We start from the raw sequence: 57,671 nt of genomic DNA, 5'->3' as shown, positions 1-57,671 counted from the left end.
GGTAGCTCTTCCTCGGCCCCTTTGCCGTGTCCGGGCCACTCCTGTGTGGGGCGACCGCGGTGTTCTCCTCCTCCCGGTCGTCCGGGTAGCTGTTGTATGGCCCTGCGAGGTCGGCGTGTGCCATGGCCGGAATAGGACTGAGGCCCCCGAAGGGGCGACCTTCCCCGTGCACGCCCGCCGGGGTGGCCTTCCACTCGGCCTTGCAACACCGGCAGTATCGCAAGGCTTTGCCCACCGGCGGCAAGTTCCTTGCCGGTCTCCGTTGGGGTGCTCGTCGAGCGCAGCGGGCCGGGACCGGCACGCCTCGGAGGGCGGTGCCAGCTGTGACGCGTGACTACGGGAGCGGAGGTAGGAGCGGCTCGCGGCGCGCCGCCGGTTGGGTGAAGGTACGGGCGACGCGGCGCGGTTCCGCTATTCCTGACCCATGACCACTTCTGGAAGCCGGCATTCCGGCACCGGGCGCAGACACCTCGCGGCCGCCCTGATGACCGTCGCGTCGCTGGGGCTCACGTTGATCCCCGGCGCTCCGGCCCTCGCCGCACCGCAGGACGCGCCGCAGGGCGGAGACCGGGTGGAGCAGCTCGGCGCAGCACAGCCCGCCGCAGGAACCAGCCCTGGCACCGCCGCCGCGCCCGCCTGGCCGGACAGCGGAGCCGGGGCCTCCACCGCGCGGCGGATGGCCGGGCTGCGTGGCGATCCCGCCCGGCTGCGCGACTTCCTCCGGCAGATGCCGAAGGGCGGGGATCTGCACACCCACCTGTCCGGGGCCGTGCCGACCGAGTCGCTGATCGAGCTCGCGGCCCGGGACGGGCTGTGCATCGACAAGACGATGACGGCCGTGCCGGCACCATGCGCCGACGGCGCGCGGCCCGCTCAGGACGCCGTGGACGACAGGGACTTCCGGCAGCAGGTGATCCGGGCCTGGTCGATGGAGGACTTCAAGGAGACCGACGAGGAGTCCGGGCACGACCACTTCTTCTCGGCCTTCGGCAAGTTCGGCGCCGTCACACACACGCACCGGGGCAGGCTGCTGGCCGCCGTCTCCCGGACCGCCGTCAAAAACAGCCAGTCCTATGTGGAGCCGCTGTTCACCCCGCGCGGCGGGGACCTGGCCGCGCTCGGCAAGGCCGTGGAGTGGAACCCCGACTTCGCGCAGATGCGGAAGACCCTCCTCGCGGGGGACGGCATGGACACCTACGTGGAGAAGGCGGCAAACGACACCGAGGGCTACCTCGGCGAGTACTACGACGAACTCGGCTGCGCCACCAGCGACCCCGAACCGGCCTGCGCCGTCGACCTCCGCTTCGTCTTCCAGGTGGGGCGTGCGTACGACCCGAAGTACGTCTTCACCCAGCTGCTCGCCGGTTTCCTGATGGCCGAGAACCACCCGTACTACGTCGGCGTCAATCTGGTCCAGCCGGAGGACGACCCCGTCGCCCTGCGCGACTACCGGCTCCACATGCGGATGATCCGCTATCTCCAGACCGTCTACCCGACCGCGCGTGTGACGCTGCACGCGGGTGAGCTCACCGAGAAGCTGGCCTCGGCCGAGGACCGGCGGTTCCATATCCGCGAGGCGGTCCGTACGGCGGGCGCCGAGCGCATCGGCCACGGGGTCTCGGTCATGAGCGAGGACCGCCCCGGGCAGCTGCTGCGCAGCATGGCCCGGCGGAAGGTCGCCGTCGAGGTGCCGCTGACCAGCAACTGCCAGATCCTCGAAGTCTGCGGCGCGGAGCATCCGCTGCGCCGCTATCTCGACGCGGACGTGCCGGTGGCCCTCGCAACCGACGACCAGGGCGTCTCGCGCACCGACATCACGGACGAGTACGAGCGGGCCGCCACCGAGCACCACATGAGCTACCGGGAGCTGCGGGCCAGTGCCCGCGCCTCGCTGGACCACGCCTTCGTGCAGGGCCACAGCCTGTGGCGGGGGCCTGGGGACTACCGGCCGGGGCGGGATTGCGTGGGCAGTGATCCCCGAGCGGGGGAGGCGACCTCACGCTGCCAGGCGATGATCGAGGAGAGCCCCAAGGCGGCCCTGCAGTGGAAGCTGGAGCAGGACCTCGCCGATTTCGAGGCGCGGCACGGCGTACGACGCTGAGCCCTGAGCTGAGCGGCGCCCCGGCCCCGTCCACGCGGGTGGACCGGGCCGGGGCGTGTGGCGTCCGCGCAGAGGCCTCTCAGCTCTCGGCGGGTGCGAGCCGGAGCGAGATGGAGTTGATGCAGTAGCGCTGGTCCGTCGGGGTGGGGTAGCCCTCGCCCTCGAAGACATGGCCCAGATGGGAGCCGCAGGACGCGCAGCGCACCTCGGTACGGGTCACGCCCATCGAGTTGTCCTCGATGAGCTCGACGGCCGAGGTGTCGGCCGGGTCGTAGAAGCTGGGCCAGCCGCAGTGGGATTCGAACTTGGTGTCGGAGCGGAAGAGCTCCACACCGCAGGCGCGGCAGTTGTAGACACCCGTCGTCCTGGTGTCCGTGTACTCGCCGCGGAACGGCGCCTCGGTGCCCGCCTCGCGCAGTACGCGGTACTCCTCCGGGGACAGCTCCGCGCGCCACTGCTCGTCCGGCTTGTCCTTCTCGTACGCCATGGCCATGCTCCTTCTTAGCTGGTCCGTCGCCTGCTGGTCCGTCGCCTGCTGGTCCGTCGCCTGCTGGTCAGCTGGTGCGTCGTCCCGCAACCGGGCCCGCTCGGTACCCGGCCCGCTCAGTCCGACAGGTGCTCCAGGATCCGCGGGCCCAGCTCGGTCACGTCGCCCGCCCCCATGGTCAGAACGAGATCCCCGGGCTTCGCCATTCCCGCGATCAGCTCCGGGGCCGCGTCCTTCGACGGCGCCAGGTGCACGTCCGCCCCCGCCGCGCGTGCCGCGTCGGTGATGACCGTGCTGGTGACCCCCGGGATCGGGTCCTCACGGGCCGGGTAGATGTCCAGTACGACGGACGCGTCCGCCAGCGCGAGCGCGTCGCCCATCTCGGTGCCCAGCTCCTGGGTGCGGCTGTACAGGTGCGGCTGGAAGAGAACCAGCACCCGGCCGTCCGCGGCGCCGCCCCTGATGGCTTCGAGGTCGGCCGTCATCTCCGTCGGGTGGTGGGCGTAGGAGTCGATGACCCGGACGCCGCCGGCCTCGCCCTTGGGCTGGAGCCGTCGGTTCACCCCGGTGTACGCGCCCAGCGCCTCGGCGAGCCCGGCGGACGGGATGCCCAGCGCGGTGCCCGCGGTGAGGGCGGCGACCGCGTTGTGGGCGTAGTGGCTGCCCGGTACGGAGACGGCGAACGTCAGCTCGCGGCCGTCCAGTGAGACCGTGACCTCGCTGGTGAGCCCGATGGGGGTGACCCTCAGCACGCGGACGTCGGCGTCGGCCGCCTCGCCGTACGTACGCACGCGGGGGCCGCCCGCGGCGCGCACCCGCCGGGTCAGCTCGCGGGCACCGGGGTTGTCGGCGGAGACGACGAGCGTGCCGCCCTCCCGCACCCGGCCGACGAAGGTCTCGAAGGAGTCGTAGATCTCCTCCAGCGAGGCGTAGTTGGCGTGGTGGTCCAGCTCGACGTTGAGGATGATGGCGACCTCGGGCGCGTACTTGTGGAAGCTCCGGTCGCTTTCATCCGCCTCCGCCACGAAGATCTCGCCCGTGTCGTGGTCGGCGTTCGAGCCGGGGACGTCCAGGTCGCCGCCGATCGCGTACGACGGGGCGAGGCCCAGTGCGCGGAGGCTGACGGCGAGCATCGAGGTGGTGGTGGTCTTGCCGTGGGTGCCCGCGACGGCCAGCGCCCGGTGGTCCGCCATCACGGCGGCCAGCGCGTCCGAGCGGTGCACCACGGGGATGCCGCGCCCGGTGGCCGCGGCCAGCTCCGGGTTGTCGGCACGGATGGCGCTGGAGACGACGACGCAGCTGGCGTCCTCGGCCAGATGCGAGGCGTCGTGCCCGAGGTGCACGGTGGCGCCCCGCTCGCGCAGGGCCAGCACGCTCTCGGACTCCCGTGAATCGCTTCCCGCGACCCGGGCGCCGCGCTGGGCGAGGATCTTGGCGATCCCCGACATTCCGGCGCCGCCGATGCCGATGAAGTGCGGACGTTCCATGGCGGGCGGCACGGCTGTCATCGCGGAGGACTCCCAGATCGTCACTGTGTGCGGGCGCGGCGGCTCGCGCCGCGTCCAGCCTATCGGCCGGTCGGCGGGCCCCGGGCCAGGGCGTGTTTGAGAAGTAGCGCCGACCGCCTCCGGGCGCTCGGCGCTACTTCTCAAACACGCTCTACTGCCGCGTCAGGCAGGGTTCACCCGGTAGCGAGGCGTCCTGCTGCGGTCAGCGGCAAGGCGCCCGATCGGCCTCGTGGCGGGCCTGCTCGGCCGGTCGGGCAACGCGGCCGAGGGCCGTGCCCGGACGGCGAGCGGGGCGGCGGGCCCTGCCTGGCGCGGCACTGAGAGCTACTCCGAGTGGGCGAAGAGCTTCAGCACCGGGACGCCGACCCGGTGGCGGGCCCGTGAGGCCCAGTCCCGGTGGAAGAACTCCTCCACCAGGTGCGGGGCGGTCAGGACGACGACCTCGTCCGCTTCGGTCTGGGAGACGATCGAGGTCAGCAGGTCGAGGGGGTGTTTCTCGACGATCTGGCCGACCGCCTCCACACCCGCTTCCCGCAGGGACTTCAGCGAGTGCTCCAGCGCCAGCCGTGCGGGCTGCCGGTCCTCGCCGCCCTCCGGTTCCTCGATCTCGTGGACGGCCTCCTCCAGTTCGCCCAGCACCACGTCGTCCAGCGCGCGCAGCAGCCGGTCCTGGTCGCCGCGCGGCTGCATCAGCACGACGAACGAGACCGGTTCGTCCCCGTGCAGGGTGGTGACGAGCTCCACGTCGGCGGACACCAGCGGCTTCTCGATCATCAACACGGTCGTGAACACGACAGGTGCCCTTCTCTATGCGAGGCCCTCGGACCCCGACAGAAACCATTCTGCCCCGCGAACGCACGGGACTGCGCTCTTCTCAGTCTGCCCGATCAAGGCTAAGCGGAATCAGCTATTCCGCCGTACCGGCCTCCGCCGACGCCGCACCGGGCCTTCGGTAACGGGTGAAGAGGAAGCCGTCCTCCTCCAGCACCGACTCCAGGACGAATTCTGCGGGCACCTCGGACTCCGGACCATGCATCACCCGCGCCGCCGTACCGAGCGCCACCCGCGGCGCCACCGCCAGGCACAACTCGTCGAGCGCCCCGGCCGCCGCCAACTGGCTCAGAAGCCGGGGGCCGCCCTCGGTCAGCTGCCGGGTCAGACCGCGCTCGGCCAGCACGGACGGCACCCGGGCGGCGTCCACCCGGGCACTCTCACCCGCCACCAGCACCTCGGCGCCCGCGGCGCGCGCCGCCCGTACCCGCTCGACCGGGGCCGCAGCCCCGGTGAGGATCAGCGTCGGTACCTGCGGGGCGGTGAACAGCCGCGCCGAGAAGTCCAGCTCCAGTCCCGCGCTCACCACCGCGATGGCCGGTGCCGGGCCCTGGCCCGCCGCTGCCCGGAGGGCGGCGAACGCCTCCCGCGCACGGGCCGGACGGTACCCCTCGTGTCGCACCGTTTCCGCGCCCACGATCACCACGTCGGCGAGCCCGCGCAGCACCCCGAAGATCCGCATGTCCGCCGGTGAGGACAGCGGCTGGGAGCGGCCGCCGTGGTGGGCCGCGCCGTCCAGCGAGCTGACCATGTTCGCGCGCAGCCAGGGACGGGCAACGGCGGGGTAGGCATAGGCAGCCGCGAGCCGGTCGAGGCTCCACTCGCCGCCGGACCCGGCAGTCTGCCCCGCAGCGGCGGACACTCCGGTCGCAGCGGGAACGGCGGGCGCGGCAGGCGCCGTGGGCACGGCGGGCTGGCCGGACGGGAACAGGCGTCGCATAGGCCGCAGTGTGGCATGCCGCACGGGCGCACACCCGCGCATTAAGAGCCCCTGACAGAATGGGCGGTCGATCAGCTTGCGGCGTCTGGTGCGTGCGCTCGCAAGGCGGAGGATCGTCCTCGTACTGGGCGTACATGGACGACTCCGACAACGCGGCGAGCGCGCGTGCCAGACGTCGCAAGCCGACCGCCCATTCTGTCAGGGGCTCTGAGGCCTCGCCCCAGCAGGACGCCGCGAGCCCGCGCCCTGTCGCGGGGGAGGTCGTCAAGGCGCCGTAGCATGAGTGGTGTGTCCACCACCGCCCCCCGTGCAGCCGAGTCCATACCCTCATCCCCGCTCTCCCTGTGCGCCCGCGCGCCGCGGGTGCCCGCGGGACGGCTGGTAGCCGAGATGGTGCCGCCGCCGCGCTTCGACTCGGTGCGTTTCGACACATACATACCCGACCCGGGCCAGCCCAGCCAGCAGGCGGCCGTCCAGGCGCTGACCGCCTTCGGTACGGGGCTCGACGGTGCCCCGCAGGCCGGCCGCGGCCGGAAGCGCTGGTTCCGGCGGGAGCGCGGGCGGGGTACCGCGCACCAGGGCGAAAGCCCCCGCGGCATCTACCTCGACGGCGGATACGGCGTCGGCAAGACCCACCTGCTCGCCTCCGTCTGGCACGCGGCGCCCGCCCCTCCGGAGCGGAAGGCGTTCGGCACCTTCGTGGAGCTGACGAACCTGGTCGGTGCCCTCGGCTTCCAGCAGACCGTGGACACTCTGAGCGGCCACGCCCTGCTGTGCATAGACGAGTTCGAGCTGGACGACCCGGGCGACACGGTGCTGGTCTCCTCGCTGCTCAGCAGACTTGTCGAGGAGGGCGTGGCACTGGCGGCCACGTCCAACACGCTGCCCGGCAGACTCGGCGAGGGCCGCTTCGCCGCCACCGACTTCCTGCGCGAGATACAGGGCCTCTCCGCCCATTTCACGCCGCTGCGCATCGACGGCGAGGACTTCCGGCACCGGGGCATGCCGGAGGCGCCGGAGCCGAGCGGCGACGAGGAGACCGTACGGGCCGCCCGCCGGACGCCCGGCGCCACGCTCGACGCCTTCCCCGCACTGCTGACCCATCTCGCCCAGGTCCATCCCAGCCGTTACGGGGCCATGTGCGAGGGGCTGGCGGCCGTCTGCCTCACCGGTGTGCGTCCGGTGCCCGACGAGGCGACGGCGCTGCGCCTCGTGGTGCTCGCCGACCGGCTCTACGACCGTGAGGTGCCGCTCCTCGCGTCCGGGGTGCCGTTCGACCAGCTCTTCAGCGAGGAGATGCTGCGCGGCGGTTACCGGAAGAAGTACTTCCGGGCGATCTCCCGGCTGACCGCTCTCGCCCGTGACGGAGAGCGGCTGACGCGAGCCGCGTAGGCGGAGGCGGGCCGGCTGGAGACCGGAGCCCCAGACGCTCTCCTGGCGGGCAATCGTGTCGTGCCTAGTGCTGCGGGGACGGTTCGCGTGGTAGACACACGTACTCAGTTCGTCCTGTCCGCCAACAGGGAGAGTGAACGATGGCCACGACACGTCGGCAGATCCTCGCAGGAACCGGTGCACTGGGGGCGGGTATCGCCTTCGCCGGGAGCATTCCAGATGTCTTCGCGGGTACGGCCCACGCCCAGGGGACGGGCGGAGGGAGCGGCTACGGCCCTCTCCTCCCGGACCCGGACGGGCTGCTCGACCTGCCCAGGGGCTTCCGGTACAAGGTGCTCTCCCGCGAGGGCGACGCGATGCGCTCGGGCGAGGGCCCGGTGCCCAGCAACCCCGACGGCATGGCCGCCTTCGGGGACAGCCGCCGCCACAACTCGCTCTGGCTGGTGCGCAACCACGAGAACCGGATGGACTCGAGAGCACCCGTCCCCGCCGTCGAGGGACTCACCTACGACCCCCGCGCCGAGGGCGGCTGCACGGTGCTGGAGCTGGACCGGCACCACGGCGTACGCACGGAACGCGTCGGCATCGCCGGCACCTCCACCAACTGCGCGGGCGGGCACACCCCCTGGGGCACTTGGCTGACCTGCGAGGAGACCGAGTACAAGGCCGGTGAGGAGGGTTACGCCAAGGACCACGGCTTCATCTTCGAAGTCGGCTTCCGCAAGGAGCACCGCACCGTCCCCGAGCCGCTCACCGCGATGGGCCGATTCCAGCACGAGGCCGTCGCGATCGATCCGTCCAACGGCATCGTCTACGAGACCGAGGACGCCTTCGAGGCGCCGTTCGGGCTCTTCTACCGCTTTCTTCCGCGGCGCCCGCTCCGCGGCTTCGACTCGCTGCGCGCCGGTGGCGTGCTGGAGGCCATGCGGGTGCCGGAGGTACCGGACCTGTCGGTGGTGACGGAGCCCGGCACCACCTTCGACGGCATCGAGTGGGTCGAGGTGCCGGATCCACTGGCCGCGGAGACGCCCATCCGCCATCAGGACTTCGGCCTCAAGGGCGCCACCCACGCCCAGAAGCTGGAGGGCTGCTACTGGGGCGGGCGCTCCGTCTACTTCGTCTCCAGCTTCGCCAAGAGCGCGGAAGGCTCCGGCGGGGACCACTACGGGCAGATCTGGCGCTACGACCCGGAGGACAACAGCCTCACGCTGGTCGTCATCTTCGGTCCGGAGAGCGACCTGGACATGCCGGGCGAGGAGCCGGACAACATCGCTCTGGCACCGAGCGGCGGTCTGATGGTCTGCGAGGACGGCGCGGGAGTCCAGCATGTCTACGGCCTGACCAGGCGCGGCACGGTCTATCCGATGGCGCGGGGCAGGCAGAACATCGGCACGCCCGAGGAGCCGGAGTGGGGCGAGTTCGCGGGCGTCACCTTCTCGCCGGGCGGCCAGACGATGTTCGTCAACTGCTACACCCCCGGCACGACGTTCGCGGTCACCGGCCCCTGGCGGCACTGAGAGTTTGTCGGGCAGCCCCCTGACCCGCCCGCCCCCTCGGGCGGGCGGGTCAGACTCGCCGGGGCAGTTGCCACACCTCTTCGAGGGCGGCGTCCGTGAGCACGGCGGCGGGCGCCCCCTCGCCGACAAGACGGCCGTCCTGAAGGAGCAGGCAGTGGTCCGCTCGGCGCGCCGCCGCCAGATCGTGGGTCGCCTGGACGACCGTGACGCCCTCTGACTTCACCTCTCCGATCACCTGGGCGATCCGGCGCTGTGCCGCCAGGTCGAGGCCGGTGGTGGGTTCGTCGAGGAGGATCAGGCCCGCTTCCTGCGCCAGGCCCTGGGCGACCAGGACGCGTTGGCGCTGGCCGCCGGAGAGTTCGCCGAGCTGCCGTCCGGCGAGGTCGCGCACGCCGAGCCGTTCCATGCTCGTGTCGACGACCGACCAGTCGCGCGCCGACAGCCGCTTCCACAGGCCGAGACGGTCCCAGCGCCCCATCGCGACGGTGTCCCGCGCCGTCAGCGGCAGGACGTCGGAGACCGCGCTGCGCTGCACGACGAAGGCGGGCCGCGCGGCGCTGCCCATGCCGGTTCCCATGCCGCAGCCGGTGCCCATGCCGGCGCCGTGCTGGACCGTCCCCGCTGTCGTCGGCGTCACACCGGCGATCACGCCGAGCAGTGTGGACTTCCCGGAGCCGTTCGGGCCGACGACCACCGTGTCCGCCAACGCCGGTATGGCGCCGTGGAATTGGTGCAGGACCCGTCGCGAGCCGTAGCCCGCGGATACCCCGCGGAGCGTGATTGCCGAAGCCTCTGGAGTGTCCACCACTCAACCCTTCATTGAATTGATAATCGTTTTCATTATAGGGTCGGCCGCATGGAGTGGTTGGTCGGTCCTCTTGAAGTGACCTTTGTGCAGCGGGCCCTGTGGGGCGGCATCCTCGTGTCGCTGATCTGCGCCCTCGCGGGCACCTGGGTGGTCCTCCGGGGCATGGCGTTCCTCGGCGACGCCATGTCGCACGGCATGCTGCCCGGTGTCGCGACCGCCTCGCTCCTCGGCGGCAATCTGCTGCTCGGCGCGGCGGTCAGCGCGGGGGTGATGGCCCTCGGCGTCACTGTGCTGGGCCGGTCGCCGCGGTTGTCCCAGGACACCAGCATCGGACTGCTGTTCGTCGGCATGCTGTCGCTGGGCGTGATCATCGTCTCGCGCTCCCAGTCCTTCGCCGTGGATCTGACCGGGTTCCTCTTCGGAGACGTCCTCGCGGTCCGGGAGCGCGATCTCATCCTGCTCGCCGTCGCGCTGGGCGTCGCCCTGGCCGTCTCCGTCGTCGGCTACCGGCCCTTCGTCGCCCTGGCCTTCGACGAACGCAAGGCCCACACCCTGGGCCTGCGCCCCCGGGCCGCCCATGCCGCGCTGCTGGGGCTGCTGACCCTCGCCCTGGTGGCCTCGTTCCACATCGTCGGGACGCTGCTGGTCTTCGGCCTGCTCATCGCACCGCCGGCCGCCGCCCTCCACTGGGCGCGGCGCATCCCGGCGGTGATGGCCGGAGCCGCGCTCCTCGGCATGACGGCGACCTTCTTCGGCCTGCTCCTGTCCTGGCATCTGAGCACCGCCGCAGGCGCGACGATCGCCGCCGTCGCGGTCGTGCAGTTCCTGCTCTCCACCCTCGCCGCCCGGCTTCACCACCGGGCACGCGCCCCACGGGCCGCGCCCGCGATCGACACCCGCATGGAATGCGAGCACTCATCATGACTCCCCCATCGACCCGCCCGTCCGCCGCCTTGTCCGCCCTGCTCGCCGTGGCGGCACTGCTGACGGCCTGCCAGTCCGGCTCCGACGCCGGCTCGGACACCCACTCCGGCGCCGATGCCGCCGAGAAGTCCCCCTCTGCCCAGCCCCACGGATATGTCGAAGGGGCGGAGGAGGCCGCGGAGCAGCAGTCGCGCCTGGTGATGGCGGACGCGGGCTCCGGATCGGTCCGGATACTCGACCTCACCACCGGCGACACCACTCCCGCCGGGAAGACTCCGGACGCCCAGGGCATCACCACCGACGGGCGGTTCGCCTTCATCGGCACCGGCTCGGAGGCGAGCGTCGTCGACAGCGGCACGTGGACGGTCCCGCACGGCGACCACGTGCACTACTACCGGGCGAAGATCCGCGACGTCGGCACCGTACCCGGGAAGGCCCCGCTGGCGGTCCACAGCGACAAGGCGGTCACGGCGGTCTCCGCCGCCGACGGCACCGCCCGTCTCTACGACCGGACGAAGCTGGAGGACGGCTCCGTCGGCAAGGCCCGGAAGATACCGGGCAAGGCCGAAGCGGGGGCTGTCATGCCGTACGAGGAGCACCTTCTCGTGCCCGTGCCCGTGCCGGGTGACGGCGGCAAGGCCGTCGTGGAGGTGCGCGACCGGGACGGCGGCCGGGTGGAGCGGCTCCGCACGCCGTGCCCTGAGATCCGGGGAGCGGCGGTAACCCGCAGGGGTGTCGTCTACGCGTGCGCGGACGGCGCCCTGCTGGTCACCGAGGCGAAGGGCGGCTTCGACAGCGAGAAGATCGCCTACGACGCACAGGTGGACGCCGAAGAGCGGGCCCACACCTTCCAGCACCGGCCGGGCAGCACGACCCTGGCCGCCCGGGCGGGCGACGACGGCACCTGGCTGCTCGACGTCACGGAGCGGACCTGGAAGAGGGTGGACACCGGGCCGGCCCTCGCCGTGAACACCGCGGGTGAGGGTGCGCCGCTCCTCGCACTCGACGACAAGGGCGTGCTGCGGGCGTACGACACCGGCACCGGCAAGGTGACCGCGCGTGTCGAGCTGATGTCGCCGCCCGGCGGCAAGGACGCGGGGGCGGGGGTGCCGGGGGCGTCCATCGAGATCGACACCAGTCGCGCCTATCTCAACGACGCGGCGGGCAAGAAGGTCTACGAGATCGACTACAACGATGATCTGCGGCTGGCCCGCACCTTCCCGCTCGACTTCGCCCCCACGCACATGGTGGAGACCGGGCGATGAGGGCCGCACGCACGGCGGGCGCACGCACGGCAGCCGCACGCACGGCAGCCGCACGCACGGCGGGCGCCGCCCTGGTCTGCGCGCTGGTGGCGGGGCTGACCACCAGCTGTACGGGCAGCGCGGGCGACCGGCCCGCCATTGTCGTCACCACGAACATCCTCGGCGACGTCACCCGCAACGTCGTGGGCGACCAGGCCGACGTCACCGTCCTGATGAAGGCGAACGCCGACCCGCACTCCTTCGGCGTCTCGGCCAGGCAGGCGGCGGAGATCGAGCAGGCCGACCTTGTCGTCTACAACGGCCTCGGGCTGGAGGAGAACGTCCTGCGCCATGTCGACGCGGCCGAGAGCTCCGGCGTTCCGACCGTCGCCGTCGGGGAGCGGACCGATCCCCTTCCGTACGCGTCGGGCGGTACGAAGGGCGAGCCCGATCCGCACTTCTGGACCGACCCGCAGCGCGTCGAGGCAGCGGCGGAACTGCTCGGCGAGGAGGTGGCGAAGCACGTCGACGGCGTCGACAAGAAAGCCGTCAAGGCGCACGCGGCGGCCTACGGAAAGAAACTGGACGGACTGCATTCGTGGATGCGGAAACGCTTCGGTGAAATACCGGAGGAAGAACGCAACCTGGTGACGAACCACCATGTGTTCGGTTACCTGGCCGAGCGGTACCACTTCCGTGTGATCGGCGCCGTCATTCCCAGCGGTACGACCCTTGCCTCCCCGAGCGCCGCCGACCTGGAGTCGCTGAGCTCCGCGATCGAGAAGGCCCGCACCCCTGCCATATTCGTCGACTCCTCACAGCCGGACCGGCTGGCCAAGGTACTCAAGGAGGAAAGCGATCTGGAGGTGCGGGTGATCCCGCTCTTCTCCGAATCCCTCACCCCCAAGGGCGAGGGGGCCGCCACCTATCTGCAGATGATGCGGGCCAACACCAAGGCGATCGCGGACGGACTGAAAACACTGAAGAACCCGTAGCAAGCACGGCCGAAGGCGGCAATCCGCGCGCCTCACCTCGCCACTGCCCCTGCCACTGCCACACCGGCAGCGGCCCTCAGAAAGGAACCCCGGAATGAACCGCGCCACCCGCAGGAGAAAGCTGAGCGGCATAGCCGCGATCCTGGCCTCCTCCGTCGTCCTCACCGCCTGCGGCGGCGAAGACGAGGACTCCGCCTCGGACAAGAGCAGCGCCAAGCCGGCCGCCAAGGTCGCGGAGCCCCTCGTCGCCACCTACGACGGCGGTCTCTACATACTCGATGGCAAAACCCTCAAGGTCGCCGAGGACATACCTCTCGAAGGCTTCAACCGGGTGAATCCCGCAGGTGACGACCGCCATGTGATGGTCTCCACCTCGACCGGATTCCGGGTCCTGGACGCCGCGGGAAAGAAACTCACCAAGGTGGAGTTCAAGGGTGCCAAGCCCGGCCATGTCGTGCGCCACGCGGGAAAGACCGTCCTCTTCTCGGACGGCACCGGAGAGGTGACTCTCTTCGACCCCCAGGACCTCGGTGACGGAAAGCCGAAGAGCGAAAACTTCGCCGGTCCCCCCCATCACGGAGTCGCCATCGAGTTGGAGAACGGCGAACTGGTCACCACTCTCGGGAACGAGGAGAAGGGGGTCGGCATCCGCGTCCTGGGCAAGGACCGCAAGAAGGAGATCGCCCGCGACGAGAAGTGCCCCGGCGTCCACGGTGAAGCCACCGCACAGGACGAGGCCGTCGTCATCGGCTGCGAGAACGGCGCCCTGATCTACCAGGACGGCTCCATCACCAAGGTGAAGAGCCCCACGGAGTACGGCCGGATCGGCAATCAGGCGGGCACCGACGCCTCCCCGATCGTGCTGGGCGACTACAAGAAGGACGCGGACGCCGAGCTGGAGCGGCCGGAGCAGATCTCCCTCATCAACACCGAGACCGGCAAACTCAAGCTCGTCGACCTGGGCACCAGCTACACCTTCCGCTCACTCGCGCGCGGCCCGCACGGCGAGGCCCTGGTGCTGGGCACCGACGGGAAGATCCATGTCATCGACCCGGAGACCGGCAAGACCGAGGACACCATCCCCGTCATGGACAAGTGGCAGGAGCCGCTGGACTGGCAGCAGCCCCGCCCGGCGATCTTCGTACGCGACCACACCGCGTACGTCTCCGACCCCTCGACGAAGAAGCTCCACGCCATCGACATCGAATCCGGGAAGCAGCTCAGCGAGGTGACGCTGCCCGAGTCGCCCAACGAACTGACCGGCGTGCAGGACTGAACCGGCCTTCCCCCACCGCCTTGGAGGCTGAATGACCGACGCGACGACACCTGACGACTTCCACACCTTCCACGACCGCACCTTCTACGACCGCACCGCCGAGTTCGTGGCGACTCTGCTCCCGGCGGCCTGGGCCGCACTCGGCCCGGCGCTCAGCCGCGCACTCGACGGCCTCGACACCTCCACGGGACCCGTGGTGGACGTCGGAGCCGGAAGCGGAGAGAGCACGGCCGCCCTCGCCCGTGCACTGCCCGACGCCGAGATCCTCGCGGTGGAACCGCATCCCGCGCTGCGCACGGCCCTGGTGGCCCGGATCGCCGGAGACGCGGACCTCGCCGGACGCGTCACGGTGCTCGGTACCGACGTGCTGTCCGCCGCGCTGCCCGAACGCATCTCCGGGCTGGTGGCCATGAACGTGATCGGGCACCTGCCGCCGGGCGAGCGCAGGGCGCTGTGGGGGATCCTGGCCGCGAAGCTGCACGCGGGCGGCCTGGCGGTGCTCAATCTCTACCCGCCCACCCGGCCGGAATCCGTACCCGCCGCGGCGATGGGCGAGGTGACCCTCGGACGCCGCGGCTACACCGGCACCGCGGCAGCCGAACCGGCCGGTGAGGAGGCGGTGACCTGGCACATGACCTACCGCACGACGGAGGACGGCAGGCTCGTCGACGAGTTCACCGCCTCGGACCTGTGGTACGTCTTCACGCCAGAGCGGCTGGCGGCCGAACTGGCCGGCCACGGGCTGCGCGTCACCGCCGGTGACTCCGCTCACGGACTCCAGCTGATCACCCGCTGACTCCCCGCGCGACTGCCGGGGATGCGGGGTGAGCCGCGCGGGCGGGGGCCGCAGCTGAGGGAAGCTGCGGCCCCCGCCCCTGTCACCGGCGGCGCGGGACCAGCAGACAGGCCGCACCCGCCGCCAGCGCCGCCGCCAGCACGGCGGCGGTGAACGGCAGCCATGGCACCGGTACCTCCCCGTCGTGCGAGGCGGTCACCAGCCCGCGCACCGCCGCGTTCGCGGGCGAGACCCCGACGACCAGCACCAGCAGCACGGTCGGCAGCATCGCGGAGATCGCCCAGCCGGGGCTGCGCAGGAACGGCCGGTTGCACAGGGCGCCGACCGCCGTGCCGAAGAGTGCGCAGGTGAGCGCCGTCAGCAAACCCGCGGCCGCCGCGAGGGGCAGCGGCACGGCGGTCCGGCCGTCGCCGGTGTGCGGATCGCTGATCATCGTCACCACGAGCGTCCCGGCACAGCCGAGCACCGTGGCCGCCACCAGCGCCGCCAGCAGGCTCGACAGGTGCGTACGGCCGGGCCCGGCGGCTGCAGCGGCGCAGTGGCGTGCTGCCTCCGGTTCACCGGTCACGCAGATGCGCACCAGCCACGCGGTCACCGGCAGCAGCACGGCGGCGGCGTAGCCCAGCGAGTCCAGCAGCGGCTGGCCCTGCTGGACACCGACAGCCACCAAAACCGCGTACAGCAGCAGCGGCGGCAGCCAGCGCTGCGAGCGCAGCAGCAGAGCGAGCTGGTAGCGGACCAGGGCGTTCATGAATGCGGGCCGCCTTCCGTGGCACTGCCACGAGCCGGATCGGGGCCGGGAGCCGGTTCGACTGCGTGAATGTGCCAGGGCGGACGGGCCGCCAGCAGAGCACGCAGCAGCGCGTCGGAGTACGGCGCGGCGACGGTCAGCCGCAGCGTACCGCCGGGACCCGGCGTGCTGCCCGGCCCGCCGGGGAGGCCAGCGGGCAGCCCGGCGGGCAGCGACGCACCGGCCGGGCCGGACACCGTCACCACGGCGGACGGGCCCAACGGGACGGGCTCCGTGCCCTCGCCGCACCCCGGTCCGTTCAGGGCCGACGCCTCCACCCGGCCGCCCGCCACCCGCAACAGCCCGTGTGCTGCGCCCGCCAGCCGCCGGGGATCGTGGTCGACGAAGACCACGGTGCCGCCCGCAGCGACCCGTTCGGCCACGGCACGGTCCAGCTCCGCGCGGGCGGCGGAGTCGAGCCCCGTCCACGCCTCGTCCAGGACGAGCAGCTCCGGTTCGGCGAGCAGGGCCTGGGCGACGGCGACCTTCTGGCTGCCGCCCTTGGACAGGTCGGTCATCGGCGTCCGGGCATAGCCGCCCGCGCCCAGCCGCTCCAGCCACTCCTCGGCCGCCCGCTTCGCCGCGCCCCGGCGCAGCCCCTGCACCCGCGCCAGATGCGTCAGATAACCGGCCGCGCTGAACGGCAGGGCTGCCGGAAACCGCTCCGGCACGTACGCCGCAGGCCGGGGGCGCCCGGTGATCCGGCCCGCGGAGGGGGCGTCGATACCGGCGAGGAGCCGCAGCAGCGTGGACTTGCCGGTGCCGTTCCCGCCCACCACCCGCAGCAGCGCGGCGCCGGGCAGTTCGACGTCCACGCCCCGCAACACCCAGGGTCCGCGCGGGCCGTAGCGGCGGCCGACATCCCGGAGTCTCATCGCTCGATCCTAAGGGCCTGTCCGCCTCGGGCAAGGTTCCCTCCGGCTGGCAGACTTGCCAGGTGAACGAGACCGGTCCGACCTCCGCCCACGCCGCGCCCGCACCTGACCCCGGCCCCGACCCCGACCCCGGAGGCAGGGACGGGGACGCACCCGCACGCACCCTGTACGTACTGCCGCTTGTCGTCCGGATCGAGCGGGCCGCACCCCCGGCCCGTACGGACGCGCTGGAGACGGCCGCCCGCGCCGTGCTGACGCTGCTCGCCGATCCGCGCACGGCAGCAGCCGACGGCGAGTGGTGCGAGCGGGTGCGGGTCTGGGAGGAGCGCGGCATCCGCAAGGTGGTGCGGCGGGCGCGGGGCGCCGAGTGGCGCCGGGCCGAGGCGCTGCCCGGCCTCACGGTCACGGGACGCGGCGCCGAGGTGCGGGTGTTCCCGCCCGTGCCGCTGGACGCCTGGCCGAAGGATCTGGCGCGGCTCCAGGTGTCCGGCACCGAGTTGGCCGATCCGGAACCGGGCCCCGGCCCGGCCCCTCGCTCGGAGACCGCCCCGGAGACCGCCCCGGTGCCGGTGCTGTGGCTGAACCCGGAGCTGGAGATGTCCGCGGGAAAGGCCATGGCGCAGGCCGGACACGGGGCCCAGTGCGCATGGTGGGCGCTGGATCCAGGGGCACGCGCCGACTGGCTCAGGGCGGGGTTCCCGCTCTCGGTGCGTGCGGCGGAATCGGCCGAACGGTGGGCACGGCTCACCGGATCGGGGCTGCCCCTCGTCCAGGACGCGGGCTTCACCGAGATCGCCCCGGGCACCTGCACCGTCGTCGCGGACCATCCCGCCCTGCGCCGCTGAGCCTGGCGCCGCGCGGCCGTCCACCGTGTGGATATGTCCTGGCGCTCCGGGGCGACTCCGGGTAGAACGCAGACATGTGGGTGCTCTTCCTTCTCGCCGCCTGGGCGGCCGCGTTCGCGGCCTGCGGGCGGCTGTGCCATGCGGCGCTGACCGTGACCGCTGCGGCTGCCGCCGCTCCGCCGCCCGCCGTGGCGGGCCAGGCCGCCACCGGCCGGCGGCTGACCCTCTACGAGACCGCGTTCCTCTCCGGCGGCCCGCACCGCCTCGCGGACCTCACCCTGGTGTCGATGTCACGGGACCGCCGGCTGCTGCTCGCGCACACCGGCTGGGCCACTGTCGTCGATCACCGCGGCCGCGACGACATGGAACGTACGGTGATCAGCGCGGTCGGTCCCGGCGGCCAGTCCCCCGTGCCGCCGGTGCGGTCGGCGGTCGCCACCGCCGACTCCGTGCGCACGCTGGCTGACCGGCTGACCGCCGCCGGGCTCGCCGTACCCGGTGAGATACGTGCGCACCTCGCCGCCGCGATCCGGCAACTGCGCGGTACGGCGGTGCTGGTGCCGGTGACCGGCCTGGTGGCGTTGCTGCTGCTGGAGGACGGCCAGAGCTCCGGCACGGTGGCCCTCTGGTTCGCGCTCCCGCTGGTGCTCGTCCTCGGGGCGCTGGTCATCGCGCGCTACGAGGTGCGGGAGTACACCCGCTGGGCCTCGCCCGCCGGCCTGCGGCAGCTGCCCCGGGCGGGCACTGCCTCCGGTGGCACCGGTACCAGCACCGGCACTGCCGCGCCGGTACGGGACGGCCGTGCGGAACTGACCGCACTGGCCGTCCACGGCCCCGCCGTGCTCGCCGAGCCGGAGCTGCGCGCCGCGCTCGGCGGCGGCCGGGCACCGCTCCGCCCGCTGTGGCACCGCTGACCGCCGCGCGGCCAGCACGCGGCCGGTGGGCCCGCGTGCCCCGGCACGCGCCCTCGCCGCGTTGTGAACACCACGCACAAGGCCCCGCTCACCGATCCGGCACGGCCCGCGACGCCGCGGTGACACGAGCCTCCTGCGTGGCGGGCCGGCCCGCGATCCGGGAAGCACGCCCCGGGGGAGTCCGGTCCCGGGCTCCCCCGCCGCAGGCAGGCGACGGCTCGCGAGGCGCGAGCACCCCCGCTCGTACTCCGCCGCACTCGCGCGGGGCGACCGCGGCGAGACCGCGTCAGGCCAGCCCGGCGACCAGTTCGGCGACGGCCTTGCGCCTGCCGGTGTAGAACGGCACCTCCTCGCGGACGTACAACCGGGCCTCGGAGGCCCGCAGCAGACGCATGAGGTCGACGATCCGGTGCAGTTCGTCGGCCTCGAACGCGAGCAGCCACTCGTAGTCGCCGAGCCCGAAGGAGGCGACGGTGTTGGCACGTACGTCGGGGTAGCCGCGCGCCATCTTGCCGTGGTCCGCCAGCATCCGGCGACGGTCCTCGTCGGGCAGCAGGTACCAGTCGTAGGAGCGCACGAACGGGTAGACGCAGACGTAGTCGCGCGGGTCCTCGTCCGCCAGGAAGGCGGGGATGTGCGACTTGTTGAACTCGGCGGGCCGGTGCAGCGCCATGTTGGACCACACCGGTTCCAGGTGGCGGCCGAGGCGGGTGCGCCGGAAGCGGTTGTACGCGTCCTGCAGCGCGTCGGCCGACTCCGCGTGCCACCAGATCAGCACGTCCGCGTCGGCCCGGAGCCCGGAGACGTCGTAAGTGCCGCGCACCGTCACGTCCTTGGCGGCGAGCTGGGCGAACAGCTCGTCCACCTCGTCGGCGTATCCGGCGCGGTCCTCGGGGAGCACGTCGCGCAGCCGGAAGACCGACCACAGGGTGTAGCGGATGCTCTCGTTGAGATCCTTGGCCTTCTTGCCCGCGTGGGGTGCCTTTTCCGGTTCAGCAGTCATGCGGCCATTGTCCCCCTCCCGTCTTACGCGATGCGCGCGAGGGTCTCCTCCGCGGCGCGGTCACCACTGCCGACGCAGGCCGGGATGCCGACACCGTCATAGGCCGCGCCGCAGACCGCCAGTGGCGGCAGTGACGCGAGGTCGAGGCGGACGCGCGCGACGCGCTCCAGGTGCCCGACCGGATACTGCGGCAGCCCGTCCTGCCAGCGCGAGACCACCGTGTCCACCGGCTTCGCTGTGATCCCGGCCGCCGCCTCCAGATCGTGCCGCGAGTCGGCGACGAGGTCCTCGTCCAGCCGGTCGAGCCGGTCCTCCTCGCCGTGCCGCCCGACGGAGGTGCGCAGCACGAACAGCTCGGGGTCCTGCGCGGCCGTCCAGGCCCACTTGCTCGCGGAGAAGGTGGCGGCCTTGATCGTGCGGCCGTCGACCGGGGGCACCAGGAAGCCGCTGCCGGGCGGGGTGGTGTGCAGGTCGGCGCGCCGGAAGGCCATGGTGACAAGCGCCATCGAGGCGTACTCGACGGCGCCGAGTTCGGCGGAGGCCGACGGCGCCTCGGCGGCCAGCAGCCGCGCGGCGATCCCGGCGGGTACGGCAAGGACGACGGCGTCGGCGTCGAGGTGCTCGCCGCTCTGGAGCGTGACCCGCCAGCCGGTACGCGTGGAGTGATCTCCGGCGCCAGCCGTGCCGACGGCACCGGCGGTCGTACGGCGCAGCGCGCGCACCGGCGTTCCGGTGCGCAGGTCGCCGCCCGCCGCGCGGCAGGCCGCCGCGGTGGCCTCGGGCAGGCGGCCGATGCCGCCTTCGATGCCGAGGAAGACCGGCCCCCCGGCCGCGCCTCCCGCTGCCGCACCCCCCGCTGTCCCACCCCCTGCTGCCGCACCTCCGGCGTCCGCCACCTCGGCGGCGGCCCGGCGCTCCAGCAGTGCGCGGACTCCGGCCAGCAGCGAGCGTTCGGCGCGCGCCGCCTCGTAGAGCTGCGGTACGACGGCCCGCATGGAGAGGCGGTAGGCGTCGCCCGCGTAGACGCCGCCCAGCAGCGGCTCCACCAGGCGGTCCACCACCTCGCGGCCCAGCCGTGCGGCGACGTACGCGCCGACGGCCACGTCCTCGCCGATCTCGGTGGGCGGCAGCTGTTCGTCCTCGGCGATCCGGGCCAGGCCGTCCGGGGAGATCACTCCGCCCAGTGCGGCCGGATCGGCGGGCACGCCCATCACATGGCCGGTGGGCATGGGGCGCAGCGCGCCGCGCGTCCACACGGCGGCACCCGTGGTGGCGGGCGGCTGGAGGGCGTCGCCGAGCCCGACGGAGCGGGCCAGGTCGACGGCCTCGGGCCGCCGGGCGAGAACGGACTCGGCTCCGAGGTCGACCGCCGCGCTGCCCGCGATGTCGCCCAGCCGCAGCTTCCCGCCGAGCCGGGACGACGCCTCCAGCAGCGTCACCGAGACGCCGTCGGCCAGGAGTCGGCGGGCGGCGGCGAGCCCGGAGATTCCGCCGCCGATCACGACGGCCGTCGCGCCGCCGGGCCGCCGGGCCGCGGTCATGCTCGTACGGTCCGCTCGTGCACGTGCGCCACGAGCCGGGTCAGTGCGTCGGGGTCGGTGTCCGGCAGGACTCCGTGTCCGAGGTTGAAGATGTGCCCGGGGAGCGTCTCGGCGGCCTCCAGCACCTGGTCCGCCTGCTCGGCGACCGCCTCGTGCGGAGCGAACAGCACGGCCGGGTCGAGGTTGCCCTGGATCGCGGTGCCGGGGCCGACCCGGCGGGCGGCCTCGTCCAGCGGCACCCGCCAGTCCGCGCCGACGACGTCGGCACCGGCCTCGCCCATGAGGCCGAGCAGCTCGCCCGTGCCGACGCCGAAGTGGATGCGCGGGATTCCGTATCCGGCGACCGCGTCGAAGACCTTGGCGGAGGCGGGCAGTACCGACTGCCGGTAGTCGCGGGGACGCAGCGCGCCCGCCCAGGAGTCGAAGAGCTGCACCGCGGAGGCGCCCGCCTCGATCTGCACCTTCAGGAAGGCGGCCGTGATGTCCGCCAGCCGGTCCAGCAGGTCGGCCCACAGCTGCGGGTCGCCGTACATGAGGGCTTTGGTGTGCTCGTGGTTGCGCGAGGGCCCGCCCTCGACCAGGTAGCTGGCCAGCGTGAAGGGTGCGCCCGCGAAGCCGATCAGCGGGGTGGCGCCCAGTTCCGCGGTGAGCATGCCGATGGCCTCGGCGACGTATGACACGTCGTCGGGCTCCAGCGGGCGCAGCCGTGCCAGGTCGGCGCGGGTACGGATGGGCTGCTCGACGACCGGGCCGACGCCGGGCTTGATGTCCAGGTCGAGGCCGATCGCCTTGAGCGGCACCACGATGTCGCTGAAGTAGATGGCGGCGTCCACACCGTGGCGGCGGACGGGCTGGAGGGTGATCTCGGTCACCATGTCGGGCCGCATGCAGGATTCCAGCATGGCGGTGCCCTCGCGCAGCTTGCGGTACTCGGGGAGCGAGCGCCCGGCCTGGCGCATGAACCACACCGGAGTGTGCGGCACCGGTTGACGGCGGCAGGCCCTGAGAAAGGCGGAGTCCTGGGTGGCGGTCGGCGGGCCCGTGGGGCGGTCGTTGGCACTCACAGTCAGAAGTCTCGCACGCGGCAAGGGTGTCACTCGTGTCCCTACCGGTCCGGGCAGTCCCAGGCGCCTACTCTTCCGCCCATGACAGCGGCTCGAGCACAGACGGCGGGGGACTCCGGCGGCACGGAAGGCGTGGGAGAGGGTGTGGGAGGGGACGAGGTTCCGCTCGTGTTCCGGCAGGCGGTGGCGGCGCTCGGCGGCGTGCGGCACCGCGCGGAGGTGTCCTTCGGGGCGCTGCCCGCGCCGAAGCGGCTCGCGCCGTACGCGCACGCGCTGGAGGTGACGGTCGAGGACGCGGGCGAGGAGGTGGCGGACGGACGTTTCGTGCTGCTGCACGATCCGCGGGAACCGGAGTCCTGGCAGGGCGCCTTCCGGGTGGTCACGCTGGCGCGCGCGGAGCTGGAGCCGGAGATGGCGGCCGATCCGCTGCTCCCCGAGGTGACCTGGTCCTGGCTGACGGGGGCGCTTGAGGCCCGTGAGCTGGGATACGGGGAGCCGAGCGGGACGGTGACGCGCTCCGGTTCGCACTTCTTCGGCGGGCTCGCGGAACGCCCGGCGCAGAGCGAGCTGGAGATCCGTGCCAGCTGGACCCCGCCGCCCAGTGCCGCGCCGGACGGCGGGGAACCGGTGGCGGCGCCGGACGTGGCCGCCCATCTCGCCGCCTGGTGCGACATGTTGTGCCAGTGCGCGGGACTCCCGCCCGGAGGTACGGGCGGCGACGGGGCGGCGGAGGGGCCGGACAGGGCGGCCGTGCTACCACTCCCGCAGCGTCGCGGCCCGCAGCGGAGGTAATGAGGCGTGTCGGTAGCAGACTGTCGATCGACCGTCCGAATTGCACCAATTGTTATCACCGATTCGTGATCATTCCCTAAAGCCGGGCGGGCTCGCTGCCGAAGGAGTCTGTGACCCTTCCACCCCCCAGCCACTCCTTTCAGGAGGCCCGGTGTCTGTTCTCCTCGAGCACCCCACAAGCCTGGTCGCCTACCGCCCGAACAAGCCGACGGCCATGGTCGTCGTAGCCGACCCCCGAGTCCGTTCCACCGTGACCCGCCATCTGTGGGCGCTCGGCGTACGGGACGTCATCGAGGCGTCGTCGATCGCGGAGGCCCGCCCCCGAGTCGGCAATCCACGTGACATCTGCGTGGCCGACGTCCACCTGCCCGACGGATCAGGGCTCACCCTGCTCTCCGAGACACGCGCCGCCGGCTGGCCCAACGGCCTCGCCCTCTCCGCCGCCGACGACATCGGCGCCGTCCGCAACGCGCTCGCGGGCGGCGTCAAGGGCTACGTGGTCACCGGCACCCGCAACAGCCTCGGCGGCGGCATGCCCACCCGGCACGGCGCAGCCCCCATCGGCGCCGCCGCAGCCCGTATGCACCGCCGCCCCGGCGGCGGCCCCGGAGGCCCCGGCCACCCTGGCGGCCACCGGGAGCTTTCCGGCCGGGAGGTCGAGGTACTGCGGCTCGTGGCGGAAGGCCAGTCGAACAAGGCGATCGGCGTCTCGATGGGCCTCTCCGCGCTGACCGTCAAGAGCCACCTCGCCCGGATCGCCCGCAAGCTGGGCACCGGGGACCGCGCGGGCATGGTCGCCGTCGCCCTCCGCACGGGCATCATCCACTGAACCCCCTGCCTCGCCGGACCGCCCCGCTGGACTGCCCCGCACATCCCCCGCCCCCTGCACCCCCCGCCACGCACGCCGCACCCGCGTACGACCCTCAGGAGCGCCCGCCCACGGAAGGTTCCCGTCGGCGGGCGCTTCGCATCGCGGGCGCACAGCTACCCTTGACCGGTGACCGACGCCCAAGAGACCGCATCAGCAAACCCTGCTCAGGCCCCTTCCGAGGACTCCGGTCCGGCGCCGGTCCCGCTCCTGGAGCCGCGTGAGGGCATCCCGCCGGTGACGGCGACGCCCGAGGCGCTGAGCGACGTCATCGACGCCTTCGCGGGCGGAACGGGCCCGGTCGCGGTGGACGCCGAGCGGGCCTCCGGCTACCGCTACGGCCAGCGCGCCTATCTGATCCAGCTGCGCCGCGAGGGCGCGGGCAGCGCGCTGATCGACCCGGTGGGCTGCCCGGACCTCACCGCGCTGTGCGAGGCGCTCGGCGACGCCGAGTGGGTACTGCACGCCGCCACCCAGGATCTGCCGTGCCTGCGCGAAATAGGCATGGTCCCGGCGCGCCTCTTCGACACCGAGCTGGCCGGGCGGCTCGCCGGATTCCCCCGCGTCGGGCTGGGCGCGATGGTGGAGAAGGTGCTGGGCTACGCACTGGAGAAGGGCCACTCCGCCGTCGACTGGTCCACCCGCCCGCTGCCGGAGCCGTGGCTGCGTTATGCGGCACTGGACGTCGAGCTGCTGGTCGACCTGCGCGACGCACTGGAGATCGACCTGCAGAGCCAGGGCAAACTGGACTGGGCGCTTCAGGAGTTCGCGGCGATCGCGACAGCGCCGCCCGCCCCGCCCCGCAAGGACCCCTGGCGGCGCACCTCCGGCATGCACAAGGTGCGCAGAAGGCGGCAGATGGCGGTCGTGCGGGAGCTGTGGACGGCGCGGGACCGCATCGCGCAGCGGCGGGACGTCTCGCCGGGCAAGGTCCTCTCGGACACGGCGATCGTCGAGGCGGCGCTGGGCATGCCGCAGACCGTCCAGGCACTGGCGGCCCTGCCCGGCTATGGGCAGCGGATGGGGCGCAAGCAGCTGGAGCAGTGGCAGGCGTCGGTCGAGCGGGCGCGCGCCCTGCCCGAATCCGAACTCCCGCAGCACGGACAGCAGTTGAACGGTCCGCCACCGCCGCGCTCCTGGGCGGACAAGGACCCGGACGCGGCGGCCCGGCTCAGCGCGGCGCGCACGGCGGTCACCACCCGCGCCGAGGAGCTCGATCTGCCGCAGGAGAATCTGCTCACCCCCGACACGGTGCGCCGGCTGTGCTGGGAGCCGCCGGCCGAGCGGTCACTGGAAGCCGTCTCGGACGCGCTGCGGGCGTATGGCGCCCGCGAGTGGCAGATCGATCAGACGGCGGAGCTGCTGACCACCGCGATGGATGCCTCGGCCCCCGAGGAGTGACCCCGGCCCGGCCTGCCGGTCGGCTCCGCCTGACAGCCCTACGGGGGCACTTGCCGTCTCGGCGGTTCTCTTCCCACCGCAACGGCCGCGCGCCGCACCGAACAGGGTTCGGCGGCGTCCAGGACCGCCCGAGCCACCGGAGCGCGATCCGGCGTAGGCACCGCGCGCGGATGTGACGTGTGACTTTCGGCCAGGGCAGCCCTTGCCTCAGTGTTACCGACAAGTAGCATGGTCGCGGGAAGCGCGCCGCACGGCGTCACCGCGTCACCACCGCACCCTGGAGGAGAGCCATCGTGCCTCGTACCGCTAGGGACGTCGTCTTCGTCGACGGCGTCCGGACCCCGTTCGGCAAGGCGGGCCCCAAGGGCATCTACCACGAGACCCGCGCCGACGATCTGATCGTCAAGTGCATTCGTGAACTGCTCCGCCGGAACCCGGATCTGCCCCCGGAGCAGATCGACGAGGTCGCCGTCGCCGCGACCACCCAGATCGGCGACCAGGGGCTCACCCTGGGACGCACCGCGGCGATCCTTGCCGGTCTGCCCACGACGGTGCCGGGATATTCCATCGACCGCATGTGTGCGGGTGCGATGACGGCGGTCACCACCACGGCCGGTTCCCTCTCCTTCGGCGCGTACGACATCGTCGTCGCGGGCGGCGTGGAGCACATGGGGCGGCACCCGATGGGCGAGGGCGTCGACCCCAACCCGCGCTTCGTCTCGGAGAAGCTTGTCGACGAGTCGGCCCTGTTCATGGGCATGACCGCCGAGAACCTGCACGACCGCTTCCCCCACCTGACCAAGCAGCGCGCCGACGAGTACGCCGTGCGCAGCCAGGAGAAGGCCGCCAAGGCGTACGCGAACGGCAGCATCCAGCAGGACCTGGTGCCGATCTCCGTCCGCCGCACCAACGCGGAGGCCATGGGGTCTCCCCAGCCCGGAGGGCGAGGAGAAGAGACGGGCTGGGGCCTGGCGACGGCCGACGAGCCGATGCGCCCCGGCACCACCCTTACGAGCCTCGCCGGACTCAAGACCCCCTTCCGCGCACACGGCCGGGTCACTCCGGGCAACGCGGCCGGGCTCAACGACGGTGCCACCGCTTCCCTGATCGCCGCCGAGGACACCGCGCGGGAACTGGGCCTGCCGGTGCGGATGCGGCTCGTCAGCTACGCCTTCGCGGGCGTCGAGCCCGAGGTGATGGGCGTCGGGCCGATCCCGGCCACCGAGAAGGCCCTCAAGAAGGCCGGGCTGACCATCGGCGACATCGGCCTCTTCGAGATCAACGAGGCGTTCGCCGTCCAGGTGCTGGCGCTGCTCGACAACTACGGCATCGCGGACGACGACCCGCGCGTCAACCAGTACGGCGGGGCGATCGCCTTCGGCCACCCGCTCGCGTCCTCCGGCGTGCGTCTGATGACGCAGCTCGCCCGGCAGTTCGAGGAGCAGCCGCACATCCGCTACGGACTGACAACCATGTGTGTCGGCTTCGGCATGGGCGGGACCGTCATCTGGGAAAACCCCCACTGGGAGGGCAAGTGAGCAAGACAGCCGAGCTTCTCAAGGGCGCAGCCGAGCTGTTCCCGGACGAGGTGGTCACCGAGGCGCACGTACGCCATCTCGACCTGCCCTCGGGTGCGGGCCGGTTCGCGCTGATCACGCTGGACAACGGCCTCGATCACACGAAGCCGACGACCTTCGGGCCGCAGTCGCTGGCCCTCCTCGACGCGGCACTCGACAAGGTCGAGGCGGAGGCCGCGGCGGGCGACATCGTGGGCGTCGGCCTCACCGGCAAGCCGTTCATCTTCGCCGTGGGCGCCGACCTCAAGGGAGTCGGGCTCCTGCGGCGGCACGAGGACGCGCTCGCGATCGGGCGGGGCGGGCACGCCGTCTTCGCGCGGCTCGGCCGACTCGCGGTGCCGACCTTCGCCTACTACAACGGCGCGGCGATGGGCGGCGGTGTCGAGGCCGGTCTGCACTGCACCTACCGCACCGTCACCGCGGCGCTGCCCGCCTTCTCGCTGCCCGAGGTGTTCCTCGGGCTGGTACCCGGCTGGGGCGGCTGTGCGCTGCTGCCGCACCTGATCGGGGCCGACCGCGCGGTCAGCGTCATCATCGAGAACTCCCTCAACCAGAACCGGCAGCTCAAGGGCCGCCAGGTGTTCGAGCTGGGTATCGCGGACGCGATCTTCGAAGGGGCGGACTTCCTGGAGGAGTCGCTGAAGTGGACCGCCTCGGTGCTCACGGGTGACACCGAGGTCGTCCGGCCGGACGTCGACCGCAGCGAAGCCTGGGACCAGGCGGTCGAGCGCGGCCGGGCCGTCGCCGACGGCAAGGTGCACGGCGCGGCTCCGGCCCCGTACCGCGCGCTGGACATCATCGCGGCGGCGAAGAACGCCGACCCGCGGTCGGAGTCCGACGCGGCGACCCTCTTCGGTCTCGAGGACACGGCGCTGGCCGACCTCATCATGGGCGGCGAACTGCGCAGCGGGCTCTACGCGTTCGACCTCGTCCAGAAGCGCGCCAAGCGTCCGGCGGGCGCACCGGACAAGGCGCTGGCCCGGCCGGTGACCAAGGTCGGCGTGGTCGGCGCGGGGCTGATGGCCAGCCAGCTCGCGCTGCTGTTCGTACGCCGCCTGGAGGTGCCGGTCGTGCTGACCGACATCGACAAGGAGCGGGTGGACAAGGGCGTCGCCTATGTCCACGAGGAGATCGACAAGCTGCTCCTGAAGGGCCGCCTCGGCCAGGACGGGGCGAACCGCCTCAAGGCCCTGGTGACCGGCTCGCTGGAGAAGGCGACGGCGTTCGCCGACGCGGACTTCGTCATCGAGGCCGTGTTCGAGGAGATGGGCGTCAAGCAGCAGGTGTTCGCCGAGGTGGAGGCGGCCGTACCGGCGCACGCGATCCTCGCCACCAACACCTCCTCGCTCTCCGTCTCGGAGATGGCCTCGAAGCTGAAGCACCCGGAGCGGGTCGTCGGCTTCCACTTCTTCAACCCGGTCGCGGTCCTTCCCCTGCTGGAGATCGTGCGCGCGGAGCAGACGGACGAGGCGTCCCTGGCCACCGCGTTCGCGGTGGCGAAGTCACTGAAGAAGTCGGCCGTGCTCGTCAAGGACGCTCCGGCGTTCGTCGTCAACCGGGTGCTGACCCGGTTCCTCGGCGAGGTGCTGCGCTCCATCGACGAGGGCACCCCGGTGGAGGTCGCGGACCGCGCGCTCGCGCCGCTGGGCCTGCCGATGTCGCCGATCGTGCTGCTGGAGCTGGTGGGCCCCGCCGTCGCCCACCATGTCGCGGGCACCCTGCACACCGCCTTCCCGGACCGCTTCGGCGTTTCCGAGAACCTCGGCCGGATCGTGGAGGCGGGCAAGCGCAGCCTCTACGTGTACGACTCCGGCAAGCCGGAGCTGGACCCGGAGGTCGCCGCGCTCTTCCGCTCCGGTGACAAGCCGCTCACCGAGGAGCAGGTCCGCAACCGCGCCCTGGACGCCATCGCCGAGGAGGTGCGGCTGATGCTGGACGAGGGCGTCGTCGCCGAGGCGCAGGACATCGACCTGTGCCTGATCACCGGCGCGGGCTGGCCGTTCCATCTGGGCGGCATCACGCCCTACCTGGACCGCGAGGGTGTCAGCGAACGCGTCACCGGCCGCCGCTTCCTGGAGCCGGGCGTCGCGGACGTCCCCGCGTAAGGCCTGCTCAGCGAATGCGGAGAGAGGGCGTGCCTCGACGGGAGGCACGCCCTCTCTCCGCCATGCGAGACTGCCCGCATGAGGCCAGCATGAGAACGCTGCTTGTCGTGGACGCCGCCAACGTCATCGGCTCCGTTCCGGACGGCTGGTGGCGGGATCGTCGAGGCGCCGCGGAGCGGTTGCGTGACCGGCTCGTGCCGTACGCCGCCGGCGGAGTGCCCGGCCATCCCGGGCCCGTCGAGCTGGTGCTCGTCCTGGAGGGGGCGGCACGCGATGTCGGCTCCGTCGAAGGCGTACGCACGCTGCCGTCACCCGGCAGCGGCGACGACCGGATCGTCGCCCTGGTCGCCGAGGAGGGACAGGACCGCCCGTGTGTCGTGGTCACCGCGGACCGCCTGCTGCGCGAACGGGTCCGGGCGCTGGGGGCCGAGGTCCTCGGGCCGCGCTCGGTGCGCCCGGCACCGGAGGAGAGCCCCGAGAGTCAGGGCCGCGAACGCAGGTAGAACACCGCACCGCCCACCGTGTCGACCTTCTCGTAGTGCGCGTCGAGGTAACGGCGCAGGGTCGGGATGCGAGCGGGCCGGTACGGCTTGCCGCGTGAGTCGTCGACGATCAGCCGCGGCGGCTGCTCTCTGAGGTCGCGGCGGAAGGAATCCCAGGTGCCGGGCATGCCGTAACGCTCGGCCACCCGCACGCCGCCCCGGCCGCCGCTGTAGTTGGTCAGGAAGCCCGCGGTGAGGAAGCGGGTGGCGGGAGTGCGGTCGGACAGCCAGTAGTCCTCCGGATGCATGCCCCACACCAGCACCCGGTCGGCGGGCTCGGTGTGCCTCTTCACCGCGGCGGAGACCCGCTTCGCGTGCTCCAGCTCCGGGCGCTCCATCACCAGCCCCCAGCCCACGAAGGCGGCGGCCAGCACGGCGGTCGCGGCGACGGCCGCCGTCGCGGCGCGCGGCGACAGCTCACCCAGCGCGGCGGTGGCCAGCAGCGCGAGAGCGGGGGTGAGCTGGAGGAAGTAGTGGCCGTAGAACTGGAAGCCGAAGGCCACCGCCACGCCGGAGGCGGCCAGCCACACCCACAGGTCGGCGGCGTCGAGCGGGCGGCGACGCACCCTCGTGACGTACACGAGGGCGATCAGCAGCGGCAGGCAGGCAACCGTCAGGATGGCGGTGGAGCCCGCCGCACGGCCCGCCGCGAGCATCACCGCACCGTCGACGGAGGCGTACGAACCGGAGCCGGTCGCCGTCCAGTAGCTGAACCGGCCCGCTCCGAAGGCGAACGCCACGACGGCGATCGGCAGCAGGTACGCCGCGAGCAGCCGCGCTACGGGCATGAGGCGTTCCCTGGACCATCCGGGGTGAGCGCGGGCCAGGACGAAGAGCACGGGGAGCAGGACCGCTCCCCCGGTCTGCTTGGTGAGGGTCGCCAGCGCGACGGCCACACCCGCCCACACCCAGCGGCGGCGGTCCGCGCACCACATCGCGGCGGCGGTCCAGGGGAGCATGAAGACCTCGAAGGACGCCGCCTGGGTGTCCTCCGGGTTGAGTCCGATGGCGATCAGCACGGCCAGGACGCCCGCCGTCCAGCCCGCGCGGTCGCCCCAGCGGCGGCGGGCCATGGCGGCGACCAGCCCGGCGGTGGCGGCGATGGCGAGGATCGCGGCCACCTTCAGCGGCCACAGCGACTCGTCGCCGAAGACGGCGAAGGCGCCACGGTAGAGCCAGGGCAGCAGCGGAGGCTTGCGGTCGACGACCGTGTCGTAGAGGACTCCCCCGTCCGCCAGTTGGCGCGCCTGGGTGGCCACGAAACCCTCGTCCGGATTCCACAGGGTCTGGGCGAAGGAGGGCAGCCGGGTGAGGGCGGCGAGCAGCGTCAGGGCGGGCAGCAGCCACAGCCAGTAGCGCAGATCGCCACCGGCGCCGGTGCTGCTGTTGCCGGTGCCAGGTCGCGCGCCGGGCCTCGTGCCCCGTCGCGTCCCCGCTCCGGTCCCCGGTGCGCCGGAGGGCCGGTCCTCGGCGTTCTCCGAGGCGGGCTCTCCGGCCGTACGGCGTCCGGCCGCGTCCGGTCCGGTCGGGGCGGGGCCCCGGACGCGCAGCGCGAGAGCGGCGGCGAGAGAGCGCGGCTGCGCTGCGGACGACGGCATGGGGTCCAACTTATCGGGGCACCGGCTCCCCCCGCGCGGCGGCCGGGTCGAACGCGCAGCGGCTGACCGCCGCGCCCTGCCCACGCACCGCCTGCGGGGTCCGAACGGCGGTACCAGGGCCTGTCCGGCGGGTCCTTGAGGATCGGCCCGCAGGGGCGGCTCCCGGGCCACCAGGCCCAGGGGGAGTGCGGTGCGTGCGCTCGCCAAGCGGCCGGAGGCCCTGGTAGCGGAGCTACCAGGGCCTCCGGCCGACGCGTTGAGTACGGGCCTCCCCCGGCCCGCAGGGCCGAGGGGACGGGTGCCGGGCGTCGCAGGCCCGAGAAGACCGCCCTAGTCCCGGGCGATCTCCGCGGCAGCGGACTCGTACCGGCTGCCGATCCTGGCGACAAGCCCGGTCACCTGCCGGGCGATGTCCGGTGCGGTGAGTCCGATCTCGGCGAGCACCTCCGCACGGGAGGCGTGGTCGAGGAAGCGCTCCGGGATGCCGAAGTCCCGCAACGGCATGTCCACGTCCGCGTCGCGCAGGGCCTGTGCGACGGCCGAGCCGACACCGCCCACCCGGCTGTTGTCCTCGACGGTCACCACCACCCGGTGCTGCTCCGCGAGCGGCGGCAGCGCCTCGTCGACCGGCTTCACCCAGCGCGGGTCGACCACCGTGGTGGAGATTCCCTGCTTGTTCAGCAGCTCCGCGACCTCCAGGCACATCGGTGCCAGCGCGCCGACCGAGACGAGCAGCACGTCGGGCGTGTCCGTACCCGCCTCGCGCAGCACGTCCATTCCGCCGATCCGGCCCACGGAAGCGACCGGCGGGCCGACCGCGCCCTTGGAGTAGCGCAGCACGGTGGGGGCGTCCTCCACCTTCACCGCCTCGCGCAGCTGTGCCCGCAGTTGGTCGGCGTCGCGCGGGGCGGCCATGCGAAGCCCCGGCACGATCTGCAGGATCGACATGTCCCACATGCCGTTGTGCGAGGCGCCGTCGGAGCCGGTGACCCCGGCGCGGTCCAGGACGAAGGTGACGCCGCAGCGGTGCAGGGCGACGTCCATCAGCACCTGGTCGAAGGCGCGGTTGAGGAAGGTGGCGTAGACGGCGAACACCGGGTGCAGACCGCCGGTTGCCAGGCCCGCCGCCGAGACGGCGGCGTGCTGTTCGGCGATGCCGACGTCGTAGCAGCGCTCCGGGAACGCCTCGGCGAACTTGTGCAGACCGACGGGCCGCATCATGGCCGCGGTGATCGCGACGATGTCCTCCCGCTCCCGCCCGAGCCGCACCATCTCCTCGCCGAAGACCGAGGTCCAGTCGGCGCCGGAGGACTTCACCGGCAGCCCTGTGTCCGGATGGATCACGCCGACCTGGTGGAACTGGTCGGCCTCGTCCTGCCGGGCGGGCTGGTAGCCGCGCCCCTTCTCCGTCAGGCAGTGCACGATGACCGGTCCGCCGAAGCGCTTGGCGCGCTGGAGGGCGGACTCCAGGGCCTCGATGTCATGGCCGTCGATCGGGCCGACGTACTTCAGGCCCAAGTCCTCGAACATGCCCTGCGGCGCGATGAAGTCCTTGAGGCCCTTCTTGGCGCCGTGCAGCGTCCCGTAGAGGGGCTTGCCGACGACGGGGGTGCGGTTGAGCATCTCCTTGCCGCGGGCGAGGAAACGCTCATATCCGTCCGTGGTGCGCAGGGTGGCCAGATGGTTCGCCAGTCCGCCGATGGTGGGCGCGTAGGAGCGCTCGTTGTCGTTGACCACGATGACCAGGGGGCGGTCCTTCGCGGCGGCGATGTTGTTGAGCGCCTCCCAGGCCATGCCGCCGGTGAGCGCGCCGTCGCCGATCACGGCGGCGACGTGGGCACCGTTCTTCTTCAGTTCGTTCGCCTTGGCGAGGCCGTCCGCCCAGCCCACCACGGTGGAGGCGTGCGAGTTCTCGATGATGTCGTGCGGGGACTCGGCACGTGAGGGATAGCCGGAGAGCCCGCCCTTGCGCTTGAGTTCGGTGAAGTCCTGGCGTCCGGTGAGCAGCTTGTGCACGTACGACTGGTGACCTGTGTCGAAGATCACCTTGTCTTTGGGGGACTCGAAGACACGGTGCAGAGCGATCGTCAGTTCGACGACGCCCAGGTTCGGGCCGAGGTGTCCGCCGGTCCTGGCGACCGACTCGATGAGGAAGTCGCGGATCTCGGCCGCGAGCTCGTCGAGCTCCTCCGAGCTGAGGCCGTCCAGGTCGCGTGGCTCCTCGATGCGGTTCAGCAACCCCCACTTCCCGGTTTCGGACCGGGGGGTCGCCTCCGCCGCCGCAAGCCTGGGCGCCGACCCGGGTGCGGGCGTAGCCGTGGGCTTGGGTTCAGAGGGGGAGACTTCCTGGCCCGCCACCCCGGTGCGTCGCGCTTCGCGCGGCCCCTGCTGCACGGTGCCTCCTGATGTTGTCGTTCCCGGCAATTCCGTTGGGCCTGCTGAGTCTAATGTTCCTACCGCGTACCCGTTCATCGGAGCCGTGAAGCGGGTGAAGCGCTATAGGGGGATGTGTAGACGTGTGAGGGGTGATGTCCCCTTCATCCGGTTGGTGCACCGTTCCGCCGGACGGGCTGGGACGACCGGTCCAGCACCCGTACGCCCGCACATGGCGGTGCCCGGCACCGCCGCGGTGCCGGGCACAACCTCGTACAGGCGTACGACTCGGGTTCTCCGTCAGGGTTCGCCGGGCGGGCCCTAAGTCCTGCCTGCGGTCTTCTGCGTGCGCCGGGAGACCGAGTCGATCACGACCGCGGCGAGCAGCACCGCACCAGTGATCATGAACTGGATCTCGCTGGCCATGCCCATCAGGTCCAGGCCCTGCTGGATGGACATGATCACCAGGGCGCCGAGCAGCGCCGACCAGATCTTGCCCCGGCCTCCGAAGAGGCTGGTGCCGCCGATGACGGCCGCCGCGATCACGTTCATCAGGGTGTTGTCGGCGCCCAGACTCTTGTTCGCGCCGCCGGACTGGCTGGCGATGAACAGCCCGCCGACGACGGCGAGCATGCCCGCGATGCCGAAGACCGTGATCCGGATCTTCTCCACGTTGATACCGGCACGCCGCGCCGCCTCCGCGTTGCCGCCGACGGCGAAGATCTGCCGCCCGTAGAGGGTGCGGCGGGACACGAAGTCGGTGAACACCAGGATCGCGAGGAAGATCACCAGAGCGAGCGGCAGACCGCGCGCACCCTTGGGCTCGTTGAGCTCATAGGCGATCACGAAGGCGATCACCGTGAGCACCCCCGTACGCAGGAGGATCTCGCTCATCGGCCGGAAGGGCAGCTCCGCGGCCCGGCGACGCCGGGAGTCCATCATCAGCGAGGCGAAGTAGCCGAGCACCGCGACGGCCGCGAGGGCGTAGGCCGCCGCCTTGTCCGCGAAGTAGTAGCCGGTGAGGTCCTGGACGATGCTGCCGGCGGGCGTGTTGATGCTGCCCTCGTCACCCATCAGCCAGATCTGCAGCCCGCTCCAGCCCAGGAAGCCGGCGAGGGTGACGACGAAGGCCGGAACACCGACCTTGGCGAAGAAGAAGCCGTGCAGGAGCCCGATGCCGCCGCCCAGTGCGACGGCGAGGAGCACGGCGAGCCAGTCGTTCAGCCCGTGTGTGACGCTCAGCACGGCCCACATGGCCGCGCCGACACCGGCCACCGAGCCGATCGAGAGGTCGATCTCGCCGAGCAGCAGCACGAAGACGACGCCGATGGCCATGATGCCCAGCCCGGCGGTGTAGACGCTGATGTTGCTGAGGCTGCTGGCCGAGAGGAAGCTGTCGTTCTGCGACTGGAAGACGATCGCGATGATGATCAGGCCGACGATGACCGGCAGCGAGCCCAGCTCGCCGCCGCGGATCCGGCGCTGGAAGTCCGTCAGGTAGCCCTTGAAGCCCTGCTCCCGTACCAGCAGCCTCGGGTCGATGGCTGCGCCGGGGGTCGTGTTGCCGTCACCGTTGGTGCCGCCGCCGGCCTTCCCGGCCGCCTGCTCCTCGGCTCCGGCGTCCGCCGCGGCTTCCTCGGCGGGAGCCGGGCCGGTCTTCTTGAGATCACTCATTTCGCCACCTCCGTCGTACGCGCCTGACGACGGGTCACCGCGTTCTCCGAGGCGCCGGTGATCGCGGCGATCACCTCTTCGGGCGAGGTGTCCGCCACGCTGAACACGCCGTTGTTGCGGCCGAGCCGCAGCACGGCGACGCGGTCGGCCACCGCCTGCACATCGGCCATGTTGTGGCTGATGAGCAGGGTGCCCAGGCCGCGCTCGCGCAGTCGCTCGACCAGGTCGAGGACCTGCGCGGTCTGCTCCACACCCAGCGCGGCGGTGGGCTCGTCCAGGATGACGACCTTCGGGTCGCCGATCAGGGCGCGGGCGATGGCGACGACCTGCCGCTGCCCGCCGGAGAGCGAGGCGACCGGGATACGGACGCTGGGGATGCGGATGGACAGCGTCTCCAGCAGTTCCTTGGCGCGCTTCTCCATCGCGACCTCGTCCAGCACCGTTGCCTTGCTCAGCTCGCTGCCGAGGAAGAGGTTGGCGACGACGTCGAGGTTGTCGCAGAGCGCGAGGTCCTGGTAGACGGTGGCGATGCCAAGGGCCTGCGCGTCGTGCGGCCGCTGGATCTGGACCGTGCGGCCCTCCCACGTGATGGTGCCCTCGTCGATCGCGTGCACTCCGGCGACGGTCTTGACGAGAGTGGACTTGCCGGCGCCGTTGTCACCGACGAGGGCTACGACCTCGCCGGGGCTGATCTCAAGGTCTACGGCCGTGAGCGCCTGTACGGCACCGAACCTCTTGGAGACTCCGCGCAACGCCAGCACGGGTTCGTTCGGCACTGGGCCAACTCCGATCTGTCCGGGGAGGCCCCGCCCGTACGCCGTACGGGCGGGCGCCGTCCCCTCGGATGGTTACATCAGGGCGCACCGGGAGGCCGGGCGCCCGCGGTGCCCGCCGGGGAGGCGGACTGCCGTCACTTCAGCCCTGCCGCCTTGCATGCCTTGGCGAACGCGGAGGTGCAGATCTGGTCGACCTTGTACACCTTGTCCTTGATGACGGTGTCCTTGATGTTGTCCTTGGTCACGATCTCGGCGTCGTAGAGCTTGGAGGGGACGCCCTTCTTGCTGCCGCTGTCCACCTTCTCGGGCACGAACTCGTCGATGCTCTTGCCCTCGAGCAGGGCCACCGCGACGGAGGCGGTGGTCTCGGCCTGCGGCTTGATCGCCTTGTAGATCGTGAAGCTCTGGTCGCCCTTCACCACGCGCTGGAGCCCGGCGAGTTCGGCGTCCTGGCCGCCCAGCGGCACATCCTTGAGGCCCGCCTTCTTCAGCGCGGTGGAGATGCCTCCGGCCATGCCGTCGTTGGCGGAGTAGACGGCGTCGAAGCCGTCCTTGCCCTGCGCGGTGATCGCGGCGGCCATCTTCTTGTTGGCCTCGTCCGGCGACCAGTCGGGGATGTCCTGCTCGTAGACGATCTCCTTGACCTCCTTGTCGAGGACGGTGTGAGCGCCCTTCTTGAAGAAGGCGGCGTTCGGGTCGGTCGGCGAGCCGTTGATCATCACGACCCGGGAGTCCTTGGCCTTGTCGCCGAGCGAGTCGACAAGCGCCTGGCCCTGGAGTTCGCCGATCTTCTCGTTGTCGTAGCTGATGTACGCGGAGATGTCGCCCTCGGCCAGCCGGTCGTACGCGACGACCTTGACGCCCTTCTTGGCGGCCTGGTCGACCCAGGACTTGGTGGCCTTGTAATCCACCGCGTCCAGGATGATCACCTTGACGCCCTGGGTGATGAGGGCGTCGAACTGCTTCTTCTGCCGCTCGGTGTCCTGTGAGGCGTTGTTGTACTTGACCTCACAGTCCGCACACAGTTCCTTGATCTTCTGTTCCATCAAGGGGCGGTCGAAAGTCTCGTAACGGGTCGTCTTGTTCTCCGGCAGCAGCAGGCCGATCATCTTGTTGTCGCTGCCCTCGTCTCCCTTGTCGTCGCTGCCTGCTTCACCACAGGCGGACAGGGCGAGAGCCATCGAAATCGTGGCCGCACCAATGACGACGCGGCGCGTCATTGCGTTCATAGAGTCAACCTCCCTGACGAGGCCGCGTCCTTGCGGCCGAGGTGGCCTGAAGTCAACTCGCCGGTAGCGCAACCGTCAAGAAGTAAATCCTTAACGAGACGGCAACGATGCCATGCGTTACGATCCTGAACACAAGAAATGACACAGAGTAAGGAAATGAGATCAGAGAGAGGCCGGGGCAGCCGCTGACGGCGGAGCCTCGGAGGAGTCGAGCAGAGTGGAGTCACCCATCTCGCTCAGCACCAGCGCGAGGGCGCCCAGGACTTCGGCACGGCCGCCCAGCGTGCCCGGAGCCACGGTCAGGTGGCGGGCCGCGCTGGGGATCGCGTAGCGGGCGACCGAGTCGCGTACCGGGTCCAGGACCAGGTCCCCCGCCTCGGCCAGGTCGCCGCCCAGCACCACCCGGCTGGGGTTGAGCAGATTGCACAGGTTGGCGACACCGCTGCCGATGTGGCGGCCGACGTCCGCGAGCAGCCTGCGGCAGCCCGGATCGCCCTCCCGGGCGAGCAGCACGACCTTGGGCATCGTGATGTCGGGCCCGTGACTGGAGTTGAGGAGCGGCAGGACATAGCGCGCGGCGGTGAAGGTCTCCAGGCAGCCGCGGTTGCCGCAGCGGCACACCGGCCCGGACTCGTCCAGCGTGATGTGGCCGATCTCCCCGGCCGTACCGCCCGGGCCCCGGTAGATCTGTCCATTGATCACCAGTCCGGCCCCGACACCGCTGGCGATCTTGATGTAGGCCAGGTCGCGGGCACCGCGGCCGCTGCCCCAGACCTGCTCGCCGAGCGCGCCCAGGTTGGCGTCGTTGTCGACGTAGACCGGTACGCCGAGCCGTCCGGCCAGTTCGTCGCGCGGGCGGGTGCCCGTCCATCCCGGCAGGATCGCGGTGGACCCCAGGGCACCGGTCTCCACGTCTATGGGTCCGGGCACGCCCAGACCGACACCGATGATCTTCTCCCGGTTGACGCGGGTGGAGACGATCAGCCGCTCGACCAGCTGTTCCGCACGATCGAAGCCCTCCGACGCGGAGGCGTCGACGTCGATCGGCTCGGCCTCCTCGGCGAGCACCTGATGCGCGAGGTTGCCGACCGCCACCCGCAGGTGGGTGTGCCCGAAGTCGACGCCCACGACGATGCCCGCGTCCCCGGACAGCGAGACGCTGCGGGCCCGCCGGCCGCCTGCCGAGGTCGGCGTGACGTCGACGGTGCCGTTCTCCTTGAGCTCGCGGACGATGTTGGAAACCGTCGCCGCGGACAACCCGGTGGAACGGGCGATCTCGGCCTGTGTGAGCGAACCCGCCAGCCGTACCGCGCGCACGACCCGCTCAAGATTGGCCCGGTGCAGCGAGGACTGCGACCCCGGAGTCTCCACGACTGACCCACTCCCGCCTCGACGGGCGGCGCGACCACCGGCCCGTCGGCCGCACCACGACAGCGGGGTACGGCCTGTCTCCAACACATGAACTCTAAGAAGACCGTCGGCGGGTATGTCCCGTCAAGACCTTGAACGGTCGGCCGTGCTCAGATGTGAGCCATGGTACGGAAGTGAGCGAACATGGCGGCGCCGGGGCCCGTTTCGGAAACCGTCCCGGAACGGGCCCCGGCTGCGGCGTACGTACCGGGCGTGGGCTGGAGTGCGGGCCGGCCTGTGGGCTGGGTGCCCGCTGGGGTGCGGGCTACTTGACGGCGCCCGCCGTCAGTCCCTCCTGCACCTGTCGCTGGAAGACCATGTAGACCACAAGGATCGGGATCATGGCGATGGAGAGACCAGCGAAGAGGGCGCCCCAGTCCCCCTCGTAGCCCTGGTTGACGGAGAGCTCGGCGAGCCCCTGGGTCAGCAGCGCCTTGTCCGGGTCGGTGGAGTTCAGTGCCAGCGGCAGGAAGTACTGGTTCCACTGGCCGAGGAAGTTGAAGATGCCGATGCTGATCAGGCCGGGCTTGGCCATGGGCAGCATGATCTGGAAGAACGTCCGCGTGTGCGAGGCCCCGTCGATGGTGGCGGCCTCGGCGACGCTGCCGGGCAGGGTGCGGAAGAACGACGTCATGAAGAACGTGGTGAACGGCAGCGAGTACGCGATGTACGCGAGCATGATGCCGTGCCGGGTGTCCAGCAGCCCGAAGTTGTCCATCACGAAGAACAGCGGCACGACCGCGAGGATGATGGGGAACATCATCCCGCCCGCGAACAGCATGTAGATGACACGGTTCCCGCGGAAGCTGAACCGGGCGATGACATACGCGGCCATCGACCCCAGCAGCATCGTGCCGGGCAGCGAGCCGCAGAGAATGATGAGCGAGTTGGCCGCGTATTTGCCGATGTTCGCGTCGGACCAGGCGTTGGAGAAGTTCTCGAAGCTCAGCGAGGTGGGCCAGCCGAAAGGGTTCCCCGTAATGTCCGAGGATTCCCGCAGCGAGTTCACCATGACCCAGATCAGCGGGCCCGCGGCCATGATGACCCACAGCACCAGGAACGCGGAGGAGAAGGCGTTGAGCACGCTCCCCTCGGAGGACTTGGGCGCCTTCCCCGGCGGCGCGGCAGGCGGCTGGTCCGTACGGGCCGCCTCGCCCTCCGGCTCTTCCGCTGTGGTCTTGGTGAGGCTCGTCACCTGCATCTCCCCGCTCATCAGAATTCGATCCGCTCACGCCGGCTGAGCAGCATCATGATCGCCGTGAAGATCATGGTGATGATCAGGAGCACGACACCGACGGCCGTTGCGTATCCCGCCTGGCCGACGTCGAAAGCCTTCTTGTAGAGATAGACCGGCGTCACCAGGGTGCTGTTCCCCGGGCCGCCCGCGTTGATCGTCATGATGTAGACGATCGCGAAGCCGTCCAGGGCCTGGATTCCCATGTAGATCCAGCCGGTCTGCACGGTGTCCCAGATCAGCGGGAGAGTGACCCGGAAGAACGTCTTCGGGCGGCTGGCGCCGTCCAGCAGAGCCGCCTCGTAGATGTCCTTCGGCACCGATCCCATGGCTGCCGAGAAGAGCACCACATAGAAGCCGATGAACATCCAGCACATCACGAACATCACGGAATACAGGGCGATATTGGGATCGGAGAGCCATCCCTGGGTCCAGGATTCCAGTCCCACTATGCGCAGCACTTCGTTGAGCGGCCCCGTGATGGGGTCGTACACCGATCCCCAGACGACGCCGACGATGGCGACGGAGAGCACCTGGGGGAAGAAGTAGACAACCTTGAAGAACTTCGCACCGCGGACGCCGGAGATCGCCTCGCTCTTCCGGTGCCGCCCGCCGGCCTGGAGCATGAAGGCGAAGAAGAGGCCGAGCCCCAGCGTGACCACCGGTGCCACGACGAGCAGCACCACGCTGTTCTTTATCGACGCCCAGAAGTCGTCGTCCTCGAACATCCGGGTGTAGTTGTCCAGCCCGATGTAGTTGAAGTCGCTGCTGTATCCGGACCAGTCCGTGAGTGAATAGTAGAACGCCTGGAAGAACGGCGAGATGACCAGCACGGCGTAGAGCAGCAGCGGTACGACAAGGAACCAGCTGATGAAGCGGTACTTGTCCAGGGTCCGGTATCGCCGGTTGTACTTCACCTTCTTCGGAGTGAAACGGGGCGGCAGCACTAGTGTCGCCGCGAACAACAGATAGTCGCCGAAGGACGCGCGGTCGCCGCCCTTCCGTGGTGCCGGTGCAGTGGGGCTCTTGTCCACTGCCCGCACATCGTTCGCCATGCCGCCCCGCTCCGTACTCACCATCGAACCGATGGACCGAATGGACTCAATGGACTGCGGCCGTCTGCTGAGGCGGGCACAGCCGCCGTCCGGTCAGCTGTGCCGCACCTCAGCCGCAGCCTCTCAGCGCTTGTACTTCTTGATGGAGTCGTCGCCGCTCAGGTCGTCCGCCGCCTTCTGGCAGCGCTTGACCGCCTCGTCCGGCTTGATGTCACCGGCCATCATCGCGGCGATGGCGCCGCCGACCTTCTCCTTGTGGAGCTGCAGGTACCAGTCCGGGAGCCGGGGGCTGACGATGTTCTCACCGGCCGCGTCCAGCGCCGCCTTGGCCGAGGAGAGGCCCGACGGCAGCTCGACCCCGTCGGCGGCCCCCTTGACGCAGGTCAGCGCGGAGACGAGCTTGGTGAAGTTCTGCGTCGACTCCTTGCCCATCATGACGCGCAGCCACTCCATGCCGCCCTCGACGTTCTTGGCCTTCGCGGGCACCATGAACGGCTCGCTCGCCTCGGCCCAGAGCGTCTCGAAGGGCATGGCGTCGGACTTGTCGAGACCGGTGGGCGGAGCCACCGTCATCTTGAAGTCCTTCGGCGTCGTCTTCCTTGCCTCGTTCTCCACCCAGGAGCCGTTCGGCAGGAACAGCGCGTTGCCCTTGGTCCACTGCGTCTGCGACTGGATGTGGTCGATTCCGGGCGTGCCCTTGAGGATGTACCCCTTGGCGCGCAGCTCGTAGTAGGCGTCGAACGCCTTCTTGACGGCCTCGTGCTTCCAGGCGTCCGGCTCCAGGTTGTCGATCGCCTTGAGGACGTCGGCGCCGCCGATCTTGGCGATGAAGGGGTACATCGTGAAGGCGAAGTAATACGGGTGCTTGCCCGCGTACGTCCAGCCCGCCATGCCCTCCTTCTTCGCCTTGGCGCAGACGGCGAGCATCTCGTCCCAGGTCTTGGGGTACTCGACCTCGAGCTTGTCCAGGGCGGTCTGGGAGTACCAGGTGCCGTAGACGGTGTACGAGTAGTTCAGCTGGTAGAGCTTGTCGCCACCGAAGGTGCCCTTCTCCACCACGCCGGGCAGCAGCATCTCCCTGACCGTCTTCGAGCTGTCGAAGAGGGACGGCGCGTCCAGCAGCGCCTCCAGGTCGGCTACCTGCTTGTCCTCGATCAGGCTCGCGATGTCCATGTTCTCGGCACCGGAGTTGTTGATGACGTCCGGCGGGTTTCCCTTGACCATCCGCGGCTGCATCTTGGTGCGGATCTTCTGGGTGCTGGCGTGCTTGACCTTGCCGTAGGACTTCTCATAGACCTTGTGCGCGTCCTTGGCGTACTGGTCGCCATAGCCGCCGTTGAAGATGACGACTTCAGCGCCGGCCTCCTTGTTCACGCCCAGAGGGTTCTCATCGGTCTTCTTGCCCTTGTCGACCTTGTCGTCACCGCTGTCGTCGCTGCCGCTCGCACAGGCCGACAGCGCGGTCATACCGGGCACGGCTACCAGGCCGAGCGCCGCGGCACGCTTGATGACATCACGACGGTTGACATCGGAAGTGGATCCCATGCTCAAGTCCTCGCCTTCTCCAGGACTCAGGCGGTGTACCGGTCTGCCGTCGACTCGCCACTGGCGTGAAGGGCCCGACACCGCGGGTCATTTGAAGCTTGGGTCGTACAGCAATGCTGGGTTCGTACACACCGGAGCCCCCCGGCGCAGCGCCGGGTCACTCGGGGGTGCCGACAGGTATAGTCCACTTGCAGTCGGCAGGGCAAGATCGAAGACACCTTCGGCCGTGAGTCTTTCCCGAGTTGAGACCTCTCGGACATAAGACAGCGCCGCACCCCACGGATGGAGGTACGGCGCTGCCCTTGTGACCTGTGCGTTTATGAGTTGGAGGCTTCCTCAGGTCACTTCCGGATGAGTGACCGCAGCACGTAGTGCAGGATGCCGCCGTTGCGGTAGTAATCCGCCTCGCCCGGCGTGTCGATCCGCACCCTGGCGTCGAAGCCGACGCCACTGTCCGTAGTCACCCTGACCGTCTCCGGGATGCCGCCGTCGTTCAGCGCGGTGACGCCCGTGAGGGTGAACGCCTCCTCGCCGCTCAGCCCCAGGGACAGCGCCGTGGCGCCCTCCGGGAACTGCAGCGGCAGCACGCCCATGCCGATGAGGTTCGAGCGGTGGATGCGCTCGTAGCTCTCGGCGATGACCGCACGGACGCCCAGCAGGGCCGTCCCCTTGGCCGCCCAGTCGCGCGAGGAGCCGGAGCCGTACTCCTTGCCCGCCAGCACCACCAGCGGGATGCCCTGGGCCTGGTAGCTCTGCGAGGCGTCGTAGATGGAGGTGACCGGGGCCTGACCCCCGCTCTCGGAGGCGCGGGTGAAGTCGCGGGTGAAGCCTCCCTCGGTGCCGGGGGCGATCTGGTTGCGCAGCCGGATGTTGGCGAAGGTGCCGCGGATCATCACCTCGTGGTTGCCGCGCCGCGAACCGTAGGAGTTGAAGTCACGGCGCTCCACGCCGTGCTCCACGAGGTACTTGCCCGCGGGCGAGTCGGCCTTGATGGCACCGGCCGGTGAGATGTGGTCGGTCGTCACCGAGTCGCCGAGCTTCGCCAGCACCCGGGCGTCCACGATGTCCTCGACCGGGGCCGGCTCCATGCCCATGCCCTCGAAGTAGGTGGGCTTGCGGACGTACGTGGACTCCGGGTCCCATTCGAACGTGTTGCCGGTCGGAATGGACAGCGCCTGCCACTGGGCGTCACCGGCGAACACGTCGGCGTAGCTCTTGGTGAACATCTCCTGGCCGATGGCCCCGGCGACGACCTCCTCGACCTCCTGCTCGGAGGGCCAGATGTCCTTGAGGTAGACCGGGTTGCCCTCCTGGTCGGTTCCCAGGGCCTCGGTGGTGATGTCCACCTTCATGGACCCGGCGAGGGCGTACGCGACGACCAGCGGCGGGGACGCGAGGTAGTTCATCTTCACGTCCGGGTTGATCCGGCCCTCGAAGTTCCGGTTACCGGAGAGCACGGCGGCGACCGCCAGGTCGTTGTCGTTCACGGCCTGCGAGATCTCCTCCGGCAGCGGCCCGGAGTTGCCGATGCAGGTCGTGCAGCCGTACCCGACGAGGTTGAAGCCCAGCTTGTCGAGGTAGGGGGTCAGACCCGCGCGGTCGTAGTAGTCCATGACGACCTGGGAGCCGGGAGCCAGCGTGGTCTTCACCCACGGCTTGGTGGTGAGCCCCTTCTCCACCGCCTTCTTGGCCAGCAGCGCCGCGCCGACCATGACGGACGGGTTGGAGGTGTTGGTGCAGGAGGTGATCGCGGCGACGGTGACGGCACCGTGGTCGATCTCGTACGTCCGGCCGTCGGCGGCGGTCACCTGGACCGGCTTCGACGGGACGCCGTTGGAGACGGCCGGGGCGTCGGAGGCCGGGAAGGACTCCTTGCCCGCCTCGTCCTGGTCGGTCTCGGAGACATAGTTGCGTACGTCCTGGCCGAACTTGTGCTTGGCCTCGGAGAGCGCGATGCGGTCCTGCGGGCGCTTGGGCCCGGCGATCGACGGCACCACCGTGGCCAGGTCCAGCTCCAGGTACTCGGAGTAGACCGGCTCCTGGGCGGGGTCGTGCCACAGGCCCTGCGCCTTGGCGTACGCCTCCACCAGGGCGAGCTGCTCGGCCGAGCGGCCGGTGAGCCGCAGGTAGGTGAGGGTCTCCTCGTCGATCGGGAAGATCGCGGCGGTGGAGCCGAACTCCGGCGACATGTTGCCGATGGTCGCGCGGTTCGCCAGCGGCACGCCGGGGACGCCGTCACCGTAGAACTCGACGAACTTGCCGACCACGCCGTGCTGACGCAGCATCTCGGTGATGGTCAGCACCAGGTCGGTGGCGGTGGTGCCGGTGGGCAGCTCACCGCGGAGCTTGAAGCCGACGACGCGCGGGATGAGCATCGAGACGGGCTGGCCGAGCATGGCCGCCTCGGCCTCGATGCCGCCCACGCCCCAGCCCAGCACGCCCAGGCCGTTGACCATGGTGGTGTGCGAGTCGGTGCCGACGAGCGTGTCGGGGTACGCCTGGCCGTTGCGGACCATCACGGTACGGGCCAGGTGCTCGATGTTCACCTGGTGCACGATGCCGGTGCCGGGCGGAACGACCTTGAACTCGTCGAAGGCCGTCTGGCCCCAGCGCAGGAACTGGTAGCGCTCCTTGTTGCGCCCGTACTCCAGGTCGACGTTCTGCCGGAAGGAGTTGGCGGTGCCGAACTTGTCGGCGATCACCGAGTGGTCGATCACCAGTTCGGCGGGCGCGAGCGGGTTGATGCTGTCGGCGTCGCCGCCCAGCTCCTTGACGGCCTCACGCATGGTGGCCAGGTCAACGACACACGGCACGCCCGTGAAGTCCTGCATGATCACCCGGGCCGGCGTGAACTGGATCTCCTGGCTGGGCTGCGCCTCGGGATCCCAGCCGCCCAGCGCGCGGATGTGATCGGCGGTGATGTTCACACCGTCCTCGGTGCGGAGCAGGTTCTCCAGCAGGACCTTCAGGCTGTACGGAAGACGGGCCGAGCCCTCCACCTTGTCCAGCTTGAAGATCTCGTACGACTCGTCGCCCACCGGCAGTGTGCTGCGGGCGTCGAAGCTGTTCGCCGACACGACAGTCTCCTTCAATGCATCAATTGCCGATCCGCTATGGTGGTCCAGGCTTGGTTAGGCAAGCCTTACCAGCGGCGGTGGCGTGTGCGCCTTCGACAGTTATCTCGATTATCTCGATGTCGAGATAACTCTAGTACACGACCGCCGCGCGGTCATGCCCAGCCCGGCGCGCGGCGCGACGAAAAGCCCGGGCGGCGCCATGCAAAGCGGGGAGCCGCAGGCCGCACGGAGGTCAGCGCCGCACGGAGGTCAGGGCCACAGGTCAGGGCCGAAGCTGCATCCTGCGGCGGTACGCCTCCGACAGGGCGGCGTTCACGAGCGTCACCAGACCGAGCACGGCCGCCGCGACCGGATGGCCGACTCCGTAGACCGCCAGGGCACCGCCGCCGAGCACCACCGCCTTGACGCACAGGACCCCGGCCAGCGGCAGCCGTACCCGTGCGCGCGGTGCGGCGAACGCCCCCCACGCCAGCATCGCCGCGAGGGGCGTCCCCAAGCCCAGCAGCCACGGGAACACGGCACCGCTTCCGGCCGAGAAGCCCCACCAGCCCAGAGCGGCCAGCGCCGTCAGCTCCAGCAGGAAGGCCAGCACCTCGTTCGCCGCGAACCATGGGCGGCCGGCCATCGCCTCCGCGTGGTCGCGGGCCTGATCGGCCGTCACCGCCGGGCTGCCACAGGACGGATCGGACGGGTCGGACGGATCACGGATCTCATGGGCATGGCACTCCCCGCTCGGGCCGCACTCGGCCCCACAGGCTGCCACGTCCACTGGTTCCGCACTACGGCCGCCCGCCCCCGCCCGGGGGTGCCGCTCGCCGTGCGGAGCCTGGCGCGGTCGGAGAGACTGGAGCGGCGAGCAGATTCGCGCCACCCGTCGGGCGGCGCCCGGGCAGAAGTTGGGCGAAGGTCGGCAGACCACCCGATTGGACGCACCCAACGAAGTGGCTATCTCATATCTGAGATAGCGTAGACCACATGAGCGACGACTACCTCGCCCGTATCGGGCAATTGATCCGTGACGCACGCCAGCATCGCGGCTGGACGCAGACGCAGCTCGCCGAAGCCCTGGGCACCAGCCAGAGCGCGGTCAACCGCATCGAGCGTGGTAACCAGAACATCAGCCTGGAGATGATCGCCCGGATCTCGGAGGCGCTGGACAGCGAGATCGTCTCGCTCGGCTACTCCGGCCCGATGCATCTGCGGGTCGTCGGCGGGCGGCAGTTGTCGGGCAGCATCGACGTCAAGACCAGCAAGAACGCATGCGTCGGCCTGCTGTGCGCCGCACTCCTCAACTCCGGGCGCACGGTCCTGCGCCGGGTGGCGCGGATAGAGGAGGTCTATCGCATCCTTGAGGTACTGAGCTCCATCGGCGTCCGCTCCCGCTGGATCAACGACGGCGCGGACTTGGAGATCGTGCCGCCCGCCGAACTCGACCTCGACGCCATGAACGCGGACGCGGCCCGGCGTACGCGCAGCATCATCATGTTCCTCGGACCGCTGCTGCACCGGGCCGAGCAGTTCCGCATCCCCTACGCCGGTGGCTGCGACCTCGGCACGCGCACCGTGCAGCCGCACATGATCGCGCTGCGCCGCTTCGGCCTGGAGATCACGGCGACAGACGGGATCTACCACGCCCGCGTCGACCGCTCCATCACGCCGGACCGCCCGATCGTGCTGACCGAGCGGGGCGACACCGTCACCGAGAACGCGCTGCTGGCGGCGGCCCGGCACGACGGGGTGACGGTCATCCGGAACGCCTCCTCCAACTACATGGTCCAGGACCTGTGCTTCTTCCTGGAGCAGCTCGGCGTCCGGGTCGAGGGCGTCGGGACGACCAGCCTGACCGTGCACGGAATGGCCCAGATCGACGTGGACGTCGACTACTCCCCCTCCGAGGACCCGGTGGAGGCGATGAGCCTGCTCACCGCGGCAGTGGTGACCGAATCCGAACTGACGGTACGCCGGGTGCCGGCGGAGTTCCTGGAGATCGAGCTCGCCGTGCTGGAGGAGATGGGTCTCGACTTCGACCGGACCCCGGAGTACCCGGCGGACAACGGCCGCACCCGGCTGACGGACCTGACGGTCCGCCCGTCCAAGCTGGAGGCGCCGATCGACAAGATCCACCCGATGCCGTTCCCCGGACTGAACATCGACAACGTCCCCTTCTTCGCGGCGATCGCCGCAGCCGCGCAGGGCCAGACCCTCATTCACGACTGGGTCTACGACAACCGCGCGATCTACCTGACGGACCTGAACCGGCTGGGCGGCCGCCTGCAACTCCTCGACCCGCACCGCGTCCTGGTCGACGGCCCGATCCGCTGGCGCGCGGCCGAGATGATGTGCCCGCCCGCACTCCGGCCCGCCGTCGTCGTCCTCCTGGCGATGATGGCCGCCGAGGGCACCTCGGTACTGCGCAACGTCTATGTGATCAACCGCGGCTACGAGGACCTGGCCGAGCGGCTGAACGAGGTGGGGGCACAGATCGAGACCTTCCGCGACATCTGATCGACAAGGCCGCCGCCCTTCCCTGACCAGGCTGAACGCTGGTTCGGAAGAGGGCGGCGGATCGCGTCGACGGCGGCGGTGCCTCGCGCGCCCGCGCGAGGCAGTGGCGCAGGGCGTGGAAGCCGTGTCGCTCGATCCGGGCCCCGGCCGGCGGGCTCAGACGCGTTGGCGCGTGAAGCGCTGGTTGGCGTTGCCGGTGTAGGTCCATTGGGAAATGCGGGCTCCGTCAGCCGTGGAGTATTCCCAGACGTCCATGGCCAGGCCGCTGGCCCGATTGACCAGGCTGACCGTGCCGTCGCCGTGGTCGACGATCCTCCACTGCTGGCCGGCGGCGCCGGTGTCGGGCTGCTGGGTGACCTCGCTGCCGCCTTCGTTGCCGGTGGCCTGGAGCACCAGGCCCGAGTGGCGGGCCTTGACGCGGACGTGACCGTCGCCGGAGTCCAGGAACTCGAACTGCTGGTGGAGTCCGCTGCCGGCCGTCCACTGGAGAAGTCTCGCCCCGGCCGCGGTGGATGCCTCGCTGATGTCGGCCGTCTTGCCGCTGTGCTGGGCGACCAGGCGGTAGTAGCCCGGGCCGCCGGGGGTGTCGCCCAGCTGGGCTTCCCACCTGGTGTTGGCCCCGGACGCGTCGGCGGGGAGGCGGTCGCGTGCGGCGGTGTCGCCGTACATGGTCCAGCGGGCCCAGTCGACGACGGTCCTCGGGAAGCGTTGGTCGCTCCAGAAGCTGGTGTGGCTGCCGCCGACGAAGGTGAGGAACGCCTTGGGCCAGGTCATCTCGGTGTACGCCTGCCGGGCGGAGGAGTACTGGGTGGTCGAGTCGCGGTCGCCGTGGACGAAGAGGACCTTGGCGTTGACGGAGGAGGACGGGTTGCCCATGTCCTCGCAGGACTGGGGGTTGGCGGAGATGATCCGGCTGTCGGGCCAGGAGGTGAGCAGGCCGTGGGTGACCATGCCGCCCAGGGAGTGGCCGGAGACGCCGACGCCGATACCGGTGTTGATGTGCCCGGCCAGCGGACCGCTCGCGTTGAGCGCGAGGGTGTTGGTGATGATCTGCGAGACGTCCTTGGAGGTGTTGCCGTTCCTGACGTCGGTGAAGCTGTGGTTGAAGTGCGGTGCGGGGACGATGAAGCCCGCCGAGGCCAGGGCCCGGATGATGAACAGGGAGTTCTGCGGGCTGCTCCCGAAGCCGTGGGTCATGTTGTAGACGGGGAAGACGCCGTTGGCGACCGGGGCGTCCGTCACCGGGTTGCCGCCGGGGGTGCCGGTGGCGGGGTAGTAGACGTAGGTGGTGCACGGGCGGCTGCCGCGGGTCCAGTTGTACCGGCGCACGCCTACGGCGTACGGCTGGGCCGGGGCGGGGTCGGCGAACGCCTGCCCGGCGCCGAGCAGGGACACGCCCGCGCCCGTCGCTGCGACTGCGCTCAGGGTCAGGAAGGTGCGTCGTTGCATCCGAGGACTCCTGATGTGAGATGAGCGAATGGTTGGCTGGCTGATGTGGGGAGCCGGCGTCCAGGTCTTCGGCGGCCGGGACCACCACCTTCACGTTCGTCGTCGGTCCGGGGCCTGTCGGCCGGCCGGGGCTGTCCCGGCCGGCCTGGAGGTGTTGTTCCTTCCCGGGTGCCGGCGGGGTGCCGTCAGCGCACGTAGATGTTGGGCTGCGGCGGGCGGGTCATGCCGGAGCCGAGGAAGTAGCTGGGGTGGGGCGGCTGGTTGTAGGAGGTGTTCTGCCAGGCCAGGGCGACGCGGTACTGGGCATCGTGGGCCAGGGTGTGCAGTTTGGTGGTCGTGGGGGTGGACGTGGCGTAGATGCGCAGGGCGTTGTTGCCGGAGTGGCGCCAGATGACCTCCTCGCGCCAGTCGCCGAAAAGGTCGCCCGAGAGCACCGGGGTGGACTTGGTGCCGTTGCTGGAGGCGACGCCGCTGCCGGTGAGCAGCCGGGAGTCGCCGCCGGTGCCGTACTTGTCGACCTGGGTGCCGTTCAGGAGTTCGCGCACCGGGTCGGCGTCCCACCAGGCGAGGAAGTTCGCCGAGGACGGGTTGCGGCCGACGTTGCCGCCGGAGGAGTTGCGCAGGTTGCTCATGTTCGGTCCGGAGCCCCAGAACTCGGCGCCCGCGTTGCCGGCGTAGATGTCACTGGCCACGCCGCGGCCCGGTCCCTCGTTGGAGCCACTGGTGGGGGTGCGGTGGATGACCTGCCCGGTGCGGGCGTCGTGCAGGTCGGAGCCGGGCTGGTTGCTCGACTCGTGGATGGAGAAGACCTCCAGGCCGGCGCGGTTGGGCACGAAGTCGCCGACGTGCAGGGCGTCGCCGTGGCCGAAGCCCGTGGAGTACATCAGGCGGCCGTTGTCGTCGATGGTCGCGGAGCCGTAGACGATTTCCTGGCGGCCGTCGGTGTCGACGTCGGCGATGGACAGCTGGTGGTTGCCCTGACCGTACGCGGCGCCGTTGCCGGAGGAGTTGGAGTCGAACTTCCAGCGCTTGACAAGCTGCCCGTTGCGGAAGTCCCAGGCCGCGATGACGGCGCGGGTGTAGTAGCCGCGGGCCATGATCAGGGAGGGCCGCTGGCCGTCGAGGTAGGCGGTGCCGGCCAGGAAGCGGTCCACGCGATTGCCGTAGTTGTCGCCCCAGGAGGAGACGTTGCCGCGCGGCGGATCGTAGTTGACGGTGGACATCGCTGCGCCGGTCAGACCGTTGAACATGGTCAGGTACTCGGGTCCGGCCAGGATGTAGCCGCCGGAGTTGCGGTGGTCGGCGCCTGCGCTGCCGATGACCGTGCCCTGGCCGTCGCGCGTGGCGTCCGCCGTCTTCATGGCCACCTCGGCGCGGCCGTCGCCATCGTAGTCGTACACCTGGAACTGCGTGTAGTGCGCCCCGGCCCGGATGTTGCGGCCCAGGTCGATACGCCACAGCCGCTGGCCGTTGAGCCGGTAGGCGTCGATGTAGACGTTTCCGGTGACGCCGTCCTGCGAGTTGTCCTTCGCGTTGGCAGGGTCCCACTTGACGATCAGCTCGTACTGCCCGTCGCCGTCCACGTCACCCGGGCTGGCCTCCACGGGCGTGTAACCCGAGCCGGGCGAAGACAGCGGCACATCCAGGTAGTTGCCGCCGGTGAAGCGCAGCGAGGACTCCGAAGCCGGCTGCTCCGTGCCGTCCACCACCGCGCGCACGGTGTACGAGGCATCCGAAGGTGCGTCGTTGTCACGGTAGTTGGTGGAGTCGGTGACCGGCGAGCCGTTCACCTTCGCGCCGTTGCGGTATACGTTGAACGCCGTGTCGTAGCTCTCGGTGCCCAGCAGCCGCCAGGACACCAGATTGCCCGAGCCTGAACGCACCGATACCAGGCCCCGGTTCAGGTCCTCCATCTGCCGGGCCTCACCGACCGGCGGATCGGGATCCGGGTCGGTGCCGCCGTCGACCTTGACCAGCCGCCACTGCTGATTGAAGCCGTCGACGTCGTCGTACTGCGAGATCCGGGCGCCGTCCTCCGCCGACTGCTCCCAGACGTCCAGAGCCTTGCCGCTGTTGCGGTTGATCAGCTGCACATACTGGCTGTCGATGTCGACCACGCTGAACTGCTGATTGACGGCATTGTTGTCCGTCCACTGCATGACGTTCGCGCCGTTGGCCGTGGACCACCCCTCGACGTCGAGCACCTTGCCACTGTGCCGGGCCATGATCCGGTAGTACCCGTTGCCCGAATCGACGAACTGGAACTGCTGGTTGGCGGCGGTTCCAGGGGTCCACTGGACGACCTCGGCGCCGTCGGCGGTGGACCTTTCGGAGATGTCGATGGCCTTGCCACTGTGGCGTGAGACCAGTTGGTAGTAGGCGGACGTGTCGATCACGGCCGCGCTCGCGCTGAACGCGGGCGGGGCGCCCAGTGAGACGGCGGCCAGTAACACCGCCAGCAGTAACGTGACCGGCCCGCGCGTTCTTCGCAGACTTCGGACGGACATGTGCGGCTCCTTCAGGTGGGCGGGTAAGGGCTTGCGTGCTCCCCGGCAAACGAATGAAACGATTCATCTACATCGCGCACGAGAGGCGGGTCTTGTTCTCGCATGGGTGGGAGCGCTCCCAGTGAAGCTAGAGGCGACCGCCGGGAGCGGCAAGACCTGTGCACGGACTGAATGTGACAATCTGTTGGATCAAGTGGGTTCCCGACGCAGGGTCACGGTTGGCCATCCCTGCATGCGACCGATTCACGCCAGCGCGTCGACTGATCTCAACCTGAGAGGTAAGGGCGCTAGTTGGCTCGTCAGCGCTGTGCACTGCCAAGCGCGAGGCCCCGGGAAGTTGGCGGATCCGACGGCTTGCCGCATGTCGGGCGTCTTAGTATCGTCCCTCAATTATCAACAGAACCGGAAAAATCTCGACGGCTTCTCCGGCGTCGCGACGACGAGCCGCACGCGTCACGATGGAACCGCTCACGCCCCCGGGCCGGACGACGCGCCGGGCGATCTCGGCAGCCTCGGCGGGTTCGTGGATGGCCCGCCCCTGCGCTTTCGCCCGGGCTGCCGTGTGCTAAGGGCTGTCCCGTGATCCCTGGCGGGCGCGCGGCGTCAGCTGCGGCACCTCGCTGCGTTGCCGGAACGCCCGGGATACGCCCAGTATGAGGACGCCCCTCCGCCTGGCGAAGCACCGCATCTGACGCCGCGCGCTGATCCACCAGGGACTACGGGACAGCCCTTAACCCGGCTCGTCCGTGCCGCAGCGCTCCCGGACCCAGGCGTGGAACTCCGCGATGTGGTGTTCGCTGGGGACGAGGACGCCGCCGTGGCGGTAGGCGCGTGAGCCCATCATCAGGTGGCATCGCTCGCAGGCGGCGAAGTCCTGTTCGTTCACGCGATGGAACAGCTCGACGGAGCGGGAAAGGTCCCGTTCCTCCTCGATGACCTGCGGGAGGTAGAGCCAGTCGCACTCGACGCGCGTACGGTCGGCCGCGGTGGGATACAGGCGGTGCACGATGACATGGTCGGGCACGAGGTTCAGGAAGACCTGCGGCCGGATGGTGATCGCGTAGTAGCGGCGGTCCTGGTCCGCGCCGATGCCGGGGATCGGTTCGAGTCCGTGACCGCCGTCCACGGTGAATCCGCTGACGTCCTGCCCGAACTCCGCGCCGTGGCCCACGTAGTACTGCGCGGCGAAGCCGTCGGCGAACTCGGGTAGCACTTCGGTCAGTTCGGGATGGATGGTGGCGCAGTGGTAGCACTCCATGAAGTTCTCGATGATGAGCTTCCAGTTGGCCCGTACGTCGTAGCTGACGCGGCGGCCCAGCTCCAGCGTGTGGATGGCGTAGCGCTCCACGGCGCCGGTGTCGCCGAGCCGTTCGGTGACGGACCCGATCACGTCGTCCTCGAAGGAGGGCGGTTCTTCGGCGAGGCAGACCCAGACGTAGCCGAGCCATTCGCGTACGTGCACCCGGACCAGGCCGTGTTCGGTGCGGTCGAGGTCCGGCATGCTCGTCAGGTTGGGGGCGGCGGTCAGCTTGCCGTCCAGGTCGTACGTCCAGGCGTGGTAGGGGCATTGGAAGCCGCGCCGGACCTCGCCCTGGGGCTCGGTGCACAGTTTGGCGCCGCGGTGGCGGCAGATGTTGAGAAAGGCGCGCACGGCGCCCTCGCGGGACCGGGTGACGAGGACGCTCTCGCCGCCCACCGGCACCGTGCGGAAGGCACCGGGGCGGCCGAGGTCGGCGGCACGTACGGCGCAGAACCACATCTGCTCGAAGAGGTGCCGCTGTTCGCGCGCGAAGATCGCGGGGTCGGTGTAGTGGTGGCCGGGCAGGGTCGGCAGCAGGCTGTCCGGCAGGATGCGCGCGCCGGTGGTGGTGCCCGTCGCCGTGGAGCCGGTGCTGCCGGTGGTGCTGCCGGAGAGGCCGGGGAAGCCGGTGGTGGTCATGTCGCACCTCGTTGTCGGGTGAACGGGATGGCTGTTCAGCGGCGGATGCGGTCCATCGCCGGGTCGAAGAGCGGCTCCGCCGCCACCGTGGCGGGGACCTTCTCGCCGAAGTACTCGATGATCACCGGGGTTCCGGGTACCGCCGCCGCGGCGGGAAGCCAGGCGTACGCGACGGTGGTGCCGATCGTGTAGCCGAACGCGGCGCTGGTCACGTACCCCGCGGGCATCCCGTCCACGTACACCGGCTCGCTGCCCAGCACCGTACGGGCCGGGTCGTCGACGGTGAGGCAGGTGAGCCGGCGGCGTACGGTCTGCTCGCTGCGGCCCTCCAGTGCGGCTCGGCCGACGAAGCCGCCCTCCTTGCCGCTGCGGACGGCGAAGCCGACACCCGCCTCATAGGGGTCGTGTTCGGCGGTCATGTCGGTGCCCCAGGCCCGGTAGCCCTTTTCCAGCCGCAGGCTGTTGAAGGCGCTGCGGCCGCCCGCGACCACCCCGTGCTCCTGGCCCGCCTCCCACAGGGTGTCCCACAGCTTCAGCCCGGTGTCGGCCGTCGTGTACAGCTCCCAGCCCAGCTCGCCGACGTAGCTCAGACGCATCGCGGTGACCGGGACGCTGCCGAGATACGTCTGCCGGTTGCGGAAGTAGCCGAACGCCTTGTGTCCGAAGTCGTCGCGGGTCAGCGGCTGCACCAGCGCACGCGCCAGCGGCCCCCACACCCCGATGCAGCAGGTGCCGGGGGTCGCGTCGCGGATCTGCACCGTGCCGTCGGCGGGCAGCCTGCGGCGGAGCCACTCCAGGTCGAGGTTGCCGTTGGCGCCGATCTGGAACCGGTCCCGCGAGATGCGTGCCACGGTCAGGTCGCTGCGGATGCCGCCGGACTCGTCGAGCAGCAGGGTGTACGTGACGGATCCGGGCTTCTTGGCCAGGTTGTTGGTGGTCAGGTACTGGAGGAAGGCCAGCGCGCCGGGACCGGTCACCTCGATCCGCTTGAGCGCGGTCATGTCGTAGAGCGCGACGCGCTCCCGCGTCGCCTTCGCCTCGGCCGCGGCGATCGGCGACCAGTGCCGGGCGGACCACTCGTCCCGCTCGGGGATCCGGAGGCCGTCGCACAGGGGCGAGTCGAGCAGGGCGGCGTTGGCCTCGTACCAGTGGGGGCGTTCCCAGCCGGACGCCTCCAGGAAGTACGCGCCCAGCTCCCGCTGGCGGCCGTGGAACGGGCTGACGCGCAGCGGCCGGGGCCGTTCCATCGGCTGGAGGGGGTGGATGATGTCGTAGATCTCGGTGAAGCTCTGGCAGCCGCGCTCGCGGACGTAGTCGGGCGCCAGTTGCACGTCCTCGAAGCGGTTCAGGTCGCACTCGTGCACATCGGTGCCGGGCGTGCCGTCGGCCAGCCACTCGGCCAGGGCGCGGGCGACGCCCGCGGAGTGGGTCACCCAGACCGCCTCGGCCAGCCAGAAGCCGGCCAGGCCGGGGTGTTCGCCCAGCAGCGGCATGCCGTCGGGGGTGAAGGAGAACAGCCCGTTCATGCCCTCCCGCACGTCGGTCTCCGCGAGACCGGGCAGCAGCCGTACGCTCTCCCGCCAGGCGGGGGCGAAGTCCTCCGGGGTGAAGGGTTGCATCGACGGCATGTGCGGCGCCTCGCCGGGGGCGAGCACGTCCTCCGCGGCGACGGGCATCGGCCGGTGGCCGTAGTAGCCGATGCCGATGCGGTCGCCGTGCTCACGGAAGTACAGGTCGTGGTCCTGGTGCCGCAGGATCGGCATCCCGGCCTCGCTCCGTTCGTCGTTGACACCGCGCAGTACGCCGAGCGGGCCGGTCGTGGCGTACTGGTGCGCCAGCGGGACCAGCGGCACGGTCATGCCCACCATCCGGCCGATCTTCGGCCCCCAGAAGCCGGCGGCCGAGACCACGATGTCGGCGGGGAAGCGGGCGTCGGCGGTGCGCACGGCGGTGACACGGCCGTGCTCCTGCTCGATCCCGGTCACCTCCTGACGGGCCAGGAAGTGCGCCCCGCGGGCGATCGCCCGGCGCGCCTGCGCCTCGCCCGCGCGTACGGCCTTGGCCAGCCCGTCGCTCGGCACGTGCAGGCCGCCGTACACCCGCTCTTCGTCCAGCAGCGGGTGCAGCTGCGCGCACTCCTCGGGTGCGAGCAGCCGCCCCTCGGTGCCCCGGGCCGTCGCCCAGCCGTGCTTGCGCTTGAGGTCGGCCCAGCGTTCGGGGGAACCGGCGACCTCCAGCGAACCGAGCTGCCGCAGGCACCAGGCGCCGTCCAGGGACAGGCCGGCGAACTTGCGGACGGTGTACTGCGCGAACTCGGTCATCGTCTTCGACGGGTTGGTCTGGAAGACGAGTCCGGGTGCGTGCGAGCTGGAGCCTCCGGTCGCGAACAGCGGGCCCTGGTCGAGCACGGTGACATCGGTGAGTCCGCGTTCGGTGATCTCGTCGGCGAGCCCGCAGCCGACGATGCCAGCTCCGATGATGACGATGCGGGGTTGTGCCGCCATGCTCGACCTCCTGTTTCGGAATGTGCCGTGGACTTCGCGATGCGCAACGGGCTGCGGGCAGACGGGAGCCCCGGTGAGCCGGGCGCCGGGGCGCCCGGGTGGGGTCAGCGGGTGAACGGGATCGGCGGGTCAGCGGTCAGCCGGGCAGCGGTCAGCGGGGCCCGGCGAACAGTTCGTCGAGGGTTTTCGCCTCCGCCTCGATGAGGGTGCTCGCTCCGTGGCCGGGGAGCACCGCCGTACGGCCCGGCAGCGTCAGCAGCCGGTCGCGGATGGAGGTGATGAGGGTGTCGAAGTCGCTGTACGAGCGGCCGGTGGCACCCGGCCCTCCGTTGAAGAGCGTGTCCCCGGTGAAGACGGTGCCCAGCTCCGCGACGTACAGGCAGACGGCGCCGGGCGCGTGCCCGGGTGTGTGGATCACCCTCAATCTGACTCCTGCGACGGTGAGTTCGGCACCGTCCGACAGATGGCGGCCCGGCGGGAACGCCGGGTGGGTGAGTTTCCACAGCACCTCGTCCGCCGGGTGCAGGTGGACCGGGGCTCCGGTGGCGGCGGACAGGGCGGGCGCGGCGTTGATGTGGTCGTTGTGTGCGTGTGTGCAGAGGATGGCCCGGAGGGTGCGGCCGCCCAGGGCGGTGGTGATCGCCTGCACGTCGTGGGCGGGGTCGATGACCACGGCCTCGTGGTCATCGCCCACGAGCCACACGTTGTTGTCGACTGCCCAGCTGCCGCCGTCCAGTTCGAAGGTGCCGGAGGTCACCAGGCACTCGATCCGCGCCCCGCCTCCGGTGGAACGTGCACTGCCGGTGGAACGCGGGCTTCCGGTGGAGCGCGGGCTTCCGGTGGAGCGCGGGAGAGTCACAGGACCACCACCGAACGCAGGACCTCGCCCGCTTCCATCCGGCCGAACGCCTTCTCCAACTCCCCGTCGCCCAGGGCGATGGTCTCGGACACGAACGCGTCCAGATCCAGCCGCCCCTGCCGGTACAGATCGATCAGCATCGGAAAATCCCGGGACGGCAGGCAGTCCCCGTACCAGGACGACTTCAGCGCCCCGCCTCGTCCGAACACGTCCAGCAGCGGCAATCGCAGGGTCATCTCCGGCGTGGGCACCCCGACCAGGACCACCGTCCCGGCCAGATCCCGTGAGTAGAAAGCCTGTTCATACGTTTCGGGGCGGCCCACCGCCTCGATCACCACATCCGCGCCGAACCCACCGGTCAGTTCCCGCACGGCCGCCACCGGGTCCTGTGCGCTGGAGTCGACGGTGTGCGTGGCTCCCATGGCGCGGGCGGTCGTCAGCTTCCGCGGATCGATGTCCACGGCGATGATCCGCGCCGCGCCCGCCAGCCGGGCCCCGGCGATCGCGGCGTCCCCGACCCCGCCGCAGCCGATCACCGCCACCGAGTCGCCGCGCCCGACCTGTCCGGTGTTGAGCGCCGCCCCGAGACCGGCCATCACGCCGCAGCCCAGCAGGCCCGCCGCCGCGGGTGCCGCCGCCGGGTCCACCTTCGTGCACTGTCCTGCGGCCACCAGCGTCTTCTCCACGAACGCCCCGACGCCCAAGGCGGGCGACAGGACCGTGCCGTCGGTCAGCGTCATCGGTTGGGCGGCGTTGTGGGTGTCGAAGCAGTACCAGGGCCGGCCACGCGCACAGGCTCGG

The 57,671-nt window shown here is 70.7% G+C and carries 44 protein-coding genes (1 of these 44 only partly in view); 17 read left to right on the top strand and 27 right to left on the bottom strand.

The window, feature by feature from the left end; all coding sequences use genetic code 11:
- The first annotated feature begins 424 nt into the window (after nt 1–424).
- Entirely contained in the window at nt 425–2,101 is a 1,677-nt protein-coding gene (locus tag LHJ74_RS34170; RefSeq protein WP_311203291.1) for an adenosine deaminase family protein, read from the top strand.
- A gap of 79 nt (nt 2,102–2,180) precedes the next feature.
- On the opposite strand, the gene msrB is transcribed toward LHJ74_RS34170, so the two are convergent.
- From msrB to LHJ74_RS13260, 4 genes are all read right to left on the bottom strand, one after another.
- The gene (gene msrB / locus LHJ74_RS13275) at nt 2,181–2,588 is read right to left on the bottom strand and encodes a peptide-methionine (R)-S-oxide reductase MsrB (RefSeq protein WP_260218174.1); all 408 of its coding nucleotides are present in this window, start codon (nt 2,586–2,588) and stop codon (nt 2,181–2,183) included.
- A gap of 116 nt (nt 2,589–2,704) precedes the next feature.
- Nucleotides 2,705–4,096, bottom strand: coding sequence for a UDP-N-acetylmuramate--L-alanine ligase (gene murC / locus LHJ74_RS13270; protein WP_260218173.1), 1,392 nt, complete (start codon nt 4,094–4,096; stop codon nt 2,705–2,707).
- 324 nt (nt 4,097–4,420) lie between these two features.
- The gene (locus LHJ74_RS13265; RefSeq protein WP_260218172.1) at nt 4,421–4,888 is read right to left on the bottom strand and encodes an indole-3-glycerol phosphate synthase; all 468 of its coding nucleotides are present in this window, start codon (nt 4,886–4,888) and stop codon (nt 4,421–4,423) included.
- A gap of 115 nt (nt 4,889–5,003) precedes the next feature.
- Nucleotides 5,004–5,867, bottom strand: coding sequence for a dihydrofolate reductase family protein (locus LHJ74_RS13260; RefSeq protein WP_260218171.1), 864 nt, complete (start codon nt 5,865–5,867; stop codon nt 5,004–5,006).
- A gap of 279 nt (nt 5,868–6,146) precedes the next feature.
- Here LHJ74_RS13260 and zapE point away from each other — a divergent pair, with 279 nt between their 5' ends.
- On the top strand, nt 6,147–7,259 hold the full coding sequence (gene zapE, locus LHJ74_RS13255; RefSeq protein ID WP_260218170.1) for a cell division protein ZapE: 1,113 nt from the start codon (nt 6,147–6,149) through the stop codon (nt 7,257–7,259).
- A 140-nt stretch (nt 7,260–7,399) separates the two neighbouring features.
- The gene (locus LHJ74_RS13250) at nt 7,400–8,776 is read left to right on the top strand and encodes an alkaline phosphatase PhoX (protein WP_260218169.1); all 1,377 of its coding nucleotides are present in this window, start codon (nt 7,400–7,402) and stop codon (nt 8,774–8,776) included.
- Nucleotides 8,777–8,825: 49 nt separating this feature from the next.
- Here the strand turns inward: LHJ74_RS13250 and aztA are convergent, their stop codons facing one another.
- Complete coding sequence (gene aztA, locus LHJ74_RS13245) at nt 8,826–9,584, bottom strand: zinc ABC transporter ATP-binding protein AztA (RefSeq protein WP_260218168.1); 759 nt, start codon at nt 9,582–9,584, stop codon at nt 8,826–8,828.
- A gap of 48 nt (nt 9,585–9,632) precedes the next feature.
- Here aztA and aztB point away from each other — a divergent pair, with 48 nt between their 5' ends.
- The 5 genes from aztB to LHJ74_RS13220 all read left to right on the top strand — a co-directional run bounded on the left by aztB (nt 9,633) and on the right by LHJ74_RS13220 (nt 14,819).
- Complete coding sequence (gene aztB, locus LHJ74_RS13240) at nt 9,633–10,508, top strand: zinc ABC transporter permease AztB (protein WP_260218167.1); 876 nt, start codon at nt 9,633–9,635, stop codon at nt 10,506–10,508.
- Nucleotides 10,505–11,773 (top strand): hypothetical protein, encoded by a 1,269-nt coding sequence (locus LHJ74_RS13235; RefSeq protein WP_260218166.1) that lies wholly within the window; start codon nt 10,505–10,507, stop codon nt 11,771–11,773. The genes aztB and LHJ74_RS13235 overlap by 4 nt, the downstream gene beginning before the upstream one ends.
- On the top strand, nt 11,770–12,747 hold the full coding sequence (gene aztC, locus LHJ74_RS13230; RefSeq protein ID WP_260218165.1) for a zinc ABC transporter substrate-binding protein AztC: 978 nt from the start codon (nt 11,770–11,772) through the stop codon (nt 12,745–12,747). The genes LHJ74_RS13235 and aztC overlap by 4 nt, the downstream gene beginning before the upstream one ends.
- Before the next feature lie 94 nt (nt 12,748–12,841).
- Nucleotides 12,842–14,023, top strand: coding sequence for a zinc metallochaperone AztD (aztD, locus tag LHJ74_RS13225; protein WP_260218164.1), 1,182 nt, complete (start codon nt 12,842–12,844; stop codon nt 14,021–14,023).
- Nucleotides 14,024–14,054: 31 nt separating this feature from the next.
- Nucleotides 14,055–14,819: a class I SAM-dependent methyltransferase gene (locus LHJ74_RS13220; RefSeq protein ID WP_260218163.1), complete on the top strand. Its 765-nt coding sequence runs from the start codon at nt 14,055–14,057 to the stop codon at nt 14,817–14,819.
- Nucleotides 14,820–14,901: 82 nt separating this feature from the next.
- Here the strand turns inward: LHJ74_RS13220 and LHJ74_RS13215 are convergent, their stop codons facing one another.
- Together LHJ74_RS13215 and LHJ74_RS13210 are read right to left on the bottom strand one after the other, a co-directional pair.
- Nucleotides 14,902–15,570, bottom strand: coding sequence for an ABC transporter (locus LHJ74_RS13215; RefSeq protein WP_260218162.1), 669 nt, complete (start codon nt 15,568–15,570; stop codon nt 14,902–14,904).
- On the bottom strand, nt 15,567–16,484 hold the full coding sequence (locus LHJ74_RS13210; protein ID WP_260218161.1) for an ABC transporter ATP-binding protein: 918 nt from the start codon (nt 16,482–16,484) through the stop codon (nt 15,567–15,569). The genes LHJ74_RS13215 and LHJ74_RS13210 overlap by 4 nt, the downstream gene beginning before the upstream one ends.
- A 62-nt stretch (nt 16,485–16,546) precedes the next feature.
- Here LHJ74_RS13210 and LHJ74_RS13205 point away from each other — a divergent pair, with 62 nt between their 5' ends.
- Nucleotides 16,547–17,329 carry a peptidyl-tRNA hydrolase gene (locus LHJ74_RS13205; protein WP_260218160.1) on the top strand — a complete coding sequence of 261 codons (783 nt, stop codon included), beginning with the start codon at nt 16,547–16,549 and terminating at the stop codon, nt 17,327–17,329.
- A gap of 74 nt (nt 17,330–17,403) precedes the next feature.
- On the top strand, nt 17,404–18,243 hold the full coding sequence (locus LHJ74_RS13200) for a TIGR04222 domain-containing membrane protein (protein ID WP_260218159.1): 840 nt from the start codon (nt 17,404–17,406) through the stop codon (nt 18,241–18,243).
- Nucleotides 18,244–18,529: 286 nt separating this feature from the next.
- Here LHJ74_RS13200 and hemQ read toward each other — a convergent pair whose 3' ends face one another.
- From hemQ to hemE, 3 genes are read right to left on the bottom strand one after another with little or no spacing between them, the layout of a single operon-like run.
- Entirely contained in the window at nt 18,530–19,246 is a 717-nt protein-coding gene (gene hemQ / locus LHJ74_RS13195; protein WP_260218158.1) for a hydrogen peroxide-dependent heme synthase, read from the bottom strand.
- 23 nt (nt 19,247–19,269) lie between these two features.
- A complete protein-coding gene (hemG, locus tag LHJ74_RS13190) occupies nt 19,270–20,787 on the bottom strand; it encodes a protoporphyrinogen oxidase (protein WP_260218157.1) in 1,518 nt (505 codons plus the stop codon).
- Nucleotides 20,784–21,851 carry a uroporphyrinogen decarboxylase gene (hemE, locus tag LHJ74_RS13185; protein WP_260218156.1) on the bottom strand — a complete coding sequence of 356 codons (1,068 nt, stop codon included), beginning with the start codon at nt 21,849–21,851 and terminating at the stop codon, nt 20,784–20,786. The genes hemG and hemE overlap by 4 nt, the downstream gene beginning before the upstream one ends.
- An 81-nt stretch (nt 21,852–21,932) precedes the next feature.
- Between hemE and LHJ74_RS13180 the strand changes: the two genes are divergently transcribed.
- From LHJ74_RS13180 to LHJ74_RS13155, 6 genes are all read left to right on the top strand, one after another.
- Complete coding sequence (locus LHJ74_RS13180; RefSeq protein WP_260218155.1) at nt 21,933–22,643, top strand: DUF3000 domain-containing protein; 711 nt, start codon at nt 21,933–21,935, stop codon at nt 22,641–22,643.
- A 151-nt stretch (nt 22,644–22,794) separates the two neighbouring features.
- Entirely contained in the window at nt 22,795–23,472 is a 678-nt protein-coding gene (locus LHJ74_RS13175) for a response regulator transcription factor (RefSeq protein ID WP_260218154.1), read from the top strand.
- Between the two features lie 168 nt (nt 23,473–23,640).
- Entirely contained in the window at nt 23,641–24,912 is a 1,272-nt protein-coding gene (locus LHJ74_RS13170) for an HRDC domain-containing protein (protein ID WP_260218153.1), read from the top strand.
- A gap of 293 nt (nt 24,913–25,205) precedes the next feature.
- On the top strand, nt 25,206–26,450 hold the full coding sequence (locus LHJ74_RS13165; protein ID WP_260218152.1) for a thiolase family protein: 1,245 nt from the start codon (nt 25,206–25,208) through the stop codon (nt 26,448–26,450).
- Nucleotides 26,447–28,594, top strand: a complete 2,148-nt coding sequence (locus LHJ74_RS13160; RefSeq protein WP_260218151.1) for a 3-hydroxyacyl-CoA dehydrogenase NAD-binding domain-containing protein — start codon at nt 26,447–26,449, stop codon at nt 28,592–28,594. Before LHJ74_RS13165 ends, LHJ74_RS13160 begins: the two co-directional genes overlap by 4 nt.
- Before the next feature lie 89 nt (nt 28,595–28,683).
- A complete protein-coding gene (locus LHJ74_RS13155; protein WP_260218150.1) occupies nt 28,684–29,097 on the top strand; it encodes an NYN domain-containing protein in 414 nt (137 codons plus the stop codon).
- On the opposite strand, the gene LHJ74_RS13150 is transcribed toward LHJ74_RS13155, so the two are convergent.
- From LHJ74_RS13150 to LHJ74_RS13100, 11 genes are all read right to left on the bottom strand, one after another.
- The gene (locus LHJ74_RS13150; RefSeq protein WP_260218149.1) at nt 29,076–30,734 is read right to left on the bottom strand and encodes an ArnT family glycosyltransferase; all 1,659 of its coding nucleotides are present in this window, start codon (nt 30,732–30,734) and stop codon (nt 29,076–29,078) included. The genes LHJ74_RS13155 and LHJ74_RS13150 overlap by 22 nt on opposite strands.
- Before the next feature lie 330 nt (nt 30,735–31,064).
- Complete coding sequence (gene dxs / locus LHJ74_RS13145; protein WP_260218148.1) at nt 31,065–32,972, bottom strand: 1-deoxy-D-xylulose-5-phosphate synthase; 1,908 nt, start codon at nt 32,970–32,972, stop codon at nt 31,065–31,067.
- Between the two features lie 456 nt (nt 32,973–33,428).
- Nucleotides 33,429–34,781, bottom strand: coding sequence for a sugar ABC transporter permease (locus tag LHJ74_RS13140; RefSeq protein WP_260218147.1), 1,353 nt, complete (start codon nt 34,779–34,781; stop codon nt 33,429–33,431).
- Nucleotides 34,778–35,557, bottom strand: a complete 780-nt coding sequence (locus LHJ74_RS13135; protein WP_260218146.1) for an ATP-binding cassette domain-containing protein — start codon at nt 35,555–35,557, stop codon at nt 34,778–34,780. The genes LHJ74_RS13140 and LHJ74_RS13135 overlap by 4 nt, the downstream gene beginning before the upstream one ends.
- Nucleotides 35,558–35,691: 134 nt before the next feature.
- On the bottom strand, nt 35,692–36,786 hold the full coding sequence (locus LHJ74_RS13130; protein WP_375546736.1) for a substrate-binding domain-containing protein: 1,095 nt from the start codon (nt 36,784–36,786) through the stop codon (nt 35,692–35,694).
- Nucleotides 36,787–36,948: 162 nt separating this feature from the next.
- Complete coding sequence (rok7B7, locus tag LHJ74_RS13125) at nt 36,949–38,157, bottom strand: ROK family transcriptional regulator (RefSeq protein ID WP_260218145.1); 1,209 nt, start codon at nt 38,155–38,157, stop codon at nt 36,949–36,951.
- A 304-nt stretch (nt 38,158–38,461) separates the two neighbouring features.
- Nucleotides 38,462–39,397 (bottom strand): carbohydrate ABC transporter permease, encoded by a 936-nt coding sequence (locus LHJ74_RS13120; RefSeq protein ID WP_375546743.1) that lies wholly within the window; start codon nt 39,395–39,397, stop codon nt 38,462–38,464.
- Between the two features lie 11 nt (nt 39,398–39,408).
- Nucleotides 39,409–40,485 (bottom strand): carbohydrate ABC transporter permease, encoded by a 1,077-nt coding sequence (locus LHJ74_RS13115; protein WP_260218143.1) that lies wholly within the window; start codon nt 40,483–40,485, stop codon nt 39,409–39,411.
- Nucleotides 40,486–40,608: 123 nt separating this feature from the next.
- Nucleotides 40,609–42,030 carry an N-acetylglucosamine/diacetylchitobiose ABC transporter substrate-binding protein gene (gene ngcE, locus LHJ74_RS13110; RefSeq protein WP_260218142.1) on the bottom strand — a complete coding sequence of 474 codons (1,422 nt, stop codon included), beginning with the start codon at nt 42,028–42,030 and terminating at the stop codon, nt 40,609–40,611.
- Between the two features lie 341 nt (nt 42,031–42,371).
- Nucleotides 42,372–45,107 carry an aconitate hydratase AcnA gene (gene acnA, locus LHJ74_RS13105; RefSeq protein ID WP_260218141.1) on the bottom strand — a complete coding sequence of 912 codons (2,736 nt, stop codon included), beginning with the start codon at nt 45,105–45,107 and terminating at the stop codon, nt 42,372–42,374.
- A 262-nt stretch (nt 45,108–45,369) separates the two neighbouring features.
- Nucleotides 45,370–45,732, bottom strand: a complete 363-nt coding sequence (locus LHJ74_RS13100) for a YrdB family protein (protein ID WP_260218242.1) — start codon at nt 45,730–45,732, stop codon at nt 45,370–45,372.
- A gap of 350 nt (nt 45,733–46,082) precedes the next feature.
- Here LHJ74_RS13100 and LHJ74_RS13095 point away from each other — a divergent pair, with 350 nt between their 5' ends.
- Complete coding sequence (locus LHJ74_RS13095; protein WP_260218140.1) at nt 46,083–47,612, top strand: helix-turn-helix domain-containing protein; 1,530 nt, start codon at nt 46,083–46,085, stop codon at nt 47,610–47,612.
- Between the two features lie 156 nt (nt 47,613–47,768).
- On the opposite strand, the gene LHJ74_RS13090 is transcribed toward LHJ74_RS13095, so the two are convergent.
- The 6 genes from LHJ74_RS13090 to LHJ74_RS13065 form a co-directional block, all read right to left on the bottom strand.
- Nucleotides 47,769–49,061: an RICIN domain-containing protein gene (locus tag LHJ74_RS13090; RefSeq protein ID WP_260218139.1), complete on the bottom strand. Its 1,293-nt coding sequence runs from the start codon at nt 49,059–49,061 to the stop codon at nt 47,769–47,771.
- A 185-nt stretch (nt 49,062–49,246) separates the two neighbouring features.
- A complete protein-coding gene (locus LHJ74_RS13085; protein ID WP_260218138.1) occupies nt 49,247–51,568 on the bottom strand; it encodes a rhamnogalacturonan lyase family protein in 2,322 nt (773 codons plus the stop codon).
- Between the two features lie 730 nt (nt 51,569–52,298).
- Complete coding sequence (locus LHJ74_RS13080) at nt 52,299–53,507, bottom strand: aromatic ring-hydroxylating oxygenase subunit alpha (RefSeq protein WP_260218137.1); 1,209 nt, start codon at nt 53,505–53,507, stop codon at nt 52,299–52,301.
- Between the two features lie 35 nt (nt 53,508–53,542).
- Nucleotides 53,543–56,011, bottom strand: a complete 2,469-nt coding sequence (locus tag LHJ74_RS13075; protein WP_260218136.1) for a GcvT family protein — start codon at nt 56,009–56,011, stop codon at nt 53,543–53,545.
- Nucleotides 56,012–56,162: 151 nt separating this feature from the next.
- A complete protein-coding gene (locus LHJ74_RS13070) occupies nt 56,163–56,780 on the bottom strand; it encodes an MBL fold metallo-hydrolase (protein WP_260218241.1) in 618 nt (205 codons plus the stop codon).
- An 86-nt stretch (nt 56,781–56,866) separates the two neighbouring features.
- Nucleotides 56,867–57,671, bottom strand: partial view of an S-(hydroxymethyl)mycothiol dehydrogenase gene (locus LHJ74_RS13065; RefSeq protein ID WP_260218135.1) — the 3' portion only. The gene runs 287 nt beyond the window's last position; 805 of the gene's 1,092 nt are visible here — the last part of the coding sequence; its start codon lies off the right edge, out of view; it ends in the stop codon at nt 56,867–56,869.

Source organism: Streptomyces gossypii (assembly GCF_025165795.1).
Taxonomy (GTDB): Bacteria; Actinomycetota; Actinomycetes; order Streptomycetales; family Streptomycetaceae; genus Streptomyces; species Streptomyces gossypii.
The sequence above is the reverse complement of the archived record's forward strand: the minus strand, read 5'-3'. Positions and strand labels throughout refer to the sequence as shown.

What these genes read in the sequence shown, in the direction of transcription:
- LHJ74_RS13250 (WP_260218169.1), top strand. Translation starts at nt 7,400, where the DNA reads ATGGCCACGACACGTCGGCAGATCCTCGCAGGAACCGGTGCACTGGGG.
- aztD (WP_260218164.1), top strand. Translation starts at nt 12,842, where the DNA reads ATGAACCGCGCCACCCGCAGGAGAAAGCTGAGCGGCATAGCCGCGATC.
- ngcE (WP_260218142.1), bottom strand. Translation starts at nt 42,030, where the DNA reads ATGGGATCCACTTCCGATGTCAACCGTCGTGATGTCATCAAGCGTGCC.
- LHJ74_RS13095 (WP_260218140.1), top strand. Translation starts at nt 46,083, where the DNA reads ATGAGCGACGACTACCTCGCCCGTATCGGGCAATTGATCCGTGACGCA.
- LHJ74_RS13115 (WP_260218143.1), bottom strand. Translation starts at nt 40,485, where the DNA reads ATGGCGAACGATGTGCGGGCAGTGGACAAGAGCCCCACTGCACCGGCA.
- LHJ74_RS13220 (WP_260218163.1), top strand. Translation starts at nt 14,055, where the DNA reads ATGACCGACGCGACGACACCTGACGACTTCCACACCTTCCACGACCGC.
- LHJ74_RS34170 (WP_311203291.1), top strand. Translation starts at nt 425, where the DNA reads ATGACCACTTCTGGAAGCCGGCATTCCGGCACCGGGCGCAGACACCTC.
- LHJ74_RS13260 (WP_260218171.1), bottom strand. Translation starts at nt 5,867, where the DNA reads ATGCGACGCCTGTTCCCGTCCGGCCAGCCCGCCGTGCCCACGGCGCCT.
- hemQ (WP_260218158.1), bottom strand. Translation starts at nt 19,246, where the DNA reads ATGACTGCTGAACCGGAAAAGGCACCCCACGCGGGCAAGAAGGCCAAG.
- zapE (WP_260218170.1), top strand. Translation starts at nt 6,147, where the DNA reads ATGAGTGGTGTGTCCACCACCGCCCCCCGTGCAGCCGAGTCCATACCC.
- LHJ74_RS13140 (WP_260218147.1), bottom strand. Translation starts at nt 34,781, where the DNA reads ATGAGTGATCTCAAGAAGACCGGCCCGGCTCCCGCCGAGGAAGCCGCG.
- LHJ74_RS13130 (WP_375546736.1), bottom strand. Translation starts at nt 36,786, where the DNA reads ATGAACGCAATGACGCGCCGCGTCGTCATTGGTGCGGCCACGATTTCG.
- LHJ74_RS13100 (WP_260218242.1), bottom strand. Translation starts at nt 45,732, where the DNA reads ATGGCCGGCCGCCCATGGTTCGCGGCGAACGAGGTGCTGGCCTTCCTG.
- LHJ74_RS13085 (WP_260218138.1), bottom strand. Translation starts at nt 51,568, where the DNA reads ATGTCCGTCCGAAGTCTGCGAAGAACGCGCGGGCCGGTCACGTTACTG.
- LHJ74_RS13155 (WP_260218150.1), top strand. Translation starts at nt 28,684, where the DNA reads ATGAGAACGCTGCTTGTCGTGGACGCCGCCAACGTCATCGGCTCCGTT.
- LHJ74_RS13215 (WP_260218162.1), bottom strand. Translation starts at nt 15,570, where the DNA reads ATGAACGCCCTGGTCCGCTACCAGCTCGCTCTGCTGCTGCGCTCGCAG.
- murC (WP_260218173.1), bottom strand. Translation starts at nt 4,096, where the DNA reads ATGACAGCCGTGCCGCCCGCCATGGAACGTCCGCACTTCATCGGCATC.
- hemG (WP_260218157.1), bottom strand. Translation starts at nt 20,787, where the DNA reads ATGACCGCGGCCCGGCGGCCCGGCGGCGCGACGGCCGTCGTGATCGGC.
- LHJ74_RS13090 (WP_260218139.1), bottom strand. Translation starts at nt 49,061, where the DNA reads ATGCAACGACGCACCTTCCTGACCCTGAGCGCAGTCGCAGCGACGGGC.
- aztB (WP_260218167.1), top strand. Translation starts at nt 9,633, where the DNA reads ATGGAGTGGTTGGTCGGTCCTCTTGAAGTGACCTTTGTGCAGCGGGCC.
- LHJ74_RS13075 (WP_260218136.1), bottom strand. Translation starts at nt 56,011, where the DNA reads ATGGCGGCACAACCCCGCATCGTCATCATCGGAGCTGGCATCGTCGGC.
- LHJ74_RS13080 (WP_260218137.1), bottom strand. Translation starts at nt 53,507, where the DNA reads ATGACCACCACCGGCTTCCCCGGCCTCTCCGGCAGCACCACCGGCAGC.
- LHJ74_RS13180 (WP_260218155.1), top strand. Translation starts at nt 21,933, where the DNA reads ATGACAGCGGCTCGAGCACAGACGGCGGGGGACTCCGGCGGCACGGAA.
- LHJ74_RS13235 (WP_260218166.1), top strand. Translation starts at nt 10,505, where the DNA reads ATGACTCCCCCATCGACCCGCCCGTCCGCCGCCTTGTCCGCCCTGCTC.
- aztC (WP_260218165.1), top strand. Translation starts at nt 11,770, where the DNA reads ATGAGGGCCGCACGCACGGCGGGCGCACGCACGGCAGCCGCACGCACG.
- LHJ74_RS13120 (WP_375546743.1), bottom strand. Translation starts at nt 39,397, where the DNA reads ATGCAGGTGACGAGCCTCACCAAGACCACAGCGGAAGAGCCGGAGGGC.
- msrB (WP_260218174.1), bottom strand. Translation starts at nt 2,588, where the DNA reads ATGGCGTACGAGAAGGACAAGCCGGACGAGCAGTGGCGCGCGGAGCTG.
- LHJ74_RS13210 (WP_260218161.1), bottom strand. Translation starts at nt 16,484, where the DNA reads ATGAGACTCCGGGATGTCGGCCGCCGCTACGGCCCGCGCGGACCCTGG.
- LHJ74_RS13150 (WP_260218149.1), bottom strand. Translation starts at nt 30,734, where the DNA reads ATGCCGTCGTCCGCAGCGCAGCCGCGCTCTCTCGCCGCCGCTCTCGCG.
- LHJ74_RS13200 (WP_260218159.1), top strand. Translation starts at nt 17,404, where the DNA reads ATGTGGGTGCTCTTCCTTCTCGCCGCCTGGGCGGCCGCGTTCGCGGCC.